Origin of the sequence: Flavobacterium sp. 22659 (assembly GCF_052044235.1) — a bacterium.
GTDB classification, from domain to species: Bacteria; Bacteroidota; Bacteroidia; order Flavobacteriales; family Flavobacteriaceae; genus Flavobacterium; species Flavobacterium johnsoniae.
In genome coordinates, this window is sequence record NZ_JBQEMU010000011.1 from 1 (window position 1) to 57,671 (window position 57,671).

Sequence of the window (57,671 nt, forward strand, 5' to 3'; positions counted from 1 at the left end):
GCAGTAAAAGAAGATTTAGGTCCTATTAACGGAACAATCGGCGGAACAACAACATCGCTTATTGGACTGGATAAACTAAACGGAGTTCAGGCCGTTATCGGATCAAATCCGGGACAAGTTACTTTAACAGCAACGGCACCGACAGGATTTACGATTAATGCAGACGGAACAATCACCGTAAGCGCAGGAGTTAAAAAAGGAAACTACGATATTGAATATACAATCTGCGACAATAATAATCCAGCGACAAACTGCTCAACAGCAACTTCAACAGTTGTGATAACTGCAGCAGATTTAGTTGCAAATTTAGATGCAGTTGGATCAGTAACGGGATCAAATACATCTCAAACCCTTATCAATGTTTTTGATAACGATACTAAAAACGGATCAAAACTAGATCCGTCAGATGTTAAATTGACACCGGGAACAGACCCGAAAGGTTACTTAACAATTGATGCCAATGGAAATGCAGTATTAGGAGCAAATGCGCCGGCAGGAAATTACGAGATTACGTATGAAATCTGCGAGCTTTTCAATCCATCAAACTGCAGTACAAACAAAGTTCAGGTTACGGTTACGGCACCGGTAATTGATGCTGTTGCAGAAAACTTAGGTTCAGTAAACGGAAGCACAGGCGGTACAACAACTGTTTCAGTAATTGTAAACGATAAATTAAACGGATCTCAGGCTGTTATCGGATCAAATCATGGAGAGGTTATTTTATCCAAAGTAAATCTTCCAACAGGTTTTGTATTAGAACCAGACGGACGTGTAACAGTTCCAGCCAAGACACCAATTGGAATTTACGAAATCGAATACAGTATTTGTGAAGTAACAAATACAGGAAACTGCGATACGGCAAAAAGTACTGTAGAAGTTACCGGAGGAGTGTTAGCAGCAAATCCTGACACTATTCTGTCAGTTGTTGGAATAAATCAGCCTCAGACAATTGTGAATGTTTTCGATAACGATACAAATAATGCATTACCGCTTGTACCAAGTGACGTAAAACTTTCTGTAGAAGTTGCAGATCCAAAAGGATTCTTAACATTAAATCCAGACGGAACAGTAACATTGGGAGCAAATGCACCAAGAGGAACTTATGAATTAACGTATCAGATTTGTGAAGTATTAAATCAATCAAATTGCAGTTCTGGTAAGGTAGAAGTTACAGTAGAAGAGCCAACAATAACCGTTACGGCTGAAAGTTTTTGCTCAAACAACGTTCCTTACGTAACGTATAAGGTTGTGGCAGATAATTTTACACCAACAAATTTAGTAACAATTAAATGGATTGACAGCGCAAACAATGTTGTAGCAACACAAATAGAGCAGCCATTAAGCGGTACTATTTTATGGCCGGGAGCGGTTATCGATGGAAACGGAAATGGAGTAGACTGGCCGGGCTGGTTATTAGCAAATGGGCAATGGACAGAAGGTGCTGACGGATTCGAAAACACCAGAACTGGAGTTATAATGCAATTCTCTCTAAACCCAACAGCAGCTATTCCGGTAAGTTATCCTGCTGCAACACCGCAGTGTAATGCAAGACCAACTTTTGTAATCATCGCAAATGATGACACAGCGGGTCCGGTAGATACAAGTAAAGGAACTAATACTGGCACTAATATTTTTGATAATGATAAACTAAACGGATTAACAGTTAATCCTGCTGATGTTATTTTAAGCACAACAGTTCCAAATGCTAATTTGACTTTAAACGCAAATGGTTCAGTAATTGTAAAAGCAGGAACGCCATCAGGAACGTACCAATTGACGTATCAAATATGCGATGCTTCAAATTCAAATAACTGCAGTCAGGCAGTTGTAAAAGTGGTGGTGTTAAATTCAGTTTCTCCTGTTAATCCGGTACAGCAGTTGGTTTTAACTGATGATGCTCTTGTAGCAGTTGATGGAATTAACGGTTCTCTTGAATTTGTAAATGTTTTAGATAATGACTTATTAAACGGACAGCCAATTAATCCAGTTGATGTAATTATTAAAAACCAGTCAGGAAATTCAAATTTCGAATTTAATGCAGACGGAACAGTAAATGTTAAACCAAATACGCCAGGCGGAACTTATGCAATTGTATATCAGGTCTGCGAAAAAGCAAACGATACAAATTGCAGTACAGCAACATTAAATGTATTTGTAGAAGTTCCGGCAATTGCATTGGTTAAAACAGCAGCATTTAATGATGAAAACAACAATACAATTGCAAATGCAGGAGAGACTATCAGTTATAGATTTACAGTGACCAATACAGGAAACGTACCGTTAAGCGGAATCACGATTACAGATCTTCTGCCGGGAGTTGTAGTTTCAGGACAAGCTTTAGATTTAAATGCTGGCGAGTCAAATGATACTAATTTCTCAGCTCTGTACAAAATAACACAAACAGATATTAATTCTGGAAAAGTAAGCAATCAGGCAAGTGTACAAGGGAAAAGTGCAAGAGGAGTAGTTGTAGAAGACAATTCCGATTACGAAAATATAGACGGAGACAAACCTACAGTATTAGACTTAAACGGATGTAAAATTAAAGTTCTCAATGCCTTTTCTCCAAACGGAGACCAGAAAAATGAACGATTCTACATTCAGGGATTAGAATGTTATCCTGAAAATACCGTAGAAATTTACAACCGTTGGGGAGTTCTGGTTTTTGATGTAGATCATTATAACAATGTCGACAGAGTGTTTAAAGGATATTCATTTGGACGTACAACCATGAAACAGTCAGAAGGACTTCCGGTAGGAACTTATTTCTATATCCTGAAATACAAAGACAGCGACTCAAATCCTCACGAAACATCAGGTTATTTATACATTAATAAATAAAAAATACAAACGGCTTACGATAAGATGAGTCGTTTTTTAAAATCTTTAAGATGAAAAAATTAGGTTTAATTTTTATGTTTTTTACCATTGTGTGTTCAGCGCAGCAAGATGCTCAGTTTACACAATACATGTACAACACTATCGGAATAAATCCGGCTTATGCAGGTTCGCGCGGCGTATTGAGCGTTTTTGGGTTATATCGTACACAATGGATTGGTCTTGACGGAGCGCCGGAAACAAGTACTTTTTCTGTAAACACACCTTTAACCAACAGCAATTTAGGATTAGGAGTTTCTTTGGTAAACGATAAAATCGGGCCAACGAACGAAAATACTTTATCTGCTGATTTGTCATACAGTATTCCAACATCAGAATCATTTAAACTTTCGTTTGGTATCAAGGCAACAGCAAATCTTTTCAATCTTGATGCTAGTAAATTGAGTTATGAAGATCAAAACGACGAATTATTTCAGGACATCAAAAATAAGTTTACACCCAATATTGGAGCCGGAATTTACTGGCATTCAGATCGTGCATATTTGGGATTATCAGTTCCTAATTTTATCGAAACCAATCGCTATGATAATAATGATACAGCTATTTTCAAAGAAAAAATAAACTACTACTTCATGGCAGGTTATGTATTTAATCTGGATCGTTTAGAATATATAAAATTCAAACCGGCGTTGTTAACAAAAATGGTAGAAGGAGCGCCTTTACAGGTAGATGTTTCGGGTAATTTCATGTTCAATGATAAGTTTGTTCTTGGGCTGGCTTATCGTTGGAGTGCTTCAGTGAGTGCAATGGCAGGTTTTCAGGTTACAAAGGGCATGTATATAGGATATGGTTACGATCACGAAACCACACAATTAAGAAAATACAATTCAGGATCGCATGAGATTTTCCTTCGTTTTGATTTCTTTAATAATTACAGCAAACTTACCTCACCAAGATTCTTTTAATTGATAAATTATGAAGCTTAAAAAAATACTTTTTCCCATTTTGTTGCTTTGCTTTTTTATGGCAGATGCCCAAACGGCCAGTATAAAAAATGCAGATAAAAAATACGATAGTTACGCTTACGCGGATGCTATAAAAGCCTATGAAAAATTAGTTGAAAAAGGAGTTAGAGAAGAAAGAATATTTCAAAGACTTGGAAATTCCTATTATTTCATAGGCGAATTAAAAGACGCCTTAAAATACTATCAGGAATTATTCAGTATTAATGAAAATCAGGAAGCAGACTATTTGTATAAATATGCTCAATGCTTAAAATCAGAAGGGAATTATACTAAAGCCGATGAAATTTTAGAGAAATTCTCCCAAAAAGCACCTTCAGATAAAAGAGCCGTTTTATTCTTAAAAAACAGAAATTATTTAGAAGATATTAAATCAAATTCAGGACGTTTTGATATTGCAGATGCCGGAATCAACTCAAAAGATTCAGATTACGGAAGCACTATTTTAGACAATAAATTAGTCTTTACATCGGCAAGAGATACAGGTTCTATTATCAAAAAGAATTTTAAATGGACAAATAAAGCCATTTCAACTTTATATGCTGTAGATTTAAATCCAGACGGGAGCATTGGAAAACCAATGTTGTTTCATAAACAAAATCTGCAGGTTAACTTCAATCAGTCTACTCCCGTTTTTACAAAAGATGGTAAAACCATGTATTTTACCAGAAATAACTCAGTAGACGGAAAAAGAAAACAAAATGAAAACAAGGTCACATTTTTAAAACTATACAAAGCCGTTTTAATTAATAACGAATGGAAAGAAGTACAAGAACTTCCGTTTAACAGTGACGAATACAGCGTAGCGCATCCAGCTTTAAGTGTAGACGAAAAAACATTATATTTTGCATCAGATATGCCGGGAACGTTAGGACTTTCGGATATCTATAAAGTAAGCATACTTTCTAACGGAGGTTTTGGTGCACCAGAAAATTTAGGTCCAGAAATTAATACCGAAGGAAGAGAAACTTTTCCTTTTATTTCAGATGAAAACGAACTTTATTTTGCCAGCGACGGAAGGCCAGGTTTAGGCGGACTGGATATTTTTGTTTCTAAAATTACCAAAGAAGGCACTTTTGATGAAGTACAAAATGTTGGTGAACCAATTAACAGTAAACAAGACGATTTTGCTTTTATCATTAACAGTAAAAACAGAAATGGTTTTTTCTCTTCAAACCGAGTAAACGGCCACGGACTTGACGATGTATACCGATTTACAGAAAACCGAAGATTAATTTGCGAACAACAGCTGTCAGGCACAATTACAGATCAGGAAACAAACGAAACACTTTCAAACGTTGCCTTGATTTTATTTGATGAAGCAGGTAAAACTGCCGTTGAAGCCAAATCAGATGCTAATGGAAATTATGTTTTTTCAAACGTAAAATGCGGTAAGAAGTACTATATCAAAACAGCTAAAGAAGATTATTTGTTTAAAGAAGTTTCGATAACACTGAAAAAGGCAACAGGATCTGCTTCTCTGCCAATAGCTTTAGAAAAGAAACCAAAACCAATTACAGCAATTCCGGTTGTAATAAAAACCAATAATTCGATTAAACCAGTTAAAGTTACCATTGCAGTTGGAACCGATTTAGGGAAATTATTAAAAATCCCGATGAACTTTTTTGATTTAGGAAAAGCCACAATCAAAAAATCGTCTGAACCTCAATTGCAAAAAATGGTCGATATGTTAAACCAATATCCAACAATTAAAGTCGATATTCGTTCGCATACAGACAGCCGTTCATCTTCAGAAAGCAATCAGATTTTATCAGATAAAAGAGCGCAGTCTACCAAAGACTGGCTGGTAAGCAAAGGAATTAATGCAGACCGATTAACCGCAAAAGGATTTGGAGAAACACAATTAGTAAATAAATGTGCCGATGGTGTAAAATGTACAGAACAACAACATCAGCAAAACCGACGAAGCGAGTTTATAATCGTAAGTTTGTAATTTGATTAAATGAAAAAGGCTTTCTAGGAATTTATTTCAGAAAGCCTTTTTTAATTTGGCATATTGAAAGAGATATGCCGCTCCGCTGGAGCTTTTAGAAATGGGATTTTGTTTGCTATAAATATTCTGCTCCTCTGGAGCATAATGTCTCATTTGCAAGAGCTCCTGCGGAGCGATATATTTATAGGCTTTTGTTTGGTATAAATATTCTGCTCCTCTGGAGCATAGTGTCTTATTTGTAAGAGCTCCAGCGGAGCGATATATTTATAGCGGGGTGAAATATTTATAGATACAGATTGATATTAAAGATAATAAAGCTCCTGCGGAGCGATATATCTGTAGGATTTTGTTTGCTATAAATATTCTGTTCCTCTGGAGCATAGTGTCTTATTGGTAAGAGCTCCAGCGGAGCGATATATTTATAGCGGAGCGATATATTTATAGAAAAAACATTGGGGGCGACATATTTGTTATTCAACAATAACATCAGGGTTTGCAATAAACATTTGATAAATTTCGTCTAGTATTTCCATTTCATCCGTTGGAAACATTTCTAAGACCATTTCTAAAATAAGCGCTACATTAATTGGTGAAGTTTTAATAATATTCGAAGCTTTATGTGCATCGTAGTCCAGCGCAACAATACATAATTTTAAGATTTCGGCAATAACGCAGCCAAGCTCAGAATAATTTGAAAGTTTAATTTGAGCAACATTAGTATCTGATTTTGCATCTGTTGGCTTTAATGTGCTGAAATAAAGTGCGGATAATTTTTTTAGGCGTTCTAAATTTTTAATTTCATTGATTTCCATAGCATGATTTTTTTTCAAATATAAGATTTTATTTTAAAAGGACATATATGTCCTTTTGTTCTTTTCGCTAGTTTAATAGATTTGATTTGTGAAAAATGAAAAATATAAATTAGAGATTATTAGATTAGGATTGCTAATCAAAGTGCTTCGAGTAAAAGAAAAGATTACACAAGAACAATTGTCAATATTGTGCAATGTTGATGTAAGAACTATTCGACGTATTGAAAAAGGACAACAAAATATTACCATTAGTTTGCTTTTCACAATAGCTGATGCATTGAAAATAGAATCAAGTATTTTAATAAGTAAAATATTTTCTGAAAATCCATAATACTTCCAGATTTAAAATAATCTTTATATATAATCCCTAAGGGATATATTTGGGTGGATTTCCTTTTTCTACCAATATTTAATTTCTACGAAATACTCCGTCAGGAGTTAAACATTGGCAGCTCCCCAAAAAAATGCGTATTTTGTCCCATAGGGACTATACAATTTAATATTGTTTCATATCTCCCTACGGGAAATTATTGAATGAAATGATTTCATTTTACTGCTGCCAACCAGTTACTACTAATGGAGTATTCCATATAAATTATAACATTTGATTTTACTGATATTTTATTCTTAACAGAGTTCTACTATTGTATTTAATTTCTACAAAGTACTCCGTTAGGAGTAACTGGTTGGTAGCAAAAAAAATATCCGCGATGTATTTTGTCCCATAGGGACATTTGTTCGTAGATAAAAACATGGATATATAATGAGATTTATATTTTATTAGGCAGACATCAAAAAGTTAAAAAATCTAATTTTCCACAAAAAACGCCTGTAATTTTTTTCTTCCTTTAAAGTATAATTTTAAAAATTCTAAAAACAATGTATTTTGTTTAAAATGAGTTAGTTGTGTTTTTAAAAAATCGATTTCGCTGCATATTGTATTTGTTTTTATTATAACTTTATGAAAACTAAAATTTTTCAGATATGACTGTAGATCAAATACTAAACGCAAAAGGGAAAAATGTTTTTTCGGTACGTTCAACCACAACTGTTTATGAAGCTTTAAAAGTAATGGGCGATAAAAACATCGGCGCTATTCTCATCATAGACGGAACCGATTTAAAAGGAATTTTATCTGAAAGAGATTATGCTCGAAAAATTGTTTTAAAAGATAAATCCTCTAAAGAAACATTTGTACATGAAATTATGGAAAGCAATGTTTTTACAGTCCAGCTTTCAAATAATATTGACGATTGTATGGAACTTATGAGCTCAAAAAGAATACGACATCTGCCTGTTTTAGAAAACGGAACCGTTGTAGGAATAATTTCTATAAGCGATGTTGTAAAAGCAATTATTGAAATTCAAAAAGATACCATTCATCATCTAAACTCTTACATCTCACAGTAAAACTTCTATAAAATACTTTTTTGAAATAGTCCGGTTTAAATCGGGCTATTTTTTTTGATTTTACCATTTTGATATTTTAACAAAAGAAAGCAGTAAAAGCGTCCCATTTTAAACTAAGACTTATATCTTTGTAAGCTAGAATAAAAGCTAAAATAATGAACAAAGAGAGTAAAAAAAGAGAGGCATTACAGTACCACGCTGAGCCAACTCCAGGAAAAATTCAGGTAGTTCCAACAAAAAAATATGCAACCCAGAGAGACTTATCGCTTGCGTATTCGCCGGGAGTTGCTGAACCTTGTTTAGCAATTGCAGAAAACATTGAAGATGTTTATAAATATACAGCAAAAGGAAATTTAGTTGCCGTAATTTCAAACGGTACTGCTGTTTTAGGACTTGGAGATATAGGCCCGGAAGCAGGAAAACCAGTAATGGAAGGTAAAGGTTTATTGTTTAAAATATTCTCTGATATTGACGTTTTTGATATAGAAGTTGACACAAAAAATGTTGAAGAATTTATTCAGACTGTAAAAAATATTGCTCCAACTTTTGGAGGTATTAATCTTGAAGATATCAAAGCACCGGAATCTTTTGAAATTGAAAGAAGATTAATCGAAGAATTAGATATTCCGGTAATGCACGACGATCAGCACGGAACTGCAATTATCTCTTCGGCAGCTTTAATCAATGCACTTGAATTAGCAGGAAAAAAAGCAGAAGATGTAAAAGTAGTAGTTTCTGGAGCAGGATCTGCAGCAATTGCTTGTACTGACTTATATGTTTTATTAGGAGTAAAAGTTGAAAATGTTTTAATGTTTAATAGTAAAGGACTTTTAACAAAAGACAATCCAGCACTTTCAGAATTACAATTAAAATATGCAATAGACGGTCCTAAAATTGAGTTAGCAGAAGCGGTAAAAGGAGCAGATGTTTTCATCGGCTTATCATCTGGAGATATTTTATCGCCGGAAATGCTGTTAACAATGAAAGAAAATCCGATTGTTTTTGCAATGGCAAATCCAAATCCGGAAATCGATTATAATTTGGCTGTACAAACACGTATAGACGTGATTATGGCTACAGGCCGTTCAGATTTTCCTAATCAGGTAAATAACGTTCTTGGTTTTCCTTATATTTTTAGAGGAGCTCTAGACGTGCGTGCTACAAAAATTAACGAAGCTATGAAAATGGCTGCTGTAAAAGCATTGGCTATTTTAGCAAAAGAACCAGTTCCAGAACAGGTTAACGTAGCTTATGGAGCAATGAAATTAGGTTTCGGACAAGAATATATCATTCCTAAACCATTCGATCCTAGATTGATTACTGTTGTGGCTCCAGCGGTTGCAAAAGCAGCAATGGAATCTGGAGTAGCAAAAAATCCTATTACAGACTGGGCAGCTTATGAAGATAAGCTTCGCGAACGTATGGGTAACGATAATAAAATGGTGCGTTTAATTACAAACCGAGCAAAATTAGATCCTAAAAGAGTAGTTTTTGCTGAGGCAGACCAATTAAATGTATTAAAGGCTGCACAAATAGTACACGAAGACGGAATTGGTATTCCGGTTTTATTAGGAAACAGAGAAACTATTTTAGAATTAAAAGCTGAATTAGGTTTTGATGCTGAATTAGAAATCATCGATCCTAAAATAAACGAAGAAGAAGAAAGACGTAACAAATTTGCAAATTCATACTGGGAATCAAGAGAACGCAGAGGAGTTTCATTGCTTGATGCTCAAAAATTCATGCGCGAAAGAAACTATTTCGCTGCCATGATGGTAAACGAAGGAGAAGCAGATGCACTTGTTACAGGATATTCAAGAAGTTACCCAAGTGTTGTAAAACCAATGCTGCAATTAATTGAAAAAGCACACGGCGCTTCACTTGTTGCAACAGCAAACATGATGCTTACATCACGCGGACCAATGTTCTTGTCAGATACAGCAATCAATATCAATCCATCATCAGAAGATTTAGTAAATATTGCATTGATGACTGCTAAAACAGCAAAAATGTTCGGAATTGAACCCGTAATTGCAATGGTTTCTTATTCAAACTTTGGTTCATCAACACATCAAAATGCTTCAAAAGTAAGAGAAGCAGTGGCGTATTTACACAAAAATCACCCTGAGATGGTCGTAGATGGTGAGATTCAGGCAGACTTTGCTTTAAATTCTGAAATGCTTCAGGAAAAATTCCCATTCTCTAAACTGGCAGGTAAAAAAGTAAATACACTGGTATTCCCTAACTTAGAGTCGGCTAATATCACTTATAAATTGATGAAAGAACTGAATAAATCAGCTTCTATCGGGCCAATTATGATGGGAATGGATAAACCAGTTCACATTTTCCAATTAGGAGCAAGCGTTGAAGAAATGGTTAATATGGCAGCAATTGCGGTTATTGACGCTCAGGAAAAAGAAAACAAAAAGAACAAATTAGCAAAATAATTCACTAAAAAATAGGACAAAATAATATTGTCCTATTTTTATTGCATTTTTACTATATTTGGATTCTTACTAAATTATATTATGATAGCACATTTGCAGGGAAAATTAGTCGAAAAGAATCCCACAGAAGTTGTAATTGATTGCGGAGGAGTGGGATACCACGTAAATATTTCGTTACATACTTTTTCATTAATTCCAAATGCTGATTTTATAAAATTGTATACGCATCTTCAAATCAAAGAAGATGCGCATACTTTATATGGTTTTGTAGAAAAATCTGAACGTGAGATATTTAGAATGCTGTTGTCTGTTTCAGGAATTGGAGCCGGCATCGCACGAACAATGCTTTCGTCTATAGAACCCAGACAAATTATTAATGCCATTGCCTCAGGAGATGTTGGAGTTATCCAGTCTATAAAAGGTATTGGAAACAAAACAGCACAGCGAGTAATACTTGATTTAAAAGAAAAAGTGTTAAAGTTGTACGATTTAGACGAAGTTTCTGTTGTCCAAAACAATACAAATCGAGATGAAGCGTTATCTGCTTTGGAAGTTTTAGGATTCGTTCGTAAAACATCTGAAAAAGTAGTGGAAAAAATCGTCAAAGAAGATCCGGAAGCTACTGTTGAAACGATCATCAAAAAGGCTTTAAAAAGCTTATAAAATCAATTTTATATAACCAATTGTATGCGTAAAATTTGTATTTTTTTACTGGTTTTATTTTGTGGTAACGTTTTGCGGTCACAAGTAAAACCGGCGGTTCAAGATACAACAAAGACTCAATTTTCTGTTGGGAAAATGGAGTTAGAAAATCCTCCAAGCATACTCTCGGCCTATAAATATGATCCCATAACAGATAGATACATTTACACAACATCTGTTGATGGTTTCTCTATTGATTATCCTTTAGTTTTAACACCAAAAGAATACGAAGATTTACTTTTGAAAGAATCCAGAAGAGATTATTTCAGAAAAAAAATGGACGCTATTGATGGTAAAAAAACCGGAGCCGAAGCTGCCAAAAAAGATTTACTGCCAAGATATTACATTAATTCAAGTCTTTTTGAAAGCATATTTGGAAGTAACACTATCGATGTAAAACCTACAGGTTCTGTCGAAATGGACTTAGGAGTTCGATACACCAAACAAGACAACCCAGCATTTTCACCCCGAAACAGATCAAGTCTAACATTCGATTTTGATCAGCGAATCAGTATGAGTTTGATGGGGAAAATTGGAACCAGACTAGAAGTAAATGCCAATTATGATACCCAGTCTACTTTTGCCTTTCAGAATTTATTCAAACTTGCTTATACGCCATCAGAAGATGATATTATTCAAAAAGTAGAAGTTGGTAACGTAAGCATGCCTCTTAACAGTACGCTTATTCGTGGTGCGCAGAGTTTATTTGGGGTAAAAACACAATTACAATTCGGGAGAACAACCATTACAGGTGTTTTCTCTGAACAAAAATCGCAGACCAAAAGCGTTGTAGCAGAAAACGGAGGAACAGTTCAAAACTTTGATTTGTATGCTCTTGATTATGATAATGATCGTCACTTTTTCCTTTCTCAGTATTTTAGAAACAAATACGACGTTTCATTAAAAAATTACCCATTTATAGACAGCCGTGTACAAATTACAAGATTAGAAGTCTGGGTAACTAACAAACAAAATCGTGTAACAACAACTGGCGGCGGAAATAACTTAAGAAACATTATAGCACTTCAGGATTTAGGAGAAGCGCAGGTAAGCGGTGTTCCGGATAATGAAGTTGTAGTTATCAGCTCAACAGCTGGATTTTTCAACAATCCAATTGACAGCCCTACGAGTAATACCAACAACAAATACGATCCGGCAACAATTGGTCAGGCAGGTTCATTTTTAAACTCAAACATTAGAGAAATTGTAACGGCAAAATCCGGTTTCAATAATACAAATGTGAGCGAAGCTACAGATTATTCTGTATTAGAAAACGCAAGAAAACTAACAACAAACGAATATACTTTTAACCCGCAATTAGGTTACATCTCTTTACAGCAGCGTTTGGCAAATGACGAAATTCTTGCCGTTGCGTTTGAATATACTGTAGGAGGAAAAGTGTATCAGGTAGGGGAATTTGGAAGCGATGGTGTAGATGCTACTGTAGTTACAGGAAATAACAGCTCAAATCAGGCAATTATTACCCAGAGTTTAGTTTTAAAAATGCTGAAAAGTAATTTGACAAACGTTAAAAATCCGGTTTGGAACCTGATGATGAAAAACGTTTATCAAATTCCTCAGGCATATCAAATTAAACAAGACGATTTCAGATTAAATATCCTTTACACAGATCCGTCTCCTATTAACTATATTACACCAGTTCAGGGATCATCATTCCCTCCAAATCCAGCTCCTGATAGTAAAGTTGAGCAGACACCTTTATTAAACGTTTTCAACTTAGACCGTTTAAATTACAATAACGATCCACAGGCAGGCGGAGATGGTTTCTTTGATTATATTCCGGGAGTAACAGTAGATGTACAAAACGGCCGTGTAATTTTTACAACAAAAGAGCCTTTTGGAGAGTTAATATTCAATAAACTGCAAACCGGTGCAGGAGAGAGCTATAACGATCCAACAACATACAACGCGAATCAGCAGAAATATGTATTTAGAAACATGTATCGAAATACACAGGCTGGTGCTTTGCAGGATAGTGATAAAAACAAATTCTTATTAAGAGGAAAATACAAATCATCTGGAAGCAACGGGATTCCAATTGGAGCCTTTAATGTACCGCAAGGTTCTGTAGTAGTTACAGCCGCAGGACGTGTTTTGGTAGAAGGAATAGATTACAGCGTAGATTATCAATTAGGAAGAGTTCAAATTCTAGATCCTTCGCTGCAGGCTTCAAACACGCCAATTGAAGTTTCGTTAGAAAACAACTCAATCTTTGGGCAGCAGACACGAAGATTTATGGGATTCAATATCGAACATAAAATCTCAGATAAATTTGTAATTGGCGGTACTTATTTAAAAATGACCGAAAGACCTTTTACACAAAAATCAACTTATGGTCAGGAATCTGTAAACAATACGATTTTTGGATTTAATGGAAATTATTCAACAGAAGTTCCATTTTTGACACGTTTGGCTAACAAGCTTCCAAACATTGATACAGATGTCCCTTCAAACCTTTCTATTCGTGGAGAAGTTGCCTTTTTAAGACCAGATGCTCCAAAAGCAAGTGATTTTCAAGGAGAAGCTACTATTTATGTAGACGATTTCGAAGGTTCGCAGTCAACAATAGATATGCGCTCTGCTTATGCCTGGAGTTTAGCTTCAACACCATTTATTACTTCTATCAATGACAATACTTTTAATGCCAATTCTAATACTTTAGAATATGGTTTTAAAAGAGCGAAATTATCGTGGTATACAATTGACCCTGTGTTTTATTCTTCAAAACCATCGGGTATTTCAAACGATGATTTATCATTAAACACGACCAGAAGAATTTACAGCAGAGAGTTATATCCAAACACAGATATTGCGCAAGGACAGATTCAGGTGGTTAATACACTCGATTTAACCTACTATCCAGGAGAGAGAGGACCATATAATAACAATCCAAGTTTTGGGGCAAGCAATCCTTCTGCAAACTTTGGAGGGATTATGCGAGCTTTAAATTCAACTAATTTTGAGCAGGGAAATGTTGAGTATATTCAATTTTGGGTACTTGACCCATATGTTGGAAATGGTGAATCTCCAGCTACAAATGCAGGTAAAATATATTTCAATTTAGGTGAAATCTCAGAAGACGTTTTAAAAGACGGAAGAAAGCAATATGAAAACGGATTAGGACCAGATCAGGTTATGGTAAATCCGCAACCGCTTTGGGGAGATGTTCCGGCATCACAATCTTTAATTTATGCTTTTGATACCAATCCAGATAACAGAAAAAATCAAGACGTTGGTTTAGATGGTCTGCCAAGTTCAAGAGAAGGTTCAATTTATACCAATTATGCGGGAGAAGCAGATCCTGCGGGAGACGACTATACGTATTATCTAAATGCTGATGGAGGCGTTTTAGAGCGTTATAAAAACTACAATGGTACAGAAGGAAACTCAGCAGTAAGCATCAATGACCCTAATCGTGGTTCTACGACACTTCCTGATGTTGAGGATATTAACCGTGATAATACCATGAGTACTATTAATGCCTATTATGAGTATAGCATTGATGTAAAACCTGGAATGCAGGTTGGTGAAAATTACATTACAGATATTAGAGAAGTTACAAATGTTGATCTTCCAAACGGAGGAACAACAAACGCAAGATGGATTCAGTTTAAAATTCCGGTTTCACAGCCTCAAAATACAATTGGAAACATTACAGACTTTAGATCTATTCGTTTCATGCGTATGTTTATGACTGGATTTAATTCTCAGATGACAGTTCGTTTTGGAGCTTTAGATTTAGTAAGAGGAGAGTGGAGAAGATACACAGGAACATTAGATGCAAATGACCAAAATCCAGATGATGACGGAGTAGAATTTGATGTTGCTGCAGTTAATATTCAGGAAAACGGAACAAAATGTCCTGTAAACTATGTAATGCCTCCAGGCGTACAAAGAGAACAATTATATAACAACAATACTGTTATTAATCAAAACGAACAGGCATTAGCGGTTAGAATTGGCGGTGCAGGTTTACAATATCAAGATTCCAGAGCAGTTTTCAAAAACGTAAGTGTCGATATGCGACAGTACAAAAAACTGAAAATGTTTTTACACGCAGAATCATTGCCAAATCAACCAACATTGGAAGATGATGAAATGGTTGGTTTTATCCGTTTTGGAAATGACTTTACGCAAAACTTTTATCAGGTAGAGATTCCTTTAAAAGTTACCAAAACAGGAGGGTCTTGTTCAATAAGCCCAGATTTGGTTTGGATGGATGATAACAGTATAGATTTAGCTCTTGATTTATTAACAAGAATGAAAATCAAAGCTATGAGTATTGATATTAACTCATCGAAAAGAGATGTCAATGGTATTTATTATCCAGATAATGATCCGGATTTAGAAGGAGGAGATGGTGATGGTAAATTAACTTTAGGTATTAAAGGAAATCCTAACTTTGGTTTAGTCCGAAACTTAATGGTTGGGGTAAAAAGCCGTGCCGATCATAAAGACATAAAAGGAGAAGTTTGGTTTAATGAGCTTCGTTTAGCTGATTTAGAAAACAAAGGCGGTATGGCAGCAATATTAAATGTTGATACCAATATGGCCGATTTTGCTACTGTTTCTGCAACTGGTAGAAAAAGCACCATTGGGTTTGGTTCTTTAGAACAAGGAGCAAATGAGCGTGATCGTGAAGATGTACAGCAATATAATATTGTTACAAACCTGAATTTAGGAAAACTGCTTCCTAAAAAATGGGGAATAAACCTGCCGTTTAATTATGCAATTGGCGAAGAAGTAATTACACCAGAGTACGATCCGTTTAATCAGGATATTAAATTAGACCAATTAATTAGAGAAACTACAGATCAGGCCGAAAAAGATAATATTAGGACTCGTGCTATTGACTATACAAAACGAAAAAGTATTAATTTCATTGGGGTAAGAAAAGACAGAGCACCTGAGCAGAAACCTCATGTGTACGATATTGAGAATTTTACCTTCTCGCAATCATACAATCAGGTAGAACGTCATGATTATGAAGTTGCAGATTATGAAGATGAGCAGTCTAATTCGGCTGTAAATTATGCTTATACGTTCCAGCCAAAAGAGGTTGTGCCGTTTAAGAGTACTAAATTCATGAAGAAAAGTGAATATTGGAAATTGTTGAGCGATTTCAACTTTAATTATCTGCCGTCAAACATATCTTTTAATACCAATATTTTAAGACAAAGCAACCGTCAGCAGTTTAGAGAAGTTGAGGTTGAAGGAATTGGTCTTGATCCGCTTTACAGAAGAAATTTTGCGTTTAATTACCAATACGGATTTGGTTTTAACTTAACTAAATCTTTAAAGCTAAATTATTCAGCAACATCAAATAACATTGTTCGAAACTTCTTGAACGATGACAATTCTCCAAAAGAAGATTTTAATATCTGGGATGATTATTTAGACATTGGAACACCAAATCAGCATGCGCAGCAGTTGGTTTTAAATTATGATATTCCAATTAACAAAATTCCAATTTTTGGTTTTGTAAAAGCGAGTTATTCATATACGGCAGATTATATGTGGCAGCGTTCTTCGACAGCATTTTCAGAATACGAAGATCCAAACGGTACCGTTTATGATTTAGGAAATACAATTCAGAATTCAAATTCAAATACACTTACAACAACTTTGAATATGAATACGCTGTATAAATATCTTGGTTTAACACCGGGTGCTAAAAAAACAGCTAAATCTAAAACGGCTGCACCGCCAAAACCAGGTGAAAAAATTGTTAATACAGCAAAACCAGTAGTAAGTTCAAGTCCGTTTTATGATGGTTTAATTGGGGTTTTGACAAGTATTAAAAACGTTCAGATTAACTATACCAAAAACAGCGGAACCGTTTTACCTGGTTATACGCCAAGTGTTGGGTTTTTAGGAACTTCTAAACCAAGTTTAGGATTCGTATTTGGAAGTCAGGATGATGTGCGTTATGAAGCTGCAAAAAGAGGATGGCTTACAACATATCAGGATTTCAACCAGAGTTTTACACAGGTTTCAAACAAACTTTTAAAAGTTACGGCAAACATTGATTTACTGCCGGATTTAAAAGTTGATTTATCAATGGATCGTTCTTATTCTGAAAATACCTCAGAACAGTACAGTGTAGATCCATCAACAAATGAATATAAGCCGTTATCGCCTTATACTTATGGAATGTTTTCTATCTCGACTGTAATGATTAAAACTGCATTCTCGCCAAGTGATGAAACACAATCAGCAGCATTTGATGATTTTAGAAGCAATCGTTTAATAATTGCAAATCGTCTGGCAGAAGGTCATTATGGTTCTGGAGTTGCAATTCCAAGATATGGTGACGCAAACAATCCTATTCCGGCTGAAACAGATCCAAATTATGCGGTATATACAGCAAATCAAGGATACCCAATTGGATATACAAAAAGTAATCAGGCTGTTTTATTGCCGGCTTTCTTAGCAGCATATACAGGTTCAGATGCTTCAAGTTCTTCTACGAATATTTTTAGAAGTTTTCCAATTCCAAACTGGAGTATTAAGTATAATGGGTTAATGCGCTATAAGTACTTTAAAGATAAATTTAAACGTTTTTCATTACAGCACAATTATAGAGCATCCTATACTATAAACCAGTTTAGATCAAATTTTGATTACAACAGTTCGCCAAAGGTACAGGATGTAAATACTAATTTCTATAACGAAATTATAATGTCGAATGTCAATTTAGTAGAACAATTTAGTCCGTTAATTAGAATGGATTTTGAGTTGAAAAGCTCTTTAAGAGTTCTTTCTGAAATTAAAAAAGACAGAGCTTTATCGATGAGTTTCGATAATAATTTATTGACAGAAGTAAAAGGGATGGAATATATTATTGGTTTAGGATATCGCTTTAAAGATGTTATTTTCTCATCAAGACTAGCAGATAATCCAACCGGAATCATCAAAAGTGACATTAACATAAAGGCCGATTTTTCTTTAAGAAATAATGAAACTTTAGTACGTTACTTAGATTACGATAACAATCAGCTGGCAGCGGGTCAAAATATTTGGTCTCTTAAATTAACGGCAGATTACTCGTTTAGTAAAAACCTGACTGCAATATTTTATTATGATCATTCGTTTTCAAAAGCAGTTATTTCGACGTCATTCCCGTTAACAAACATAAGATCGGGCTTTACACTTAGATATAATTTCGGAAATTAAATTTGGGTTTCTAAACCATTATTATTAGAAGATTATTACATTTGTTGCAGAATTATTAAAATATCAATTTTCAAACATACTATTATGAGCATACCAGCAAATTTAAAGTACACAAAAGATCACGAATGGGTTAGCATCGAAGGCGATGTTGCGACTGTAGGAATTACTCATTTTGCACAAAAAGAGTTAGGGGATATCGTGTATGTTGAAGTAGAAACTTTAGATCAGACACTTGATAAAGATGAGGTTTTTGGAACAGTTGAAGCTGTAAAAACAGTTTCAGATTTGTTTTTGCCTTTAACAGGAGAAATTATTGCTTTTAATGAAGATTTAGAAAGTGCGCCGGAAACAGTAAATTCTGATCCTTATGGAGCTGGATGGATGATTAAAGTTAAAATTGCTAATCCTTCAGAAATAGATTCTTTATTATCTGACGAAGCTTATAAACAATTAATCGGTGCCTAAACAATTATTGTTAATCTGGGCAATGTTATGCTCAGGAATTATTGCTTATTTTTGTTTAACAGACTCGAGTAATCTTCCTGCAGTAAGTTTTCCCAGCATTGACAAAATAGTGCATTTTTGCTTTCATTTTGGTTTTACCATTTCCTGGATTGTGTTTTTCAAAAAAGAACTGAAAGGAAAAGATGTTAATGATTATAAAGCCTACTTTGTTTCGTTTATATTTTCGGTTTTTTTCGGAATAACGATCGAAATACTGCAAGGTGTTTTAACAGTAACAAGATCATCAGATGTAACAGATGTTTTAGCAAATGCGCTCGGAGCCCTTGTGGCAGTTTTTACAGCGATAGCTTTAAAAAAACAAATCGATAAAATATAAGAATATAATTACCCACTTCGGTGGGTTTTTTATTGGCAGAAAATCAGCTTTATAAAACAGTATTTTTTATGAATTATAATGTACTTTTGCGCCATTCGATCTAACTTCTATATTATGAATGTTAAGCAGTACTTAGATTCAACTTATTTAAAAACAGCTTCTCAGGCCGGAATTTCGGAAGAGGAAAATGTTGTTGTAGTTAAAAATGCAATCGAAGAAGCGATTACAGAAAGTTTTAAGCTGATTATGATCAGGCCGGAATATGTGAGTCTGGCAAAAGACATGATCTTAAAGGCAAATTCGACTTTATTGGTTGGTACAGTAATAGATTTCCCAGAAGGGAAGTCAAGTTTAGAAACTAAAATTAAAGAAGCAAACGAAGCAATAGAAAACGGAGCTGATGATTTAGATTTTGTTTGTAATTACGAAGCCTTTAAAAACGGAGATGTAGATTTAATAAAACAAGAAATCTTAATTGGAACTCAAATAGGACTGGCGAACAACAAAACAGTAAAATGGATTATTGAAGTCGCAGCATTAACAGATAAAGAAATTATACAACTGTGTGCTTTAATAAAAAATGTTGTTATATCGAACTTTAAAGAAGAAGATTATGCTTCGGTTTTTGTAAAATCATCTACAGGTTTTTATAAAACCGAAAACAATCTGCCAAATGGAGCAACAATTCCTACTATAATTATAATGCTGGAAAATGCGTCGCCTTTGCCAGTTAAGGCTGCAGGCGGAGTTCGTTCTTATGAAGACGCAGTAGAAATGATTCGTTTAGGAGTTAAGCGAATTGGAACTTCGGCAGCAAAAGCAATTGCAAACGGAGAAAATACCACAAATCAATATTAAATAAAAGCCCCAAATTTACGTGAATAAGTTATTTTTATCTTTTATCATTTTACCATTATTTGTTTTTTCTCAGGAAACAAATATAAAACAAGGTTTTACTTCAGAGCAATTTCCAATTTTTCCAAGTTGTGAAAATCTTCAGGCAAAAAAACTAGAAAATTGTTTTTATAAAGAAGTACAGGATTTTGTGTATGCTAATTTTGAAATTCCAGCTGATTTAAAACAAAACAATTACAAAGGAGAAGTAAAAGTTCTTTTTGAGGTTGATGCTAATGGTGAATTTAAAGTGATTTACGTAAATGCGGCAAATGACGCTCTTGTGGAAGAGGCAAAACGAGTTTTTGGAAGATTCCCAAAAATCAAACCTTCTACTTATAATGGAAAACCGACTTATTCAAAATATACCATTTCAATTGATATACCTTTAAAAAATGCAGATCAGATTGCTGCAGAAGCTTTGGCTGCATCACAAATTTTAAAGCCAGTTGAAAAACCCATGACAGAATTGGATAGTATCGTGTATAAAAAATACAATATGCCAGAATTTGAAAGTCATTTAAATATTCCATTTTCTCATAGTTACTATGCGCAGTTTGATGGTGCAATGAATCAGGTTGGAAGTAATAATCACACAGCTTCAAAGCCATACACGTATGCCGAGGTTTCGAAATATTACAATTTAAAAGCAGTAAATCAATCGTTGCAAAAGAATGTTTCAAGCTGGTTAGGAAGAAAATGGTGGAACGAAAACATGGTGCAGATTCAGGGAGAAGATTATTGGCTGGCCCTAAATCCGATTGTAGATTTACAGATGGGAAAAGCTTCAGATCTTGATGCTTCTTATTCTTATGTAAATACTCGTGCCTTAAACTTTAGAGGAGGTTTAGGAAAACAGATTAATTTTACTACTACCGTTTTTGAAAGTCAGGGTCGATTTGCAGGGTATTATAATGATTATGCCGAAACTTTAAAGCCTTCTGGAGGAAATCCGGCAATTATTCCGGGAATGGGAATCGCCAAAAGATTTAAAACTGATGCTTACGATTTTCCTTTAGCAGAAGCTAATATTACTTTTGCGCCAGGAAAAATATTCGATTTTCAATTAGGTTATGGCAGAAACTTTATTGGAGACGGTTATAGATCTTTACTTGAAAGTGATGGAGCAAGTCCGTATCCGTATTTTAAAATCAATACAAACTTCTGGAAAATAAAGTACACAAATACTTATATGTGGCTTAAAGATGTACGTCCTGATGTAACAGTAGAAAAAACGTATGCTACTAAATTTATGGCAAATCATTATTTGAGCTGGAACGTTTCAAATAGATTGAACTTAGGTTTCTTTGAATCTGTAGTTTGGACAGATACCAACAATAGAGGTTTTGATGTGAATTTCGTGAACCCAATTATTTTCTATCGTTCAGTTGAATTTTCATCTTCATCAAGAAGCGGAAATGCGCTTTTAGGTGCGACGGCTAAATACAAATGGAATAACAATGTAAATTTATATGCTCAATTTTTGCTTGATGAATTCTCAGTAAGTGATATGGGAGCGGGAGAACAAAGCTGGAAAAATAAATTTGGTTACCAATTGGGAGCGAAATATTACAATGCTTTTAAAGTTAAAGATCTTCTTTTACAGTTAGAATACAATCACGTTCGTCCTTATGTTTATTCACACAGTGCTGTAATTACCAATTATGGGCATAACAATCAAAGTATTGGGCATCAATGGGGAGGGAATTTTGAAGAACTTGTTGCAATTGGGCGCTATCATAAAGGACGTCTTTTTGCCGATGCTAAATTTACGGTTGGCACAAGAGGTTTAGATTTTGATACTGCAGAAGATGGTTATAATTATGGAGGAAATATTTATAAAAGTTATGATGTAGATCGTCCGTATGATAAAGGTGTTAAAATAGGACAGGGAAATAAAACAAGTATTTTTATTGCTGATATTCAGGGAGGATATTTAATAAATCCGATAACAAACCTAAAATTGTTTGGAAGCTTTATTTACAGAAACTTTGACCCGACTCAGGAAACGGCAACAACTTTTAAACAAAGTACAACCTGGTTTACAATCGGATTACGTTCTGATATCTTTAACTGGTATTTTGATTACTAGGATTTTTAATAAGATTTTTCGAAATAATACTGTTAAAGATTGGCAAGTTCTTATTCTGTAAAGGTTTTATTGAAAAAAATCTAATTTTATAGGTCTCAATTCTACAATCTAATTTGTACATTTGCAGCACTCAAAAAAAATATACAAAGACTACGGTATTGAACGCTGCTAAAAATACATTATCAATAAAATCAATATTTCTGGATTTCAAAGAGATTACTAAAGCTGGTTTGGCTATTAGTGTTTTGTTCTCTTCGATAGCAGGATATTTGTTAGGAGTTAATGACGAACATCCTTTTAAATGGAGTGTTTTAATTGTTTTAGCAATTGGAGGGTATTGTATGGTTGGAGCATCTAATGCTTATAATCAGGTAATCGAGAAAGATATCGATTCATTAATGGATCGAACAAAAAATCGCCCTGTTGCTTCTGGGCGTATGTCAAAAGTAACAGCCTTAATAGTGGCAAGTCTGCTTACTATAATTGGTATTGTCCTTTTGTATACAATCAATGCTAAGTCGGCAATGTTTGCTGCAATTTCAATATTTTTATATACCAGTATATATACACCATTAAAAACCGTAACTTCATTGTCGGTTTTTGTTGGTGCTTTCCCGGGCGCAATTCCTTTTATGTTAGGATGGGTTGCGGCAACAGGAGAATTTGGTATTGAAGCCGGAACGCTTTTTTTAATTCAGTTTTTCTGGCAGTTTCCTCATTTTTGGTCAATAGGATGGTTCTTATATGACGATTATGCAAAAGCAGGAATCTTTATGCTTCCAACCGAAAATAAAGACAGAAAAACCGCTTTGCAGGTTATTTTATATACGATTTGGTTAATAATAGCTTCGTTGTTACCAGTTTTAGGGTATACAGGACAGTTGTTTATTTCGCCGGTCGCAGCAGTTTTAGTGTTTTTATTAGGTTTGTGGATGCTGTTTTATGCAGTTCGTTTATACCAGCTGCGAACACCAAAAGCAGCCAGAACATTAATGTTAGTGAGTGTATCGTACATTTCATTACTGCAGATTGTGTTTATAGTAGATAAATTTTTAAGATAGTTATGGAAATGACATTAACAACAAGTGATGAGCAGGTAAGAAAATCAAAATCGGCAAAGCTGATTTTGTTGTTCGCAATGGTTAGTATGACCATGATGTTTGCTGGACTTACGAGTGCATTTGTAGTAAGTAAATCAAGAGCAGACTGGCTGCAGAATTTTCAAATACCAAGTGCTTTTTATTTTAGCACAGCTGTAATTATAGGGTGCAGTATTACCTTTTTTCTGGCGAAAAAAGCAATTCAGAATGGCAATAGAACTTCAACTACAGCGTTTCTTTTAGGAACATTAGTTTTGGGTGTTTTATTTGTTGTATTACAGTTTAGAGGTTTTGGGCAAATTATAGAAAGTGGTTATTATATGACAGGTCAGGGCAGCTCGATTACTACAACTTTCCTTTATGTAATCGCGCTTATGCACTTATTGCACCTTGCAGGCGGGCTTATTTCACTTTTAATTATAATTTATAATCATTTTAAACAAAAATACAATCCGAGTCAAACTCTTGGAATAGAACTAGGTGCGATGTATTGGCACTTTTTAGACCTATTGTGGGTATTATTATTTTTATTTTTATATTTCTTTAAATAAGAAAAAAACGTAAATTTGGGAACTTTTTAACGAATATCTTTTATGGAAGCGACAGTTACTACTGCAAATAACGACGAAAAAACTTGGGGAGGCGGTCATGAAATCCAGCCGTTAGGATCAAGTTATGGTAAAATGATGATGTGGTTTTTTATCGTATCGGATGCCTTAACATTTTCTGGATTCTTAGGGGCTTATGGTTTTTCTAGATTTAAATTTATTGAAACTTGGCCATTGGCTGATGAAGTGTTTACTCACTTTCCTTTTATGCATGGTGTTTCGGCTCCTATGTATTATGTAGCCTTAATGACTTTTATCTTGATTTTCTCATCTGTAACAATGGTATTAGCTGTTGATGCAGGTCACCAATTAAAGAAAACAAAAGTTGCTGTTTACATGTTCTTAACTATTATTGGAGGTTTAATTTTCGTAGGCTCACAAGCTTGGGAGTGGAAAAACTTCATTAAAGGAGAATATGGTGCGGTTGAAACACATGGCGGAAGTTTATTGCAGTTTGTTAAGGCAGATGGAACAAGAGTTGCTCTTGCAGATTTCGCAGTAAAATTACCAGAACAAAGAGAAGCTTTAACAAGAAGCAAAACTACTTGGTTCATGGAAGATGCTCAGTCTTTGCCAACTTATTCTGTAGCGGAAATTCAGGCAGGATTTAAAGCACATCCAGATTTACTAGTAAGAACAGAAACTCTTACTAAAGATAAAAAGAAAACAGTTTTGTCAAGACAAGAGTCTGAGACTCGTCTTGCAGAAGCTAAATATGTTGTAGAAGGTGCAAACTTAATTAGAAACGAATACGGTAATAAATTATTTGCTGATTTCTTCTTCTTCATCACAGGATTCCACGGATTCCACGTATTTTCTGGAGTTATCATTAATATCATTATTTTCTTTAATGTATTATTAGGAACTTACGAGAAAAGAAGAAGCTACGAAATGGTAGAGAAAGTTGGTTTATACTGGCACTTCGTAGATTTAGTTTGGGTATTTGTATTTACAGTTTTCTACCTAGTTTAATTTTAGAATTTAATTATTATGTCACACGAGCACGTATCAAATACAAAAAGAATCTGGTTTGTTTTCGCATTACTTTCAGTAGTAACTACAGTAGAAGTTATTTTGGGTATCTACAAACCAAAATCATTAGAGTTTACACATTTTATCGGTTTGAATTTGTTAAACTGGATATTCTATATCCTTACAGTATTCAAAGCTTATTATATTGTATGGGCATTTATGCACATGGAAGGTGAAAAAAGCAGCCTTAGATGGTCTGTTGTGTCACCAGTTATTTTCCTAGTATTATATTTATTGTTCATCCTGTTAACAGAAGGACACTATATTTATGGGGTTTTTAAAGATTCTACTATTAAATGGAATTTTTAACATGATATTAATTCGAAAAGAAGCTCCGTTTAACGGAGCTTTTTTTATTTTTGTACCTCAATAACTTCCGTTAAAACAATGAAAAAAAATATAGTTCTTTTTGTGCTTTTTGTTTTACCAATTGTAGCCTATTTGTTTTTTGCTTCAGGTGTAAATAGTTTTACAAAACTTCCCATAATTACTCCAAAAATTGCCGATTTTGGAAACTGGAAATCTCTCGACGGCAAGAAAGTCTCTCTCGATAAAAAAATTACGGTTTTAGGTTTTTCTGGTTCTGATATTTTAAGCAGCAGAGGAAACTACTTTAATCTTAATGAAAAAATCTACAAACGTTATCATGGTTTCGAAGATCTTCAGTTTGTTGTAGTTTGTCCGCTTGGTACAGAAAAAGAAGCTCAAAAACTGGTTGATGCACTAAAACCTTTTACAGATGTTTCTGGATGGAATTTTGTTTTTGCTTCTCCAGAAGAAATACAAGCATTTTACAATCAATTGCAGTTAAAAGGAAAACTAGATGAGAAACTTGGGACTTCTAATGTTTTTATTGTAGATAAAGAACGAAATTTAAGAGGACGTAAAGGAGAAAGTAAAGACAAAAAAGATGAATATAAAGAAGGATATGATACTTTTCATCCGTCTGAGCTGAGTAATGAAATGCTGGATGACTTTAAAATCATTTTGTATGAATACCGTGCTGCCCTAAAAAAGAACCATAATGCCACAAAACAACTTTAAAACTTACGAATAATGTTCAAAAATAAATCTTACATCGGGATTTCGTTTATTATTTTGATTTTCGGAATCTATGCAGTGCCAAAAATTGTTGATAGAATTAAAAATGGTGATGTTGTAAAAGGAAATCGATTAGATAATGTAGGTTCTAAAAGTTCTAAAGATGCAAAATTATTAACGATTGGTCCGGCTCCAAAATTTGAATTAACAAATCAGGATAACGTTAAAATATCTAATGAAACGTATAAAGGAAAAGTGTATGTTTTAGAATTTTTCTTTACAACCTGCCCATCAATCTGTCCAAAGATGAATATGAGTATGCTGGAAATTGAAAAAACATTCTTTGGTAATCCAAATTTTGGTATTGTTTCAATTACAATTGATCCGGTTCATGATACACCTCAGGTTTTAAAAGATCATGCAAAACTATTGGGAGTAAAATCTGCTTCATGGAATTTCCTAACAGGAGACAAAGCAACTATTATGGATTTGTCAAATAAAGGTTTTAATCTATATGCCGGCGAAAATTCAAAAGTAAGCGGAGGTTTTGAGCACTCAGGATTATTTGCTTTAATTGATAAAGACGGAAATATTCGCTGTAGAAAAGATGAATTTGGAAACCCAAATATCTACTACGACGGTTTAGATAAAAAAGGAGTTAGAGATATTCAACAAGACATTAAAATACTATTAGAAGAATAAAAATGGAAGATCATTCATTAGAAAAAAAATACAATAAATTTATTGTTGCGGTTTCAATTATTATCCCGGTTGTTGTAGCAATCCTTTTTGGAATTAAATTAAAAGATTTCGGAATTAACGTTGAACCGCTTTCATTTCTGCCTCCAATTTATGCAACTACAAATGGTATTACAGCCATTGTTTTAGTATGGGCTGTAATTGCTGTTAAAAACGGAAAACTTAAATTACACGAACGATTAATGACTTTTGCGATTGCATTGTCTGTGGCGTTTTTAGTAATGTACGTTGCGTATCACATGACTTCAGATTCGACTAAATTTGGCGGTGAAGGAATTATACGTTATGTGTATTTCTTTATTTTATTAACTCATATTTTATTGTCTATAGCAATTATCCCATTAGTATTGATTACTTATGTTAGAGCACTTGCGCAAAGATTCGACAGACATAAAAAAATAGCTAAAATTACTTTTCCGCTTTGGTTGTATGTTGCGGTTACAGGAGTTGTGGTTTATTTAATGATTTCTCCTTACTATGTATACTAAAAGTAAAATATCAAATTTTCAAGCTCTAAATTCCAAATTGAAAAAATTGGTTTTTGGAATTTGTATTTTCTTAATTGGAATTTCAGCAAATGCTCAGTGTGCAATGTGCCGTGCTGCGCTTGCAGGAGATTCAAACGTTAAAAAAGCAGAAGCAGTAAACGATGGAATCGTTTTTTTAATGATAATCCCATATTTGCTGGTAGCGATAATTGGGTATCTAATTTATAGAATGTACCAATCGAAAAAGAAAAAGGCAGAATAATTATTCTGCCTTTTTTTATTTTAATCCGTTTACAGAAACATTTACAGTTCCATTTATTTTGATAAAAGCTATAATCGCCTGATTGGTTAACTGAATTTTGTCAAACTGAATATCTTCCATTTTTCCGTTTACAAAAACACCTGGCATTGGCGAATAGTTTTTAAGATAAGATGCCATGCTTTTTTTGCCTTCTTCTAAATTAGGCTGGATAGAATAGCGGCAGCTTTCTTCCATTTTTCTTAAAACATAACCTTGTGCAAGCCAGTTTGCAGTTCGCATTAATTTGCTTTTGGTGTCAAGAACATAGTCGAGTTTGTCAAAATAAATTTCTTTTGTCTGCGCATTATACTGCGGAATTCCGTTTAAATACAATGTTCCGTTTATAGATCCTAAAACATCAAGAGCAATAATCATTTTTCCGTTTTTATGCCAGATTGAAACATTTTTTACGGTCACTTTTTTACTTCCTGATCCAAATTCCTGTCCGGCAAAATTCTTAGTCATGATTTTTGAAGCGTCAACATAACTTGAAATGGCGGCAATATTGGCAGAAATCTGATTTGGAATTTTAGTAACAGGTTTAAGAATAATTTTATTAGAATTGAATTTAGATTCCGGTTGTTTGCCAACTATAGTTTCCATGTTGCATTTCATTCCCATTTCAAGTAAGAATGAATCATTTTTGAGCTTTGCATTTGTCGAATAAATTTCAACAGGAACAATTCTCAGCCAGCTTTCATAAGTGTCGCTCATTTGAAACGGCGTGCAGATTTTTTCTAAAGCCGATAAAACATTTGGTTTAAAATCCATTGATTTTTCAATTGCTTCATCAATTTTATGTTCCAGTTTCGATTTAAAAATTGAAATTGCGGGATTAATCAAATATGTAATCGGCATGTTTTTTCCAAAAACAGTCATTGTTGGACTTTCGCTCCAGTCTAAAGATTTGAATTCCGTTTTAGTATTTAATTTCCAATTGGTTAAAGCCACATCGCTGGATAATGTAATAACTCCGTTTAAGTTAAACTCGCGGGTGTCGTAAAGTTCAACTCCAAGTTTTTTCGTGCCAATTCGGTATTTAATATTAGCTTTTAAAGGAAGAATCGTTTTGATTTTTTTATCTGGATTAGCCGGATCATTTTGGATTTTTATAGGTGCCTGTTTCCAGATTTTCATTTGAATATCGTCATCTTCAATATCGTTATCCTCATAAATCAATCCGTTTAGAATTGCATTGGTTTGATTTTCAATGTCATTTAATTTAACTGTAATAGGCAGATTAATAAATGACGGGCTTGCGTCGTAAACTAAAGGACTTGCATCATCTGGCTCTGGCTTAAGTGTTTCTAACTTTTGTGTTGTTGAACAGCTTAATAACACCGCAGATACCGCAAACATTGAGATTTTCGAAAAAAACTTCATAATTATGATTTTTTTAAAGTCAAGCAAAATTAAGAAAACAATTAAATTATTCTCATAAAGTGTAACATTTGATAATAACCACCGTCTTATTTAAAAACTATGATAAAATTATTAACGTTTTGTTATCATAATTTACTTATAAAAAATATTATTATTGTTTTAAAAATTTAACAATATCATGATCGAAATCAAAGATTTGCACAAATCCTATAAAATGGGAAGTTCGGAGCTGCATGTGTTGAAAGGAATAAATTTTAATATTGCCGAAGGTGAATTAGTAGCCATTATGGGATCATCGGGATCTGGAAAATCTACGCTTCTTAACATTTTAGGAATTCTTGATGAGGCCGATTCTGGTAGTTATATTTTAGATAAAACCCCAATTAAAAAACTGAACGAAACTTTAGCTTCAAAATACAGAAACAAATTTCTGGGTTTTGTTTTTCAGTCTTTCAATTTAATAAATTATAAATCTGCATTAGACAACGTTGCAATGCCTTTGTATTATCAAGGTGTAAAGAGAAAAGAACGTTATGAAATTGCAATGAAATATCTTGAAAAAGTAGGTTTAGGATCGCATTCTCATCACTTGCCTAACGAACTTTCTGGAGGGCAGAAACAACGTGTGGCGATTGCAAGAGCATTGGCATCTAATCCAAAAGTTTTGCTTGCAGATGAGCCTACAGGAGCCTTAGATACAAAAACTTCTTATGAGGTTATGGAACTTATTCAAGGAATTAATGACGAAGGCAAAACGATTTTAATCGTTACACACGAACCAGATATTGCCGCAATGTGCAAGAGAAATGTTGTCCTGAAAGATGGATTAATCATCGATGATAAATTAGTAGAACAAGTTAGAGCTTCATCTTATGTTTAATATTGAGCGCTGGCAGGAAATATTTGAAGCCATTTCTAAAAACCGACTGCGAACATTTCTAACAGGAATTTCGGTAGCATCGGGGATTTTTATTTTGGTGATTTTGCTTGGAGCCGGAAAAGGGCTTCAAAATGGTATTGAAAAACAATTTGAGAGAGATGCTGCCGGAATTATCGAAGTCTGGTCTGGTACAACTACAAAAGAATATAAAGGATTGAATCCAGGAAGACAGGTTCAGTTTCGAAATAGTGATTACAATCAGTCTACTCAAAAATTTGAAGATAAATTAGATTTAAGAGCTTCAACACAAAATTATTGGGGGCAATCTTTTTCTTATGGAAAAGAATCAGGAAGTTATCAGTTTAGAGGTGTAGATCCTGATTATGGAGGCATCGAAAACCTAACAATAGTTCAGGGGCGTTATGTAAATAGTAAAGATTTGCAGAACAACGAGAAGGTTGCGGTTATTGGAATGAAATTAAAGAATGATTTGCTTAAAGATAAAGATGCGATAGGCGAAGAAATTTTAATTAACAATATCAGTTTTAAAGTCATTGGTGTTTTTACAGATCCGGGAGGAGAAAGAGAAGAAACCAGAGCGTACCTGCCTTTAACAACAGTGCAGAGAACTTTTGGAGGCGGAGATAAAATCAGCAATTTGTTTTTTACTTTAAAAAAGACAAGCAATTATGATGAAGCTTTGGCTCAATCAGAAAAATTTACACAGGATTTAAAAGATCTATTAAAGAGCAAAAATATGGTTGCTCCTGATGATGATGGCGGAGTAGGAGTTTATAATTCTGTTAAAGATGCAAAGCAGTTTTATGATTTAAATCTTTACATCAGGTTATTTTTCTGGTGGGTTGGTATTTGTACCATTATTGCCGGAGTTGTTGGTGTAAGTAACATCATGCTGATTATTGTAAAAGAAAGAACAAAAGAAATTGGAATTCGTAAAGCTCTAGGAGCTTCTCCATTTTCGATTATTGCTATGATACTTCACGAATCAATTTTTATTACCACCATAGCAGGATTTGTCGGGCTTTTGGCAAGTCTGCTGTTATTAGAATTTGTTGGACCGATGGTTCAGAGTGAATATTTTAGAAATCCAGAAGTAGATTTCAGCGTGGCATTAACAACACTATTTTTACTTGTGTTTGCAGGTGCTCTTGCGGGATTTTTCCCAGCATACAGAGCTGCCAAAATTAAACCTATTGTAGCACTTAGAGACGAATAATTATGTTTAAAAAAGATAATTGGGACGAGATTTTACAGGCCTTAACGGCTAACCCATTCAGAACTATTCTGACGGCTTTTGGTGTTTTTTGGGGAATTTTCATTTTGGTGATATTACTTGCAGCAGGTAATGGTCTGGAAAATGGTATTAAAAAAGGATTTGACGGTATTGCCACAAACACTATGTTTATGTGGAGCCAGACAACATCAAAAGCTTATAAAGGACTTCCTAAAACCCGTCGTTACGATTTTAGAAACAGTGATGTTACAGCATTAAAAGCAGCAATACCAGATTTGTTATATGTTTCGCCAAGAAACCAATTGGGCGATTTTAACGGAACAAATAATGTAGTTCGAGGCACAAAAACTTCGGCTTTTACGATTTATGGAGATTATCCGGAGCTGATTAAGCAGCAGCCAATGGATATTATAAAAGGACGTTTTGTAAATCAGCAGGATATTCTGGAAAAACGAAAAGTTGCCGTAATTGGTAAAGGAGTTATCAGTGAATTGTATGGAAAAGAAGAAGAATCTGTCGGCACTTATATTAAAATCAACGGTATAAATTTTATGGTTGTCGGGGTTTACAAATCCAAACAGCAGGGCGGAAATGCAGAACAGGAACAAAAAAATATTTTTATTCCGTTTACCACTTTTCAGCAGGCATTTAATTATGGTGATAAAGTAGGGTGGATGGCGCTTACAGCTAGAGATGAAACTTCGATAACAGAATTGAAACCGAAGATTTTAGAAATTATAAAAGCACTGCATTCTGTAAATCCTACAGATGACAGAGCGGTTGGAAATTTTGACTTGTACGAACAGTTCAATAAAGTACAGAGTTTGTTTAATATTCTAAAAATCATTGCTTACTTCGTAGGAACATTAGTTTTGATTTCTGGAGTAATCGGAATTTCAAACATTATGCTGATTGTAGTAAAAGAGCGTACCAAAGAAATTGGAATTAGAAGAGCTTTGGGAGCGACACCGGCTGCAATTAGAGGACAGATTTTATCTGAATCTATTTTCTTAACAATCATTTCAGGAATGTTAGGAATTGCTGTAGCAACCGGAATCATTGCGATTTTAAATATGGTATTGGACTCAATGCCGCCAGGAAACGATACCATGTTTGCCAATCCAAGTGTTGATTTGGGAGTTGTATTTGTAGCCTTAATAATATTAGTAGGATCAGGTTTGCTCGCAGGATTTATTCCGGCGCAGACCGCAATTAATGTGAAGCCTGTAGATGCTTTGCGAACAGAATAAATTATCAATCAAAAAAATAATCGATTAAACCGAAAACAAAATGAAAAAAGGAGTAACCGTAACCATTTTAATTTTAATTGCTGTAGTGTTTTTTGGCGCACTTTACTATTTGTATGCGAAGAATCAGGAATCACCAATTGTTTTTAAAACGGAGAAAGCAGAAATCAAAACAATAGTAAAAAATACAATTGCTACTGGTAATATTCAGCCTGATGAAGAGGTACTAATCAAACCGAACATTTCAGGTATTATTGAGCAGGTTTACATTAAAGCCGGAGAAAAAATCAAAGCCGGTGATATGATTGCTAAAATTAGAGTTGTAGCCAATGTATCTAATGTAAGCAGTACTCAAAATCAAGTACAAACTGCTAAAATTGCTTTAGACAATCAGGAGAAAATTTATCAAAGACAAAAAACACTTTTTGAAAAAGATGTAATTTCTGCCAATGATTTTGATGCAGCTCAATTAGCTTACAAACAAGCCAAACAAAACTATGCATCAGCATTACAAAGTTTAGATATTGTAAAAACAGGAACAACTTCCTCTTTAGGAAGTTATGCGAATACTTTGATTCGTTCTACAGTAAACGGAATGGTTTTACAGGTTCCGGTAAAAGTAGGAAATCAGGTTATTGAGAGTAATAACTTTAATGAAGGAACTACAATAGCAAGCGTTGCCGATGTGGGAAGAATGATTTTTATTGGAAAAATTGACGAATCTGAAGTGGGGAAAATCAAAGAAAAAATGCCAATTGAAATTACTGTCGGAGCTATCGAAAACAAAAAATTTGAAGCAGTTCTTACTGATATTGCACCAAAAGGAGTTACAGAAAACGGAGCAATTCAGTTTGAAATAAAAGCTAGATTAGAAAATAGAGACGAAACATTTATTAGAGCCGGATTAAGTGCAAATGCTTCTATTATTCTTGAAAAAGCTGATAAAGTTATGGCTATAAAAGAATCATTAGTGCAATTTGACAAAAAAACTCAAAAACCGTATGTAGAAGTTGAAACTACACCTCAGAAATTTGAAAGAAGAGATCTAGTTTTAGGTGTAAGCGACGGAATCTACGTTCAAGTAAAAAGCGGGATCAAAAACACAGATAAAATTAAAATCTGGAATCAGGGTTTGATCGATGAAAAAGAGAAAAAATAATTGAAATCTTAAAGAGTTTTTTGGTTTTAAAAAATGTTAAATTTGCGCAGTATCGACTGCGCCATCAATCAAAATATATGAAAATAAATAAATATAATAGTCTTGTTTTTGCCATGCTGTTCGGTTTTGGATTATCGGGCCAGGCACAAACAAAACAATGGACTTTAGAAGAATGTGTGAGATACGCATTAGATAACAATATCACAATTAAGCTGTCTGAACTTGATGTAAAAACAGCAGATATCGATAAAAGAGGTGCTTTGGGAAGTTATCTGCCAACAGTAAACGGAAATGCTTCGCACTCTTGGAATATTGGTTTGAACGTTAACCCGGTTACCAACATTGCGACTACACAAACCACGCAGTATTCTTCATTAGGTGTAAATGCTAATGTTGATATTTACAAAGGTCTGCAAAATCAAAATGCATATAGAAGAGCTTCACTTTCTATTGTAGCGTCAAAATATCAATTGTTGAAAATGCAGGAAGATATTTCTCTGAACGTAGCCAACGCTTTCCTGCAGATTTTATCTAACAAAGAAAATTTAAAAGTAAGAATAGAACAATTAGCTATTGACGAAAAACGTCTTGCACGTTCTGAGGAAATGGTTAATGCCGGAACAATTCCCCGTGGTGATTTATTTGATTTAAAAGCTACTGTTGCAACAGATAAGCAAAATATCACAGTTTCTGAAAACAATTTACTGATTTCAAAATTGAGTTTAGCACAGCTTTTACAATTAAAAGAGTTTGCTGATTTTGATGTAGTAGATGATACAAATGCCAAGGATGAAAATAATATCATGGCACAATCGCCAATTGATATTTACAATAAAGCAAAGGAAATTAGAACGGAATTGAAATTAGCACAGACTAATTTGGAAATTGCCGAAAAAAATGTTTCAATTGCAAAAGGAGCTTATCAGCCAACTTTAAGAGGATTCTATTCTTTCAGCACAAGTGCAAGTTACAGTGACCGACTAATTGGAGCTGATCCAGCAGGAAATCCAATTTACGTTGGTCCAGATCCAGTTTTAACTCAGTTTAGTGATAATAAAGGACACAATTTCGGATTTCAGTTAAGTGTGCCAATCTTTAATGGTTTCTCTGCCAGAAACAATGTTGAAAGAAACAAAGTAAGTTTGGAAAAATCTAAAATAGATTTGGAACAAAAAAGCTTAGATTTGCAGCGTAACGTTTATACTGCTTTTACAGATGCAAAAGGTGCTTTAAATACCTATGAATCTGCAACAGTTTCTTTAGAAGCAAGACAGCAGGCCTATAATTATGCTAAAGAAAAGTACGATGTTGGTTTAATGAATTCATTTGATTTTACACAAGCACAAACTTTGCTTACAAATGCACAATCAGACGTTATTAGAACGAAATACGATTACATGTTTAAAATTAAAATACTTGAATTCTATTTCGGAATTCCAATTGTTCCAGTTATTACAAAATAATTTATTATGTCAAAAAAAATAGTTTACTTCTCAGTTGGCGGGGCATTAGTTCTAATTGCATTATTAGTAAGTCTTTCTAAGGCAGGAGTAATAGGAAACAAAGATGAAGGAAAAGAAGTAGAAACTTCAAAAGTAACAGCTTCTACAATCGTTGAAACTGTATCGGCGACTGGAAAAATCCAGCCGGAAATAGAAGTAAAACTTTCATCAATGGTTTCCGGTGAAATTATTGCGTTAAATGTAAAAGAAGGGCAGGTTGTAAAAAAAGGAGATTTATTAGTAAAAATAAATCCTGATTTATATACTTCAGGACTAGAAAGATCTGTAGCAAATTTATCTGGAACAAAAGCCGGATTAGTACAATCTGAAGCCAGTTTTAAAGAAGCTAAAGCCAATTACGAACGTAATAAAACATTATACGACAAAGGAGTAATTTCAAAGTCAGACTGGGATAAAGCTATTTCGACATACGAAGTTGCCAAAGCAACAAAACAAAATGCGTACTATAATGTTCAAAGTGCTTCGGCATCTGTAACAGAAGCCAGAGATAATTTAGGACGTACCACAATTTATGCTCCTGCCGATGGTACTATTTCTGTATTGAATGTAGAATTAGGAGAGCGTGTTTTAGGAACACAGCAAATGGCCGGAACAGAACTTTTAAGAGTTGCCAATCTTAACAACATGGAAGTTGAAGTTGATGTTAATGAAAATGATATCGTAAAAATTAAAATTGGAGACGAAGCAAATGTTGAAGTTGATGCTTACCTTAAAAAGAAATTTAAAGGAGTAGTAACCAGTATTTCTAATTCTGCCAGCACAACCTTAACATCAGATCAGGTTACAAACTTTAAAGTTAAAGTTCGTATTTTAAAAGAATCGTATCAGGATTTATTAGAAGGAAAACCAGATGCTTATTCGCCTTTTAGACCTGGAATGACAGCAACAGTAGATATTATTACCACAACTAAAAACAATGTTTTGGCAGTACCAATTAGTTCTGTAGTTGTAAAATCTGATACAACAGCTGTTAAAGATTTTAAAGTTGACGATCCAAACGAGAAAAAAACAACTCCAAAAAGCGATAAGAAATTTGAGTGTGTTTTTGTAAAAGTAGGTGATAAAGCTAAAATCAGAATTATTAAAACCGGAATTCAGGATGATACGAATATCGAAGTAATGTCTGGATTAAAATCTGGAGATGTAGTAATTACAGGACCTTATACAACCGTTTCTAAAGAACTAAATTCTGGAGATAAAGTTAAACTTAAAAAAGCTGACGCTCCTAAAAAATAAATAAGATATATTTGTCAGGCTGAGCAGAATCAAGTTTTCTCTCAGCCTGAAATAATTAATTTTAAAATCATACACATTGTCTTTTATTCTCAATATCGAAACAGCAACCAAAAATTGTTCAGTATCAATTGCAAAAAATGGAGAAACTATTCTTTGTAAAGAAATTGCAGAAGAAGGATATTCGCACGCCGAAAAACTTCATGTTTTTATTGAAGAAGCTATTGCAGAATCCGGAGTTTCAATTCAGGATTTAAATGCAGTTGCAGTAAGCCAGGGGCCAGGTTCTTATACCGGGTTACGAATTGGCGTTTCGGCAGCAAAAGGATTGTGTTATGCATTAAATATCCCTTTAATTGCGGTAGATACTTTGCAGACTCTGGCCTCTAAAGCTAAAATTTCTGAAGGAAAAATTATTCCGATGCTTGATGCCAGAAGGATGGAAGTTTACAGCGAAATTTTTAATGCAGATTTAGAAGTAGAAAGAACAATTCAGGCAGAAATTATTACAGAAGATTCTTTTGCAGCATATAAAGAAACACTTTATTTCGTAGGAGATTGTGCCGAGAAATGCAAACCTGTTTTGACTAAAGATAACTTAGTGTTTTTAGAAGAAATCAAATACCCTTCGGCAAATGAAATGAGTAAAATCAGTTACGATAAGTATCAAAAAAGCGACACTGTTGATGTCGCTTACTTTGAACCTTATTATTTAAAAGATTTTATGATGACACTGCCTAAAAAGCAGTAATCCATTTTTATTTTTGAAGTGTAAAAGGCTGAACAGAAATTCCTGCCTGATCTAAAGCTGTTTTACAATCTTCGAGCGTTTCAGAAAAAACAGCTCCATAATTAGCATTCTTCGCCCACGGACGTACTGCAAAATCTACAGAACTTGCCGATAAATTTTTAACAAAAACTTCCGGAGCAGGCTTTTGAAGCACTTTTGGATTTTTGTTTAAAACCTCCAAAAGAATATCTTTTGCTTTTTTAATATCAGAATCATAAGAAACTGAAAAAGTTAAATCAGCTCTTCTTTCTCCCTGCATAGAGTAATTAATAATTGTTCCGTTTGACAAAGCTCCATTTGGCACAAAAACGGTCTGATTGTTTCCGGTAAGCATTTTGGTAACAAAAATTTGAATTTCCAGCACCGTTGCTATAACGCCTTGAGCTTCGATCGTATCGCCAACTTTAAAAGGCTTAAAAACGATAATTAACATACCGCCGGCAAAATTAGAAAGCGATCCCTGCAGTGATAAACCAACTGCAAGACCCATAGCACCTAAAATGGCTACGAATGAAGAAGTCTCGATTCCGAGGTTTGAAATAAAGGTTACAAATAATAAAATTCGTAAAGCCCATAGTAAAATATCAGCAAGAAATTTGGTCAATGTTGGATCCAGATTTCTCTTTTCCATTATTTTTCTAATAATTCTGTTGATGAATTTTATGGCATATAAACCAACAAATAAAACTAGAAATGCTGAGATTAATTTTGGCGAATAATCAATTAAAAGATTAATAAATTTCGCCGCGTAACTGCTTAATTGTTCAGGATTGATGTACATTATTTTAATTAAAAAAACCTTCTCAATAGAGAAGGTGTATTGATTGCTGCAAATATAAAATAATTATCTTTTAAATCAGAAACTACTTATTTTTCTGACTCTTCAGAATCAAAATCGGTTACAGCATCTTCGCTTACGTCTACAACAGTTTCTGTAACAAGTTCATAATCAGAATTGGTGTTTTCTGACAGGACTTCTTTTATAGAATCAAATACATCGCTGATTAAATCGGCAGCATTTTCAAGTATAGGTTCTGCTGCGTCTTTAATTTCTTCAACAGTAGTTTCTGCCTGTGCAGCAAAATCGGTAGTTTTTTCTTTTGCAGAGCCAAATAAATTGGTAAAAAATGAAGTTAATCCCATCGTTTTGATTTGGTTGGTTTAGAATACAATATTAATTGTTTTTCGAGAATTACAATTAAATTTTAGAATAATTAATTGATAGCGAATTAGTTTGGTTTAATTTTAAACACATAGAAACAAAGGCTTCAGCGGAGCATAATATTTATAGCATAATTTATTTCCATGCATGAAAAGCTCCAGAGGAGCGGCATATTTTAAATAATACATGTTTCGCTCGCTCCGCTGGAGCATTTATTGCTAAATAGTCTTGATGTCTCTATGTGTTAATACCTTTCAATAATTATTCCTAAATAAAAAAGCGCCTCGATTGAGACGCTTTCTATAATGTATTAAATGTTTTATGCATTCAAAGCTTCAACTTTAATAGCTTCATCATTCAGCATACTTTTCAGCATATTTTCGATTCCGCTTTTTAAAGTAAATGTTGATGAAGGACAACCGCTGCAAGCTCCTTGTAAAATCACTTTTACGGTTTTGTCATCTTCATTATAAGAATCAAATGCAATATTTCCTCCATCAGCCGCAACTGCTGGTTTTACATATTCTTCTAATATGTTGATAATCTGCTGAGAAGTTACATCCAGTTTGTCAAAAGCTTCGTCTTTTGTAACATCATTTTTAGTTGCAGTCTGAATTAAGCTTTCATCTAAAACAGTTCCTCCGTTTTCAATAAATTGTTTTATGAATGTTCTTAATTCTAAGGTAATTTCCTGCCAGTCGTTGATTTCGTATTTGGTTACAGAAATATAATTTTCATCAATAAATACTTCTTTTACATAAGGAAATTTAAATAATTCCTGAGCCAATGGAGAAGAAGCAGTCTGATCGATATTTTTGTATTCAACCGCATTTCTGGTCAACATTCTGCTTACTACAAATTTTAAAGCCGCAGGGTTTGGAGTTGTTTCTCCATAAACTGTAATAGGCTGTTTTTTAGCTTTATTTTCGTCAACTTTTATAATAACGCCGCCTTTGTCTACAAATGATGTAATTTGTTCTGCAACGGCATCTTTTACATCGTCCCAGTCTACAATGCTGTATCTTTCGATTGCAATGAAGTTTCCTGAAATATAAACTGTTTTTACAAACGGAAGATAGAACAATTGCTGTGCTAAAGGAGATGCTTGTGCTTCGTCAATGTTTTTAAATTCAAAGCTTTGATTTTGAGTGATAAAATCTTCAAATTCGAACTTTAATATCGTTGGATTTTGAGTTTCTTTTATAGTGATTTTTGTCATGGCAGTAATTTTTTGCAAATTTACTAAAGTTATTTTCTACTTATGGCTATATTTGATTTTTTAATAAAATAATTAAGACTCTTTTCAAATAATTCGTACGAAATTAATAAGAGAGCAAAAATTATATAAACTAACTAACCATCATGAAATTAAAAATCAAGTTTTTATTTGTTTTTTTAATTACTTCGTTCTTTACCTATTCACAAGAAGGAATTCCTGTTTATTCAGATTATTTATCGGACAACTATTACTTAATTCACCCTTCAATGGCGGGTGCCGCTAACTGTGCAAAAATCAGGTTAACAGCAAGAAAACAATGGTTTGGGCAGGAAGATGCACCGTCGCTTCAAACTTTAAGTTTTAATGGTAGAGTAGGAGAGCGTTCTGGTGCCGGAATTATTGTTTTTAATGATAAAAACGGTTACCATTCAGAAAAAGGAGTAAAGCTTACGTATGCTCATCATATTATGTTTTCGAGAGACGAACTCGATTTAAATCAGCTTTCTTTTGGTATCAGCGGGGGATTGATTCAGAGTCAGTTAGATGAAACTAAATTCGGAAATGTTTTCGATCCTATTGTTTTTGGTTCCATTCAAAAAGATTCTTATTTCAATTTAGATATTGGAGCATCGTATAATTTTCTTGATTTTTATGCACATGCCACGGTTCAGGGAGTTCTTGAAACAAGAAGAGAGCTGTATACAGATTATGAAAGTGACAATTTGAGAAAGTTTCTTTTTAGTGCCGGATATGTGTTTGGAAAAAGAGATAAAATTACCTGGGAACCTTCAATTTTATTTCAATATTTTGATCAGACCAAACAAAAGTCTATCGACTTGAATTTAAAAGCGTACAAGAATATGGATTTTGGAAGTTTGTGGGCTGCATTATCGTATAGAAGAAGTTTTGATGGAGCACAGTATAGTTCAGGGAGCGGTGTTTCGTCTCAAAAATTGCAATACATTACGCCAATAGTAGGCGTTAATTTTAAAAACTTTATGTTTGCCTATACTTATTCTCAAGTTACTGGAGATGTAAAATTTGATACTGGCGGTTATCACCAGATTACTTTAGGAATTAATTTATTTTGCAGGAAAGAGCGTTACGATTGTAATTGCCCTGCAGTTAATTAAAAAAATATTATGGTTATAAAATCTGTAAACGGAAAAGCACCTTCTATACCAGAAGATTGCTATGTTGCTGAAAATGCAACAATTGTCGGCGATGTTTCTTTTGGAGATTCTTGCAGCGTGTGGTTTAATGCTGTGGTTCGCGGAGATGTTCACTTTATTAAGATAGGAAACAAAGTAAACATTCAGGATGGAGCCGTAATTCATTGCACTTATCAAAAACACCCAACTATTATAGGAAACAATGTTTCAATTGGTCATAATGCGATTGTTCACGGATGCACGATTCATGACAATGTATTGATAGGAATGGGCGCTATTGTAATGGATAACTGCGTTGTTGAAAGTAATTCGATTATTGCAGCCGGAGCAGTTTTAACTCAAAATACTGTTGTTCCTTCGGGGACTATTTTTGCAGGTGTTCCAGCTAAAAAAGTAAAAGACATTGACCAATCTGATTTTGCAGGTGAAATCGAACGTATTTCGAACAATTATGTAATGTATTCAGGATGGTTTAAAAACGAAGAATAAAATACAAATTCCAAATTCCAATAGTATTAATGCTTTATTGGAATTTGGTTCCGATAGCTATCGGGATTATTTTGAAGTTTTTATAAACTTATAAATTGATTTTCTCGAAGAAAGCATTTTTATAGCTTTCGCTTATTGGAATTCGTTTGTCGCTGATTAAAACTTTATTTTTTTGAATTGATTTTACATGTTTTATATTGATGATGTAAGACCTGTGAATTCGCGAAAATCCTTTGTTTGAAAGCAGATTTTCCAGTTTTATTAAGCTGATTAAAGTCAGTGTAAATTTATTGTCTGTAGTGTATATTTTTACGTAATCTTTTAAACCTTCGATAAATAATATATCCGAAAAATTCATTTTTACATTTTCATATTCCGCTCTAACAAACATAAAATCCTGTTCAACTTCTGGAGTCGGAACATTTTCTGAAACGGCCTGAACAGGAGCAGCGGGATTATTAATTTGCTGCGCTCGCACAACCGATTTTAAAAAGCGATGAAACGGAATTGGTTTTACTAAATAATCAACAGCACCCAAATTAAAGCCTTCTACAGCATAATCAGAATAAGCAGTTGTAAAGATTACTAAAGGCTTTTTTTCGATAGTATTTATAAACTCAATTCCAGAAAAATGAGGCATTTGGATATCCAGAAAAATCAAATCAATATTGTTCTGATTGATAAATGAAACGGCATCAATAGCGTTATTAAAAGTATTGACTAATTCGAGTGAATCTACTTTTTTGACAAAATCTTCTAATAGTTCAACTGCTAAAGGTTCATCATCTATAATTACACATTTCATCTGTTGGAAATTAAGTTTTAAATTGTTTTGGCAGTCAAAAGTAGTTTTAAACCAGTAAATTAAGTTTTAAAATTATCATAAAATACTGGTTGTTTCTAAAATTAACCGTTTACCGTAATGGTTTTGGTTAATGTATATCCGTCAGTTAAATTTCCAGTCAGTGTTGCCAATTCACTTGAAAGACTGTCTGAGAAAACATTATCTTTTGTGTTCGAAGTATCAGCTTGACCATGAGCTGCATAATTAGTGCTCGAATATACTTCGCTGGAAATGTTTTCAGGAAAAGCAATCTGAGTTACTAATAAAGACGAACCGCTGCTTGATAAAACTTCAACATGCACGTGAGGAGCTCTGCCTTGATACCAGCCAGGGTAAATAGATATAAATGAAACTTCGCCGCTTGCATTTGTAGTTTGTCTTCCTCTTAAAAAATGAACCGAAGTATAATCAGTCTGCTGCATTTGTGTACCGCCGTATTCAGAATAATTTCCATCTTTATCACAATGCCATACATCTACTAAAACATTAGAAAGAGGTGCACAATCATTGTTTTTATTTTCAATTTTTAAATTGATAAGAAGCGCAACTCCCACGCGGTCTGATTTTATATTTTCTAAGACCAGCTGACTTGGTGTTTTGATAGGAAATGGACCTTTTGTTTCTGCGGGAGAAACAACACAGCTTCCGTCTCCAGACGAATTTGTGTCTGAGTCATCATTGTCGCTTTTAGAACAGGATTCTAATAATTTAGAAGCACCTGCCAAAGCAGTAATGCCTAAAAGACCATTTCGGATAAATTTTTTTCTGTCCATAATCACATTTGTTTAATTTACTGCGGTTTGAATTTTATCTAATTTTAGATTTAAATGCACTCGGTAAAATTGATTATCCTGGTTAATAGTTAGTTCGTGTGCGTTTGGATAAAGTAAATCAAGTCGGTTTTGAATGTTTACCAGTCCAATTCCTGAATTGTCAGGATCTTTTACATAGTTTTCAATCGTATTTTCAATCCAGAAATCAAGATCATTTTCAGAAATGAAAATTTTGATTTTAACATGCGCGGCGCCTTTATAGTCGGTTCCGTACTTAAAAGCATTTTCAACAAAAGATATCAATAGCAATGGTTCGATAAATTTGTTTTTAGTATCGCCATGTACATTTATATAAATGTCTTCGATGTTATTAAGCCGCAGTTTTTGTAAATCAATATAATTCTGGATATAATTGATTTCTTTTTCTAAAGCCACCGTTTTATTATCTGTTTCATACAGCATATAGCGCATTAGTTCAGACAATGTCACGATGGCATCAGGGACCAAATCAGATTTCTTGTGCGCCAGAGAATAAATACTGTTTAATGAATTGAATAAAAAATGCGGATTGGTTTGTTTACGCAGGTATATTAATTCGGTACTCGTTCTGTGTGTTTCGGCGATTAATTTATTTTGCTGATTATTATAGAACTCTGTCAGGGTTCTGATAATAGCACTTATTGTAAGGATTAAAATGTAAAAAAATGAAGGACCAATTTTAAAAAACAACGGCTGTCTCATTTCTACTCTAAAATGTTTTCCTTCTGGTAAAAAATGAGGATCTCTGGGGATCATTCTTGCCGGAGCAATATTATCTGGTCTTAAATGTCTAAATTCAGGAATAAAATAATTTATTCTAATGACCATAAAAATGACAATAATACCCAATGCAAATACAAAATACTGCCAGTATTTTTTTTGCAAAAGCAGAGCGGGAACCAAATAAAAATAGTTCAAATAAAACAGTAAAATACCGCTTATCCATTGTGCATAAAAATCATTATTGATCCTAAATGGACTTTCGTAAAACTGAATTAAAGAAGTCAGGATAAAGAAAAGCCAAATCATAAAATGGAATAAGATTTTATTTGAATTCGTATTTTTAATGGTATCTATCGTCATTATAATTTTATTTTTAATAAAATTAATTCATTTTTGGTTACCGATGGGGATAAGTTTTGTTTGAGTTTTGAAACAACTAAACCAGCGGTTTTTAAAGCATCTTCTTGTGTCGAAAAACTTTTGTTTTCATTTATAACCGGAATAATCGACTGCTTAATAATGATTTTTTCTTTATAAGAAATCGAATATCCCCAGCCGGTATCAGTTTTAAATGTTTCGGTTTTTAGTACTTCTTTTTTTGTACAGGAAACAATTGATAAAACAAGAAACAAAAGCACTAAATTCTTCTGGATTTTACGCCAGAAGAATTGTGTAATAGTATTAATTGTCATCGTCACTTTGTTCGTCTTGCGGTTTAAATTCCCAAACATCATCAAAGTAAGATGAACCTACTCTTCCTAATAAATAGAACCCGCGATTGTTAATTGCAAAACCAACAGCATCAGTTCTCGTTGCGCCTTCCATAGCCGTTCTCTCTGTCCAAAGATCTGTAGAAGGATTATATTCCCAGGCAGTTTTAATGTTTTCACCACCTACAACATATCCTAATCCATTCATTGAGAAACCAGAAGCATTTGATCGAGTAATTGCATAATCATCATTCCAAGAGTAATCATCATCTGTATCTTTATCAATATCTCTTTTTCTTGTCCAGGTATTAGCAGCCGGGTCAAACTCCCAAAAATCTTCCTGATATACGCCATTGTTTATTCCTGTAACCAGATAAGCTTTGTCTGAAATTACAAATACAGTTGCATTACGTCTTTTATTACCGCCAAATCCATTTACAAGAGTCCAGGTATTTGCTGTGTCATCATACTGATAGAAATCTTTAAGATAATTTCCGTCATAACCAGTTCCAAAGAAAGCTTTGCCAGCTGCCTGAAAACCTACTGCACCATAACGTGCTGTTCCTTCAAAATCAGCTTTTTGAGTCCAGCTGTTGTTTGTCGGATCGTATTGGTAAAAGTCTTTTAATCTGTTAGTTCCGTCATAACCAAGACCAATATATCCTTTTCCGTTTAGTGTAAAAGCAGAAGCAGAACTTCTTCCAACACCTGTAAAATTGGCTTTTTGTTCCCAATAATCCCCATTTGAATCATAAACCCAAAGGTCTTTTAAATATTCATCTCCCGTGTAGCCTGTTGCTACATAAGCATAATCTCCAATTACAAAACTTGTCGCACTAGATCTTGCCGGACCGTCAAACGCTGATTTTTTAATCCAGTTTCCTACCCAATCATCATCGTCATTATCGTTGCTGCAGCTTACAAAAAACAGGCCCGAAAACAGGGCGGCGAATAATATTCCTTTTTTTAAATTATTCATAGTGTTTAAAATTTATTTTATTGTTTGTATTTGATCCCTATTCCTAAAACATATCCATTGCCAATATTATAATCATGAACGGTATGGTCTTTACTGTCAGTAAGTTTATATTTTTTGTCAAAATCATATCCGGCTTTGAAATTCAAAAACCAGTTTTTTTCGACATTTCTTTCATATTCAAATGATGTCGTCATTTGCGAAAGCACTGCTTTTGCAGCATTGTTATTTATATTGTTCTGAACATCTAAATTGTAAAAGTTCCCATTAAAACTATTGTTCAGGCTAAACTTGTTTCGGATGTTATTTGAATATGAAATTTTTGAATCTGGAAAACCAACCAGCAAATTTGCATTTTCGTTTATTTTATAATTTAATGAAGCCACAGGCAGGAATTTCGGATTACCAAAAACTGCCGTTCTTGAGGCTCCTATATTTAAAGTCGTTTTTGAATTCAGCTGTCTGCTGATTTCAAAACTTCCTAAAAGCGACAAATCAGAAAAATCTAAATTGTGCTGAAAATTTGCTGTTGGCGTAAGCGAAAAAATTAGTTTTACGGCATTTAGTATTTCATGAGAAAATTCAAACTTATCCTGAATCTGGCGTAACTGGTCTATACTTTTAAAGCTGTCTTTATCATAACTCAAATTCAGATTAGTATACGATAATGTATTTTTTATACTGCTTTTAGAACTTATTGTTCGGCTAAAAAACACTCCCGCATTAGTTTTATTAAAATCAATTTTATCAGTAGGTTCTGTTTTTAAATCGATATTAACCGAAAACTTTTCCTGAGCTTTCATACTTAATATTGACATTAAAAAAACGGAACAAATTATAAACCTTATTTTCATTACTTATTTATTGGCTCAAAAGTAGGCTGACGAAGGTTTTAAAAAAAAGAAGATATATGTATGACGCTTTTTGATAGACTAAATCCCGTTTTTTAAGGCTGAATCTAATATTGAAAGCAGTTAATGTACTGTAGATGTTTTACCGCCATTTATAGTCGAAATATGCTTGCCTGTATATGTTATAGTGAACTGCAGAATAGTGCCTTTTATATTTGCCAAAAAAATTGATTATGGGCAAGTTTTTATTAATGCTGTTTTTTGCGTTTACTATATTTTCATGCGGTACAGATACTGATGCCGGCGAGTTTGTTGTTGGATCAGATTATCTTGCTCTCAATAATAAAGTTGTAATGGTTGATACCGTTACGGTTGAAATGTCTACAATAAATTTTGATTCGCTTGTAACTTCAAGTCAGAGCCGAATTTTAGTTGGAAATTACGATGATCCAATTTTTGGGAAAATAAAATCGAACAGCTATTTTCAAATTTCCGGCAGTTCGTATTCGTTGAGTAATTCAGGGTCAGATACGGAAGCGGTTAATTTTGTTTTTGATTCGATTTCAATGATTTTAAAATACGATAACTATTATTATGGTGATACAACTCAGGTTCAAAAATTCGACATCCATCGTTTAACTCAAAAAGTAAAACCAAACGTAGACGATAAAAGTTTTTATAATAATTCTACTTTGACTTACAGTGATGAAGTTCTGGGAACAATTTCATATAAACCCAGACCAACAGAGAAGGATTCGATAAATATTAGAATGAGCGACGCGTTTGGACAAGATATTTTTCAGAAAATCAAAAAAAGAGAAATTACAGGTTTTGACAATTTTACAGAGTATCTAAAAGGACTTGTATTAGTGCCGTCCGGAACTAACTCATCAAGTGCAATTGGGTTTAATGTTTCAACGAGCAAAGTGAGGTTGTACTATTCTAAATATCAAGCCGATAATGATGATGATTCGCTTATTTTAGATTTTACTATTGCAGATGTCTCTAAACAGTTTAATTCTGTCTCGCTGGATAAAACCGGAACAATAATTCAAAATTTGCCCATTTCTACCCAAAGGCTTTCGAGTTCGCAGACCAATAGGCAGGGATTTATTCAATCTGGCACTGGAGTAGCCTGCAGGATCGATTTCCCAAATATAAAGCAGCTTAAATATATTTCTGCTAATGGCGCAATTGTCGATGCACAGCTGTTCTTAAAACCGGTTAATAATTCGTATTCAGATAAATATCCGCTGTCTGATTCCTTAAAGGTTTATGTGGGAGATAATTTAAACAGAATCAGCAGTCCTTTGCTCAATGCTGCAGGAAATTCTGTTTATGGAATTTTAAATAAAAAAAGCGATGAGTTCAATGAAAATATTGGATATACAATACCGTTAGGGAATTTTCTACAGAAAGAAATGCTGAAAGCTTCTGATTCCAGGTCTGCATTAATTTTAACCTTACCAGGAATATCTAAATCAGTTGACAGACTTGTTTTAGGAGATCAAAAGCATTCGCAAAATAAAATTCAAATTAAGGTTTATTACATCTCATATTAAATGAAAAATAAAATAGTTTTTTTTAGCTGCTTCATTTTAATGTCGCTTACTTCGTTTTCACAAAGTATATTAAGTTCTCCATATTCATTATATGGTGTGGGAAGTTTATACGATTCTGATTTTGGTTCAATTCCTTCAATTGGATCATCTGGAATTGCACTGCCATCCAATAATTTTATTAATAACCTCAATCCGGCTTCATTAGGATCAATGCCTCTTAATCATTTTATGCTGGATGTTGGTGGAAAAGCCATTGCGACAACCTATCAAAATAATTCCCGAAGCGAGAAGCGTAATAATTTTCAGTTTTCGCATCTTGCTTTTGCATTTCCTATTACTAAAAGATCAGCATTCAGCGTTGCACTGCGTCCATATTCAAGCGCATCATACAAGATTTCAAATTTGAAACTGCCTATAGCTGATAGTAATGAATCGTATTATTTAACGGCGGGAGGCTCAGGCGGATTGAATAATTTTGATTTTTCATACGGATATCGTGTAACTGAAAAACTATCGGTAGGAGCTTCTGCAGCTTTGCTGTTTGGGAATGTTGTGGATGACCGAACATTTTCGATTTTAAATTCAATTACAAATGTTCATAAAAAGACAGATTATAACGGTCTTCGCGCTACTCTAGGAATGCAGTATAAAATTGATTCAACGCTTACTATTGGGGCAACGTTTAAACTTCCGGCACAAATTAAGAGTTCAAAAATACAAACTGTTGAAACGATTACTGATGATGTTTACAATGCTATTGAAACTGATGTGGCATCAGATGTTGATGATTATTATCTGCCTTCAGAAATAGGAGTGGGGATTAGTAAAAAGTTTAAAAAAGTCCTGACTACGACATTCGACTATCAGAAGAGTTTATGGAAAGACACCAAACAGTCTGATTTATACGGAGAGTTTGTCAATCAGGACAGATTTGCCTTTGGTCTTACTTATTTTAATGAAAAGAGAAATTTCCGAAAATATTGGGACAGGGTGCAATATTCTGCAGGAGCTAATTTTGATACTGGTTATCTGGAAGTTGATGGTAAAAGAGTTAACGATGCGTCAATTTCTATTGGAATCAGACTGCCAATTGAAAACACTTTTTCAGCTTTAAATATTTCGTATTCTTACGGACAAAAAGGAAGAATTGCGAATGATTTGATTAAAGAAAATTATCACAAGTTATCTATCAATTTGTCTTTAGACGGAATTTGGTTTGTAAAACGAAAATTTGAATAATCTTAAAAATCTTTTTCTATTACAGGATATTTGTTTTCTAAAATTGATTTTAATACTGCTGGATTTGAATTTACATAAAACACAGGATCGCTGTTGTTTTTACCATCAGTAAATCCAGCTTTTTCGCGTAATACATTTTGAGTCTGTCTTGCTACTGCTTCTCCAGAATCTATAATCTGAATGTGGTCCGGAAGAATCTTTTTTATCTGCGGAATCAGATAGGGATAATGACTGCATCCTAAAACAAGATAGTCGATATTAGCGTCAATCATTGGCTGTAAATAAGATTCAAGTAATTGAGTCATTTCTGGTGAATTTAAATTCCCATCTTCAATTAACTGGACTAATCCATAACCCACCTGCTCAATAATTGTAGTATGCTGAAACATTTCGGCAGTTTTATTAAAAAGCTCGCTGTTAAGAGTTCCTTTTGTAGCCAGAATTCCAATAACCTGTGTTCTCGAATTAGTAGCGGCAGGTTTTATAGCAGGTTCAATTCCAATAAACGGAATGTCATAATCATTGCGCAGTTCTCTAATAGCGTTTGTTGTGGCAGTATTACAAGCTACAACAATGAGCTTGCAATTGTTTTCTAATAAAAACTCTACATTTTTTTTGCTTAGTGCAACAATTTCTTCTTTGGTTTTTTGACCATAAGGAGCATTTTTGCTGTCTGCTAAATATATTGTTTTTTCGTTTGGAAGTAAATCGTGAATAGCACTCCAAATGGAGGTTCCTCCAATTCCAGAGTCAAAAACGCCTATAGGATTATTGTTTGTCATATTACAAAATTAGTATTTTTTACTTTCTCTGCAATTTGGTTTTTTTTAAATAAAAAGATATTTTATTGTAAATAAAATACTATATTTATGCTTCGCCCAAAAAACAATAACACTATGAAAATTATTGAAAATTTGTCATCTGAAAAGCTGACTAAAGAAGAGCTTAAAAAAATTAATGGAGGAAATGCTCCAGAGTGCTACGGTATCGCTTGTATCGTGGGATTTGATGAAATCCACAAACCTATTTGGGAATGTTTTCCATCAGGAACTAAATGTCCGCCAAAAAATTAATACACTTTTGTGTGTTGAAGAAAAGGAGCCTTATTTCAGACTTCTTTTTTTTTAATTTAATAAGCCTTATCACTTTACAGAGAAATACCTTAAAATAAAACGGCTCAAACTTTTTAAGTTTGAGCCGTTTTTTAATTTATCAGAATCGTTTTTCTTAGAATCCTAAATCTTTTTTCACATCAGCAGTGATGTTTGGACCATCAGCTAATAAAAGAGTAGAACCATCTAATACGTATTGGAAACCTTTAGCTTTTCCAATTTTTTGGATAGAAGCTCTTACTTTTTCCATTAATGGTTTTACGATATCAGTTTCTTTTTGTTGTAGTTCTTTTTGTGCATTGTCTCTGTAATCAACAATTCTTTTTTGCATATCTTGAACTTCTTTAGAACGATCTCCGTTTACAGCTTCAGTTACTGTAGCAGCTTCTGCTTCGTACTTTTTGATTTTAGTTTGGTATTCGTCAACCATTTTTTTGTATTCAGCATCATATGTCCCACTTAATTTTTGCAGTTGATTTTGAGCATCAAGCATCGCAGGCATTTTCGACATAATCTCGCTAACATCAACATGGGCAACCTTAGCCTGTGCGTTCATTGTGTTACTTGCTCCTAAAACTAGTATTGCAGCAATTAGTAAAGTTTTGATTTGTTTCATCATTTTTAAAATATTAATTAATTATTGGTCGTATTTGTTTTTTGTGTTTCGGCCTCTTTTGCTTTTTTAGCCGCTTCTCGTTCTTCGAGTATTTTTTTCCTTCTTTCTTCTAATTCTTTTTTGCGCTGCTCATAAAGCTTTTGTCTTTCTTCTGCTTTACTGGCTGCGGTTTCTGCCGGAGTTGTAGTTGTTTCAGTTGTCGATGCAGGTTTTGCAGTCGCATCTGTTTTTACAGCCTCGGTTGTTTTTGCCGCTTCCGTTGTTTTTGCAGTTTCAGAAACCGTGCCATTTTTTTTCGCATCTCTTTCGGCCTGCATCGCTTTACGTCTGTCGTCGTATTCTTTTTTCTTCGCTTCCTGTTCTAATCTTCTGTCTTCAATAAGCTTTTCTCTCGCGGCTCTTCTTTCATCTAATGCTTTTTGACGATCAGCCATTGCCGGATTTTCATCAATTTCATTTTCACGATTTTCTTTTGCTTCTTGTTCTTTCAATTGTTTTTTATTCAATTGCTCTCTTTTATCAGTTCTGTTTAAAATACGAATCACCTGATCGCTGATGTCGAATCTTTTATTACTGAAAAGCATTGTCAAATCTGATGATTTATCAAAAATAAAATCATAATTCTTAGCCTCTGCAATATCCTGAACAGCGGTGAAAACCTGATCCTGAATCGGCTTTGCTAAAGCTGCTTTCTGTCTCATTAAATTTCCGTCGGCCCCAAATTGCTTTTGCTGATAATCCAGCATTTCATTTTCCTGAAATTTAATTTCAGTTTCTCTTTCTTCGATTAATTCTTTCGTCAATAAAGCTTTTTCAGTTTTAAGACCTTCTTTAAGAGAATTTATATTTAATTTTTTGGCTTCTATTTCTTGTTTCCACTTTTGGGCTTTAAGCTCCAATTGTGATTTTGCTTCTTTATAATCAGAAACATTTTCCAGAATATACTCCATATCAATGTAGCCAATTCTAGTTGTCTTGCCTTGTGCCTGACTTGTATTAGCTACAATCAAGGCTAAAAATATAAATAAAAATTGTTTTCTCATAACATTACTTTATTTGTCGATTTTTAACCAAACGTATAATTTCTAAAATTGTTGTCCTATGATAAAGTGTGTTTCCCAGCCATTTGCTTTATTAGTAGTAGATCCTGGAAGAGCATCAAATCCATAACCAAAATCAATACCTAATAATCCAAATGCAGGCATGAATACACGTAAACCGGCACCAGCAGAACGATTCAAGTCAAACGGATTGTAATCCTTGAACGTTGGATATGATGAACCTGCCTCTAAAAACGTCAATGCATAAATAGATGCAGATGATTTTAATGTAATTGGGTAACGTAATTCCATAGAGAATTTGTTATAAATTGTTGCTCCAATCTGCTGTCCGTATCTAGAACTATTTCTGTCTTCAATAATTGGTGTTAATGAGTTATTAGGATAACCTCTTAACTGTATCGTTTCTCTACCGTCCATTGAGTATTGCGCCATTCCATCTCCTCCTAAATAGAAACGCTCAAACGGTACAACTCCTCTTGACTGATCGTAAGCTCCTAAGAAACCAAACTCAGTTAAAGTTCTTAAGACTAACTTACCATATATTTTCGTATACCAGTCAGCTTTAAATTTAACTTTATAATATTCTAACCAGTTGTATTTTTTTTGATCGACTTTTCCAACATCTGTATCTGCACTTTTATAATCAGAACCAACACTTACAGTTCCTGACTGGCCATTTACTGTTTCAGTTTTAGTGTAATCACCTGGGTTTATTGCCTGTCCGTCAATACCAGTTGTGGTTGTTGTTCCTGTATATTGTGTTTTATATTCTTTTTGGTTTTGTAAATCCCCATAGTTTATATTGTTAAACAGAGAGTATGGAGGTGTTACTTTTGCAGAAATACTAAATTCTGAACCATACGTTGGGAATATTGGGTTAACCCCTTTATTACTTCTTGAAAGTCCAATAGTATATGCTAAGTTTCTTGACGCTCCGTTACCAAATGTAAATAATCCTGTAAAGTAATTATTTAAATCATAATGCTGGTAACTTACAGACTGTGAAAGTACAAAATAATCATCAGGAACTGTAAGACGTTTCGCTAAACCAACTTGTACTGTAAAAATATTAAAACTTTGGCTTCTGTTTACGTCTCTTGATGAATAATTGTAATTAAACTGCTTACTATAAGAGATAGATGAACTGAATTGTACTGGTTTTTTACCTCCAAACCAAGGTTCAGAGAATGATAAACTATAGGTTTGGAAATATGTACTTCCTTGTAAACGAAGTGCTACTTTTTGACCGTCTCCCATTGGAAGAGGTTTGTAAGCATCTTTGTCAAATAATTTTCTTGCAGAGAAGTTGTTGAACGATAAACCTAAGGTTCCAATGAAACCACCGCCGCCGTAACCTCCTTGAAGCTCAACCTGGCTTGATCCTTTTTCTACTAATTGATATTCGATATCAACAGTTCCTGCAGCTGGGTCAACGTTTCTAAATTCTGGTTTGATAGACTCAGGATCGAAGAATCCTAACTGACCAATTTCACGAATTGTTCTTACTAATTCTTCTTTACTGTATTTGTTTCCTGGTTTAGTTCTTAACTCACGATAAATTACGTGGTCATTTGTTTTATCATTTCCTGTTACATATATCTTGTTGAAATATGCAATTGGACCTTCGGTAATTCTAATCTCAAAATCAATTGTGTCGTTTACTGTTTTTACCTCTACAGCATTGATTTTAGAGAATAAATAACCATTATTTTGATATAAGTTTGTAATGTCTTCTCCGTCTGGTTTTGTATTATCAGCAATTCTTTTTTCTAATAATACACCATTGTAAGTTTCACCTTTTTTAATACCTAAATAACGGTTTAACTGCTGGTCAGAATATACAGTGTTACCTAAGAATTTAATGTTACCAAAGTAGTATTTGTTTCCTTCTTCAACATCAATTTTGATGGCAAGCATATTTTTCTTTTTGTTGTAAATAACAGAATCGTAAATAATGCGGGCATCACGGTATCCTTTTTCTTTATAAGAAGCGATAACCTTTTCTAAATCAGTTTTATATTTTTCAGGAATGAATTTTGAAGCTTTAAAAACGCGCAGTACATTTTTTTGTTTTGTATCTTTCATTGCAGCTCTAAGTTTGCTGTCTGAAAGCTGTTTGTTTCCGGTAAAGTCAATACTGCTGATTTTTACTTTATCACCTTTATCAACCCTTACAAGCATGTTTACCTGATTTCCTGCAGTAGTGTCAGGAGTGGTTGTAATAACAACTTTTGTGTTGTAAAAACCATCTTTTTTATACTTGTTTTCGATGTAGTTTTTTGTTGTCGTGATTAAGTTTTCGTTGACAATTTTATTTTTGGTTAAATTGTTGTCTTTAATTAATCCTTCAATCTTACTTTTCTTAACACCAGTTATTTTAACTTCGTTTAATTTAGGAAGTTCGACAATATTTAAGTCTAAATAAATACTATCGTTTTCTACCTTATTAATATAAAAGGCAATTTCGTCAAAAAGACCAAGTTTACCTAATTTTTTAATTGCACTTGTGATTTCTTCACCGGGTACGGTGATTTCCTGACCTTTTTGCAGTCCCGAAAAGGTTACTACAGTTTGTTCATTGAAGCTTATTTTACCAACTACAGATACTTTAGCCAGAGTATATTTTTTCCCTTGATCAAAAGGAACTCTATCTTGAGCTTTTATTTGTGAAAAACTACCCAATAATAAAAGGGTACAGATTATTTGTGGTATTCTTTTTTGTAACACTAAAAAATTATTTAATTTGTTCACTGGTTTTTCCAAATCTACGTTCTCTTTTTTGATAACTAATAATAGCCTCATATAAATCTTGATCTTTAAAGTCTGGCCACAAGACATTAGTAAAATACAATTCAGCATAGGCAATCTGCCACAGCAGGAAATTACTTATTCTATGTTCTCCACTTGTTCGTATTAATAAATCTACGTCAGGTAAATTTTGCGTGTAAAGATGCTCATTTATAATTGAATCGTCAATAGTGTCTATTGAAATTATATTATTTTTAACTTTATCGCTTATTGCTCTAACGGCGTTTACCAATTCCTCTCTGGATCCGTAACTTAAAGCAAGAGTCAGGGTTAGTCTGGTATTGTTTTTCGTTTTGTCGATAACATCTAAAAGTTCCTTTTGTGCAGTTTTTGGCAATTTTTCAAGATTTCCAATTGCATTAAGCCTAATATTGTTTTCCTGAAGTGTAACGAGCTCTTTTTTTAAAGAGTTGATCAATATTTTCATCAATGCTTCAACTTCCAATTTTGGACGATTCCAGTTTTCTGTAGAAAAAGCGTATAGTGTTAAATACTCGATACCAAGTTTGGCGCAGGTTGTGATTGTTTTTTTTACAGATTTTGTACCATTTTCATGGCCAAAAGCTCTTAAAAAGCCTTGTTGTTTGGCCCAGCGTCCGTTTCCGTCCATGATAATGGCCAGGTGCTTTGGTAAGTTTGATTGATCTATTGAGTCTAGTAAATTCATTTTATTATTCTGCGCAGTAGCAAGGTTTTTGTCCAAAGGTATATGTTAGAGTAATACCCGAAAAGACATACCAGTCATTATTATTTAAATTTCCAAATTTTAGAATGTTTGCGTTGCTGGTATTAGGATTACTTCCATCGATATTATCTGTAAAAGTATATCGAGCCCCAACTTCGGCTCCTATAACAAAATGCGGTGTTACATTTGATTTTATACCCAAAATCATAGGTATGGCAAATGAGTTTGAGTTAACACTTTGTATGTTATTAGGGTTTGATGAATATCGATACAACCCGTCGTATAGAAAAAAGCTTAAACCCGAATATATATAAGGAGTAACTTTTGTATGGTAATCGTGCAGATTAAAATCGAAAAAATTGAATTCTAAACCAGCTGAAAATTCTTTTACATTGTTCTTAAAACGATAACCTCTTTTGTTTCTGCCTGTTTCATCAGAGTCAAAGTCGTTTGCTGCAATCGTAGATTGTGTATAAGAAAAACGATAAGAATGTCTTGGGCTTCTATTCCATTTGTATAAAATACCAATAGCCGGCTTATCAGGGTTAATGTAAGTTGTACTTCCTACATCACCAACAAAGTTACTTCCGCCAATAAAAACACCAAGCTCGTTTATTTGAGCATGCAGTGTTATAAAAGGGAAAAAACATAACAATAAATTAAAAATTTTCTTCATTTAATTCAGAATTGCGTGCAAATATAATAATTATCGATACGAATCAACGTTCCTTTAGTTAAATGTGCTTTTTTTTCAATTTACGATATGATTTTGAGACATTTAATGATGATTCACTACATGCAGAACGAGAAAATATAGTAATATCGTATAGTTGGAACAAGAAAAGAGTTTAATTTCTCTTGTCTTCTCCCCAGAGCAATTTGTTTCTTAATGTTTTTAAGAAAGTTTCGCCTGGTATTTCAACCATTTTGATTTTATAATCGGTTTTTTTGATTTTAAGAACAGATTCGTTTTTTACTGAAGAAATTCTTGAATCCAGAGAAACTAAATACTGGTCTTCACGGCCTGTTACGCGAAGCATAATTTCGGTGTCGTCTGGAATAACAAGTGGTCTGGCGGTTAAATTATGTGGTGCAATTGGCGTAATTACTAAACTTTTTACATCTGGCGTCAAGATAGGTCCGCCGCAGCTTAATGAATATCCTGTTGAACCTGTAGGTGTTGAAATAATTAAACCATCTGCCCAATACGAGTTTAGATACTCATTGTTTAAATAGGTTTCTACCGTTATCATCGAAGTTGTGTCTTTTCTGCTCACTGTAACTTCGTTCATGGCAAAATTAAGTTCTTTAAAAGCTTCATTATAAGGTTCACATGTTAAGCCCAATAAAGTTCTTTCTGAAGTTGTATAATTTTGGTTAATAACATATTGCAGTAAAATGTCGATGTTTTCCTTTTGAACCTTCGCAAGAAAACCCAATCGGCCGGCATTTATTCCTAACAACGGAACACCTGAATTACGAACAAAAGCTGCGGCTCTTAAAATAGTTCCGTCGCCGCCAATACTTATAAGCATTTCAAAACTGTTGTCTAAAGCAGAGTTCGACGGAAAAGTTTTGTAATCCTTTTTTACAAGCTGCTTTTCGTAGAGCATATTAAGGAAATTTTCTTCGATCACCATTTCCACATTATTGGAATTGAAAAACGCGAAAATGTCTTTTATAATAGGTTCTGTACTGTTTTGGTAATATTGTCCGTAAATGGCTATTTTCATTCTTTCTAATTAGATAATGAGAAAATGTGTCAATTTGATAATTTCATTAAGTGAAATAATTTTCTCATTGACAAATTTTCTAATTTAAATATTAAGGTACTTGTCTAAATAATCAGAGCGTTCTTTTAAGCTGTTAATATAGTTGTCTTCCTGATGTTCAGAAATAATTTCATAACCATATCGTCTATAAGTTTGAATAATTTCATTTATAGCACCTAAGCCTATTTTTATCGTGATCTGAACATTTTCAACATCAGCTTCAGAAATAAAACAGCCCAGAATTTTACCATTATTGCTTTCTACAATCTGCGTTACCTCACTCATAGAGTAATCTAAAAGTCCCTTTTGAACAATAATAATACCGCCTTGTTCTTTTAAAAATGGAGTTTCCTGAAAAAATTTCATAATATCCTCTATCTCATAATAACCTATATAATTATTATTCTCATCTAGAATAGGAATTATGTTAGTGTGGTTTTTAGCGAAAACTTCCAGAACATCAAGCCAGATCATCGATTTTCTGGCAAAAAAACGTTCTAAAGTATATTTATAGTCAATTGCTTTTTTATCTGTGTCAAAAGTTTCGACATCGTCAGAAGAGATGCTTCCAATAAAAATCCCATCTTCTAAAACCGGAAAATGAGAAAAATTTACATCAATAAAAAAATCCTGAACCGAGGCTATCGTTTCCTGACTATCAATCGCTCTGAAATCGTTTGTGATATAGTTTGTAATTTCTGTCATAAATCAATCGAAGATATTTGATGCAAAATAATCAAAAAATACCAAAAACTGCTGCGTTTTACTTTGTATTTTTGTCGTAACAAATATAGTGTTACTTGAATTAATTATCTATTTATATGACAAAGTTAAGTGTTAATATCAATAA

Annotated in this window: 52 protein-coding genes (1 of these 52 running past the window's edge); 33 read left to right on the forward strand and 19 right to left on the reverse strand. The window is 33.7% G+C overall.

Going from position 1 to position 57,671, the window contains the following annotated elements; all coding sequences use genetic code 11:
• From ACTJIW_RS12450 to ACTJIW_RS12460, 3 genes are all read left to right on the forward strand, one after another.
• The coding region (locus ACTJIW_RS12450) for a gliding motility-associated C-terminal domain-containing protein (RefSeq protein ID WP_440718454.1) at window positions 1-2,841 on the forward strand (2,841 nt) is incomplete at its 5' end.
• A gap of 50 nt (window positions 2,842-2,891) precedes the next feature.
• Entirely contained in the window at window positions 2,892-3,803 is a 912-nt protein-coding gene (locus tag ACTJIW_RS12455; protein WP_121362323.1) for a PorP/SprF family type IX secretion system membrane protein, read from the forward strand.
• Window positions 3,804-3,813: 10 nt separating this feature from the next.
• Window positions 3,814-5,814 (forward strand): OmpA family protein, encoded by a 2,001-nt coding sequence (locus ACTJIW_RS12460; protein WP_440714494.1) that lies wholly within the window; start codon window positions 3,814-3,816, stop codon window positions 5,812-5,814.
• A gap of 470 nt (window positions 5,815-6,284) precedes the next feature.
• Here the strand turns inward: ACTJIW_RS12460 and ACTJIW_RS12465 are convergent, their stop codons facing one another.
• Window positions 6,285-6,626: a hypothetical protein gene (locus ACTJIW_RS12465; RefSeq protein WP_440714493.1), complete on the reverse strand. Its 342-nt coding sequence runs from the start codon at window positions 6,624-6,626 to the stop codon at window positions 6,285-6,287.
• A gap of 88 nt (window positions 6,627-6,714) precedes the next feature.
• On the opposite strand from ACTJIW_RS12465, the gene ACTJIW_RS12470 reads away from it, so the two are divergent.
• The 17 genes from ACTJIW_RS12470 to ACTJIW_RS12550 all read left to right on the forward strand — a co-directional run bounded on the left by ACTJIW_RS12470 (window position 6,715) and on the right by ACTJIW_RS12550 (window position 27,499).
• Window positions 6,715-6,957 carry a helix-turn-helix domain-containing protein gene (locus ACTJIW_RS12470; protein ID WP_440714492.1) on the forward strand — a complete coding sequence of 81 codons (243 nt, stop codon included), beginning with the start codon at window positions 6,715-6,717 and terminating at the stop codon, window positions 6,955-6,957.
• Between the two features lie 653 nt (window positions 6,958-7,610).
• Window positions 7,611-8,036, forward strand: a complete 426-nt coding sequence (locus tag ACTJIW_RS12475) for a CBS domain-containing protein (protein ID WP_012023726.1) — start codon at window positions 7,611-7,613, stop codon at window positions 8,034-8,036.
• Between the two features lie 155 nt (window positions 8,037-8,191).
• Window positions 8,192-10,483: an NADP-dependent malic enzyme gene (locus ACTJIW_RS12480; RefSeq protein WP_440714491.1), complete on the forward strand. Its 2,292-nt coding sequence runs from the start codon at window positions 8,192-8,194 to the stop codon at window positions 10,481-10,483.
• Between the two features lie 81 nt (window positions 10,484-10,564).
• A complete protein-coding gene (gene ruvA, locus ACTJIW_RS12485) occupies window positions 10,565-11,146 on the forward strand; it encodes a Holliday junction branch migration protein RuvA (protein ID WP_012023728.1) in 582 nt (193 codons plus the stop codon).
• Between the two features lie 24 nt (window positions 11,147-11,170).
• Window positions 11,171-18,382: a cell surface protein SprA gene (sprA, locus tag ACTJIW_RS12490; protein WP_440714490.1), complete on the forward strand. Its 7,212-nt coding sequence runs from the start codon at window positions 11,171-11,173 to the stop codon at window positions 18,380-18,382.
• Between the two features lie 84 nt (window positions 18,383-18,466).
• The gene (gene gcvH / locus ACTJIW_RS12495; protein WP_012023730.1) at window positions 18,467-18,847 is read left to right on the forward strand and encodes a glycine cleavage system protein GcvH; all 381 of its coding nucleotides are present in this window, start codon (window positions 18,467-18,469) and stop codon (window positions 18,845-18,847) included.
• Window positions 18,840-19,223, forward strand: a complete 384-nt coding sequence (locus tag ACTJIW_RS12500) for a VanZ family protein (protein WP_044047591.1) — start codon at window positions 18,840-18,842, stop codon at window positions 19,221-19,223. Before gcvH ends, ACTJIW_RS12500 begins: the two co-directional genes overlap by 8 nt.
• 114 nt (window positions 19,224-19,337) lie before the next feature.
• A complete protein-coding gene (gene deoC / locus ACTJIW_RS12505; RefSeq protein ID WP_121362315.1) occupies window positions 19,338-20,081 on the forward strand; it encodes a deoxyribose-phosphate aldolase in 744 nt (247 codons plus the stop codon).
• 19 nt (window positions 20,082-20,100) lie between these two features.
• Entirely contained in the window at window positions 20,101-22,209 is a 2,109-nt protein-coding gene (locus ACTJIW_RS12510) for an energy transducer TonB (RefSeq protein WP_440714489.1), read from the forward strand.
• Window positions 22,210-22,367: 158 nt separating this feature from the next.
• Window positions 22,368-23,270, forward strand: a complete 903-nt coding sequence (gene cyoE, locus ACTJIW_RS12515; RefSeq protein WP_440714488.1) for a heme o synthase — start codon at window positions 22,368-22,370, stop codon at window positions 23,268-23,270.
• A gap of 2 nt (window positions 23,271-23,272) precedes the next feature.
• A complete protein-coding gene (locus ACTJIW_RS12520; RefSeq protein WP_012023735.1) occupies window positions 23,273-23,860 on the forward strand; it encodes a cytochrome c oxidase subunit 3 in 588 nt (195 codons plus the stop codon).
• A gap of 42 nt (window positions 23,861-23,902) precedes the next feature.
• On the forward strand, window positions 23,903-24,889 hold the full coding sequence (locus tag ACTJIW_RS12525) for a cytochrome c oxidase subunit 3 (RefSeq protein ID WP_012023736.1): 987 nt from the start codon (window positions 23,903-23,905) through the stop codon (window positions 24,887-24,889).
• Between the two features lie 18 nt (window positions 24,890-24,907).
• Window positions 24,908-25,258: a cytochrome C oxidase subunit IV family protein gene (locus ACTJIW_RS12530; RefSeq protein ID WP_012023737.1), complete on the forward strand. Its 351-nt coding sequence runs from the start codon at window positions 24,908-24,910 to the stop codon at window positions 25,256-25,258.
• Between the two features lie 78 nt (window positions 25,259-25,336).
• Window positions 25,337-25,993 carry a hypothetical protein gene (locus ACTJIW_RS12535; protein ID WP_440714487.1) on the forward strand — a complete coding sequence of 219 codons (657 nt, stop codon included), beginning with the start codon at window positions 25,337-25,339 and terminating at the stop codon, window positions 25,991-25,993.
• A gap of 12 nt (window positions 25,994-26,005) precedes the next feature.
• The gene (locus ACTJIW_RS12540) at window positions 26,006-26,692 is read left to right on the forward strand and encodes an SCO family protein (RefSeq protein WP_073407882.1); all 687 of its coding nucleotides are present in this window, start codon (window positions 26,006-26,008) and stop codon (window positions 26,690-26,692) included.
• Window positions 26,693-26,694: 2 nt separating this feature from the next.
• Window positions 26,695-27,237 carry a DUF420 domain-containing protein gene (locus tag ACTJIW_RS12545; protein ID WP_012023740.1) on the forward strand — a complete coding sequence of 181 codons (543 nt, stop codon included), beginning with the start codon at window positions 26,695-26,697 and terminating at the stop codon, window positions 27,235-27,237.
• The gene (locus tag ACTJIW_RS12550) at window positions 27,227-27,499 is read left to right on the forward strand and encodes a hypothetical protein (RefSeq protein WP_440714486.1); all 273 of its coding nucleotides are present in this window, start codon (window positions 27,227-27,229) and stop codon (window positions 27,497-27,499) included. Before ACTJIW_RS12545 ends, ACTJIW_RS12550 begins: the two co-directional genes overlap by 11 nt.
• Before the next feature lie 15 nt (window positions 27,500-27,514).
• Here the strand turns inward: ACTJIW_RS12550 and ACTJIW_RS12555 are convergent, their stop codons facing one another.
• The gene (locus ACTJIW_RS12555) at window positions 27,515-28,921 is read right to left on the reverse strand and encodes a DUF4403 family protein (RefSeq protein ID WP_440714485.1); all 1,407 of its coding nucleotides are present in this window, start codon (window positions 28,919-28,921) and stop codon (window positions 27,515-27,517) included.
• A gap of 178 nt (window positions 28,922-29,099) precedes the next feature.
• On the opposite strand from ACTJIW_RS12555, the gene ACTJIW_RS12560 reads away from it, so the two are divergent.
• The 7 genes from ACTJIW_RS12560 to tsaB all read left to right on the forward strand — a co-directional run bounded on the left by ACTJIW_RS12560 (window position 29,100) and on the right by tsaB (window position 36,969).
• Window positions 29,100-29,801, forward strand: a complete 702-nt coding sequence (locus ACTJIW_RS12560) for an ABC transporter ATP-binding protein (RefSeq protein ID WP_012023743.1) — start codon at window positions 29,100-29,102, stop codon at window positions 29,799-29,801.
• The gene (locus ACTJIW_RS12565; RefSeq protein ID WP_012023744.1) at window positions 29,794-31,038 is read left to right on the forward strand and encodes an ABC transporter permease; all 1,245 of its coding nucleotides are present in this window, start codon (window positions 29,794-29,796) and stop codon (window positions 31,036-31,038) included. Before ACTJIW_RS12560 ends, ACTJIW_RS12565 begins: the two co-directional genes overlap by 8 nt.
• 2 nt (window positions 31,039-31,040) lie before the next feature.
• Window positions 31,041-32,306, forward strand: a complete 1,266-nt coding sequence (locus ACTJIW_RS12570; RefSeq protein WP_440714484.1) for an ABC transporter permease — start codon at window positions 31,041-31,043, stop codon at window positions 32,304-32,306.
• Window positions 32,307-32,346: 40 nt separating this feature from the next.
• Window positions 32,347-33,462: an efflux RND transporter periplasmic adaptor subunit gene (locus tag ACTJIW_RS12575; RefSeq protein ID WP_012023746.1), complete on the forward strand. Its 1,116-nt coding sequence runs from the start codon at window positions 32,347-32,349 to the stop codon at window positions 33,460-33,462.
• A gap of 77 nt (window positions 33,463-33,539) precedes the next feature.
• The gene (locus ACTJIW_RS12580; RefSeq protein WP_440714483.1) at window positions 33,540-34,925 is read left to right on the forward strand and encodes a TolC family protein; all 1,386 of its coding nucleotides are present in this window, start codon (window positions 33,540-33,542) and stop codon (window positions 34,923-34,925) included.
• 6 nt (window positions 34,926-34,931) lie between these two features.
• Complete coding sequence (locus ACTJIW_RS12585; RefSeq protein WP_012023748.1) at window positions 34,932-36,221, forward strand: efflux RND transporter periplasmic adaptor subunit; 1,290 nt, start codon at window positions 34,932-34,934, stop codon at window positions 36,219-36,221.
• A 76-nt stretch (window positions 36,222-36,297) separates the two neighbouring features.
• Complete coding sequence (tsaB, locus tag ACTJIW_RS12590; RefSeq protein ID WP_440714482.1) at window positions 36,298-36,969, forward strand: tRNA (adenosine(37)-N6)-threonylcarbamoyltransferase complex dimerization subunit type 1 TsaB; 672 nt, start codon at window positions 36,298-36,300, stop codon at window positions 36,967-36,969.
• 7 nt (window positions 36,970-36,976) lie between these two features.
• Here tsaB and ACTJIW_RS12595 read toward each other — a convergent pair whose 3' ends face one another.
• From ACTJIW_RS12595 to ACTJIW_RS12605, 3 genes are all read right to left on the reverse strand, one after another.
• A complete protein-coding gene (locus ACTJIW_RS12595) occupies window positions 36,977-37,789 on the reverse strand; it encodes a mechanosensitive ion channel family protein (RefSeq protein ID WP_012023750.1) in 813 nt (270 codons plus the stop codon).
• Between the two features lie 86 nt (window positions 37,790-37,875).
• A complete protein-coding gene (locus tag ACTJIW_RS12600) occupies window positions 37,876-38,151 on the reverse strand; it encodes a hypothetical protein (RefSeq protein WP_012023751.1) in 276 nt (91 codons plus the stop codon).
• A 338-nt stretch (window positions 38,152-38,489) separates the two neighbouring features.
• Window positions 38,490-39,389, reverse strand: a complete 900-nt coding sequence (locus ACTJIW_RS12605; RefSeq protein WP_012023752.1) for a NifU family protein — start codon at window positions 39,387-39,389, stop codon at window positions 38,490-38,492.
• 143 nt (window positions 39,390-39,532) lie between these two features.
• Here ACTJIW_RS12605 and ACTJIW_RS12610 point away from each other — a divergent pair, with 143 nt between their 5' ends.
• Both ACTJIW_RS12610 and ACTJIW_RS12615 read left to right on the forward strand, forming a co-directional pair.
• Window positions 39,533-40,522: a PorP/SprF family type IX secretion system membrane protein gene (locus ACTJIW_RS12610; RefSeq protein WP_440714481.1), complete on the forward strand. Its 990-nt coding sequence runs from the start codon at window positions 39,533-39,535 to the stop codon at window positions 40,520-40,522.
• A 9-nt stretch (window positions 40,523-40,531) separates the two neighbouring features.
• Window positions 40,532-41,050, forward strand: a complete 519-nt coding sequence (locus ACTJIW_RS12615) for a gamma carbonic anhydrase family protein (RefSeq protein ID WP_121362295.1) — start codon at window positions 40,532-40,534, stop codon at window positions 41,048-41,050.
• An 88-nt stretch (window positions 41,051-41,138) separates the two neighbouring features.
• Here ACTJIW_RS12615 and ACTJIW_RS12620 read toward each other — a convergent pair whose 3' ends face one another.
• From ACTJIW_RS12620 to ACTJIW_RS12645, 6 genes are all read right to left on the reverse strand, one after another.
• Window positions 41,139-41,855 (reverse strand): LytR/AlgR family response regulator transcription factor, encoded by a 717-nt coding sequence (locus tag ACTJIW_RS12620; RefSeq protein ID WP_274252359.1) that lies wholly within the window; start codon window positions 41,853-41,855, stop codon window positions 41,139-41,141.
• Between the two features lie 101 nt (window positions 41,856-41,956).
• Window positions 41,957-42,667: a dioxygenase family protein gene (locus ACTJIW_RS12625; protein ID WP_012023756.1), complete on the reverse strand. Its 711-nt coding sequence runs from the start codon at window positions 42,665-42,667 to the stop codon at window positions 41,957-41,959.
• A gap of 12 nt (window positions 42,668-42,679) precedes the next feature.
• On the reverse strand, window positions 42,680-43,789 hold the full coding sequence (locus tag ACTJIW_RS12630) for a sensor histidine kinase (RefSeq protein WP_012023757.1): 1,110 nt from the start codon (window positions 43,787-43,789) through the stop codon (window positions 42,680-42,682).
• Window positions 43,789-44,121, reverse strand: a complete 333-nt coding sequence (locus ACTJIW_RS12635) for a DUF4907 domain-containing protein (protein WP_440714480.1) — start codon at window positions 44,119-44,121, stop codon at window positions 43,789-43,791. Before ACTJIW_RS12635 ends, ACTJIW_RS12630 begins: the two co-directional genes overlap by 1 nt.
• On the reverse strand, window positions 44,111-45,118 hold the full coding sequence (locus ACTJIW_RS12640; RefSeq protein ID WP_440714479.1) for a Kelch repeat-containing protein: 1,008 nt from the start codon (window positions 45,116-45,118) through the stop codon (window positions 44,111-44,113). Before ACTJIW_RS12640 ends, ACTJIW_RS12635 begins: the two co-directional genes overlap by 11 nt.
• Before the next feature lie 17 nt (window positions 45,119-45,135).
• Window positions 45,136-45,918: a DUF6268 family outer membrane beta-barrel protein gene (locus tag ACTJIW_RS12645; RefSeq protein ID WP_440714478.1), complete on the reverse strand. Its 783-nt coding sequence runs from the start codon at window positions 45,916-45,918 to the stop codon at window positions 45,136-45,138.
• Between the two features lie 281 nt (window positions 45,919-46,199).
• Between ACTJIW_RS12645 and ACTJIW_RS12650 the strand changes: the two genes are divergently transcribed.
• Window positions 46,200-47,528, forward strand: coding sequence for a DUF4270 family protein (locus ACTJIW_RS12650; protein WP_440714477.1), 1,329 nt, complete (start codon window positions 46,200-46,202; stop codon window positions 47,526-47,528).
• Window positions 47,529-48,767 (forward strand): OmpP1/FadL family transporter, encoded by a 1,239-nt coding sequence (locus tag ACTJIW_RS12655; RefSeq protein ID WP_440714476.1) that lies wholly within the window; start codon window positions 47,529-47,531, stop codon window positions 48,765-48,767. It begins immediately after the preceding gene.
• A 2-nt stretch (window positions 48,768-48,769) separates the two neighbouring features.
• Here ACTJIW_RS12655 and murI read toward each other — a convergent pair whose 3' ends face one another.
• The gene (murI, locus tag ACTJIW_RS12660; RefSeq protein WP_012023763.1) at window positions 48,770-49,549 is read right to left on the reverse strand and encodes a glutamate racemase; all 780 of its coding nucleotides are present in this window, start codon (window positions 49,547-49,549) and stop codon (window positions 48,770-48,772) included.
• A gap of 87 nt (window positions 49,550-49,636) precedes the next feature.
• Here murI and ACTJIW_RS12665 point away from each other — a divergent pair, with 87 nt between their 5' ends.
• Window positions 49,637-49,840 carry a class IIb bacteriocin, lactobin A/cerein 7B family gene (locus ACTJIW_RS12665; protein WP_440714475.1) on the forward strand — a complete coding sequence of 68 codons (204 nt, stop codon included), beginning with the start codon at window positions 49,637-49,639 and terminating at the stop codon, window positions 49,838-49,840.
• A gap of 154 nt (window positions 49,841-49,994) precedes the next feature.
• Here the strand turns inward: ACTJIW_RS12665 and ACTJIW_RS12670 are convergent, their stop codons facing one another.
• From ACTJIW_RS12670 to ACTJIW_RS12700, 7 genes are all read right to left on the reverse strand, one after another.
• Window positions 49,995-50,498, reverse strand: coding sequence for an OmpH family outer membrane protein (locus tag ACTJIW_RS12670; protein WP_012023764.1), 504 nt, complete (start codon window positions 50,496-50,498; stop codon window positions 49,995-49,997).
• A gap of 14 nt (window positions 50,499-50,512) precedes the next feature.
• The gene (locus tag ACTJIW_RS12675) at window positions 50,513-51,538 is read right to left on the reverse strand and encodes an OmpH family outer membrane protein (protein ID WP_012023765.1); all 1,026 of its coding nucleotides are present in this window, start codon (window positions 51,536-51,538) and stop codon (window positions 50,513-50,515) included.
• 42 nt (window positions 51,539-51,580) lie between these two features.
• A complete protein-coding gene (locus ACTJIW_RS12680; protein WP_073407866.1) occupies window positions 51,581-54,358 on the reverse strand; it encodes a BamA/OMP85 family outer membrane protein in 2,778 nt (925 codons plus the stop codon).
• Window positions 54,291-55,031 carry an isoprenyl transferase gene (locus ACTJIW_RS12685; protein WP_073408329.1) on the reverse strand — a complete coding sequence of 247 codons (741 nt, stop codon included), beginning with the start codon at window positions 55,029-55,031 and terminating at the stop codon, window positions 54,291-54,293. Before ACTJIW_RS12685 ends, ACTJIW_RS12680 begins: the two co-directional genes overlap by 68 nt.
• 4 nt (window positions 55,032-55,035) lie before the next feature.
• Entirely contained in the window at window positions 55,036-55,725 is a 690-nt protein-coding gene (locus ACTJIW_RS12690) for a DUF6089 family protein (protein WP_440714474.1), read from the reverse strand.
• 172 nt (window positions 55,726-55,897) lie between these two features.
• Entirely contained in the window at window positions 55,898-56,782 is an 885-nt protein-coding gene (locus ACTJIW_RS12695) for an NAD kinase (protein ID WP_073407864.1), read from the reverse strand.
• An 84-nt stretch (window positions 56,783-56,866) separates the two neighbouring features.
• A complete protein-coding gene (locus ACTJIW_RS12700; protein ID WP_440714473.1) occupies window positions 56,867-57,526 on the reverse strand; it encodes a CBS domain-containing protein in 660 nt (219 codons plus the stop codon).
• Between the two features lie 116 nt (window positions 57,527-57,642).
• Between ACTJIW_RS12700 and ACTJIW_RS12705 the strand changes: the two genes are divergently transcribed.
• A protein-coding gene (locus ACTJIW_RS12705) for a pyridoxine 5'-phosphate synthase (protein WP_121362279.1) crosses the window boundary here: on the forward strand, window positions 57,643-57,671 show its 5' end (the start). It continues 685 nt past the right edge of the window; the window shows 29 of its 714 coding nt (coding positions 1-29); it begins with the start codon at window positions 57,643-57,645; the stop codon falls past the right edge of the window.

Bases quoted from the DNA above. Each gene is read 5' to 3' on its own strand.
- ACTJIW_RS12665 (WP_440714475.1), top strand. From the start codon at position 49,637: ATGCTTCGCCCAAAAAACAATAACACTATGAAAATTATTGAAAATTTG.
- ACTJIW_RS12525 (WP_012023736.1), top strand. From the start codon at position 23,903: ATGGAAGCGACAGTTACTACTGCAAATAACGACGAAAAAACTTGGGGA.
- ACTJIW_RS12625 (WP_012023756.1), bottom strand. From the start codon at position 42,667: ATGGACAGAAAAAAATTTATCCGAAATGGTCTTTTAGGCATTACTGCT.
- ACTJIW_RS12695 (WP_073407864.1), bottom strand. From the start codon at position 56,782: ATGAAAATAGCCATTTACGGACAATATTACCAAAACAGTACAGAACCT.
- ACTJIW_RS12565 (WP_012023744.1), top strand. From the start codon at position 29,794: ATGTTTAATATTGAGCGCTGGCAGGAAATATTTGAAGCCATTTCTAAA.
- ACTJIW_RS12520 (WP_012023735.1), top strand. From the start codon at position 23,273: ATGGAAATGACATTAACAACAAGTGATGAGCAGGTAAGAAAATCAAAA.
- ACTJIW_RS12585 (WP_012023748.1), top strand. From the start codon at position 34,932: ATGTCAAAAAAAATAGTTTACTTCTCAGTTGGCGGGGCATTAGTTCTA.
- ACTJIW_RS12645 (WP_440714478.1), bottom strand. From the start codon at position 45,918: ATGAAAGCTCAGGAAAAGTTTTCGGTTAATATCGATTTAAAAACAGAA.
- ACTJIW_RS12680 (WP_073407866.1), bottom strand. From the start codon at position 54,358: ATGAGGCTATTATTAGTTATCAAAAAAGAGAACGTAGATTTGGAAAAA.
- ACTJIW_RS12530 (WP_012023737.1), top strand. From the start codon at position 24,908: ATGTCACACGAGCACGTATCAAATACAAAAAGAATCTGGTTTGTTTTC.
- ACTJIW_RS12685 (WP_073408329.1), bottom strand. From the start codon at position 55,031: ATGAATTTACTAGACTCAATAGATCAATCAAACTTACCAAAGCACCTG.
- ACTJIW_RS12620 (WP_274252359.1), bottom strand. From the start codon at position 41,855: ATGAAATGTGTAATTATAGATGATGAACCTTTAGCAGTTGAACTATTA.
- ACTJIW_RS12540 (WP_073407882.1), top strand. From the start codon at position 26,006: ATGTTCAAAAATAAATCTTACATCGGGATTTCGTTTATTATTTTGATT.
- ACTJIW_RS12605 (WP_012023752.1), bottom strand. From the start codon at position 39,389: ATGACAAAAATCACTATAAAAGAAACTCAAAATCCAACGATATTAAAG.
- ACTJIW_RS12535 (WP_440714487.1), top strand. From the start codon at position 25,337: ATGAAAAAAAATATAGTTCTTTTTGTGCTTTTTGTTTTACCAATTGTA.
- ACTJIW_RS12595 (WP_012023750.1), bottom strand. From the start codon at position 37,789: ATGTACATCAATCCTGAACAATTAAGCAGTTACGCGGCGAAATTTATT.
- murI (WP_012023763.1), bottom strand. From the start codon at position 49,549: ATGACAAACAATAATCCTATAGGCGTTTTTGACTCTGGAATTGGAGGA.
- ACTJIW_RS12690 (WP_440714474.1), bottom strand. From the start codon at position 55,725: ATGAAGAAAATTTTTAATTTATTGTTATGTTTTTTCCCTTTTATAACA.
- ACTJIW_RS12655 (WP_440714476.1), top strand. From the start codon at position 47,529: ATGAAAAATAAAATAGTTTTTTTTAGCTGCTTCATTTTAATGTCGCTT.
- ACTJIW_RS12550 (WP_440714486.1), top strand. From the start codon at position 27,227: ATGTATACTAAAAGTAAAATATCAAATTTTCAAGCTCTAAATTCCAAA.
- ACTJIW_RS12650 (WP_440714477.1), top strand. From the start codon at position 46,200: ATGGGCAAGTTTTTATTAATGCTGTTTTTTGCGTTTACTATATTTTCA.
- ACTJIW_RS12465 (WP_440714493.1), bottom strand. From the start codon at position 6,626: ATGGAAATCAATGAAATTAAAAATTTAGAACGCCTAAAAAAATTATCC.
- ruvA (WP_012023728.1), top strand. From the start codon at position 10,565: ATGATAGCACATTTGCAGGGAAAATTAGTCGAAAAGAATCCCACAGAA.
- ACTJIW_RS12670 (WP_012023764.1), bottom strand. From the start codon at position 50,498: ATGATGAAACAAATCAAAACTTTACTAATTGCTGCAATACTAGTTTTA.
- ACTJIW_RS12635 (WP_440714480.1), bottom strand. From the start codon at position 44,121: ATGACAATTAATACTATTACACAATTCTTCTGGCGTAAAATCCAGAAG.
- gcvH (WP_012023730.1), top strand. From the start codon at position 18,467: ATGAGCATACCAGCAAATTTAAAGTACACAAAAGATCACGAATGGGTT.
- ACTJIW_RS12640 (WP_440714479.1), bottom strand. From the start codon at position 45,118: ATGAATAATTTAAAAAAAGGAATATTATTCGCCGCCCTGTTTTCGGGC.
- ACTJIW_RS12455 (WP_121362323.1), top strand. From the start codon at position 2,892: ATGAAAAAATTAGGTTTAATTTTTATGTTTTTTACCATTGTGTGTTCA.
- ACTJIW_RS12460 (WP_440714494.1), top strand. From the start codon at position 3,814: ATGAAGCTTAAAAAAATACTTTTTCCCATTTTGTTGCTTTGCTTTTTT.
- ACTJIW_RS12675 (WP_012023765.1), bottom strand. From the start codon at position 51,538: ATGAGAAAACAATTTTTATTTATATTTTTAGCCTTGATTGTAGCTAAT.
- ACTJIW_RS12545 (WP_012023740.1), top strand. From the start codon at position 26,695: ATGGAAGATCATTCATTAGAAAAAAAATACAATAAATTTATTGTTGCG.
- ACTJIW_RS12475 (WP_012023726.1), top strand. From the start codon at position 7,611: ATGACTGTAGATCAAATACTAAACGCAAAAGGGAAAAATGTTTTTTCG.
- ACTJIW_RS12600 (WP_012023751.1), bottom strand. From the start codon at position 38,151: ATGGGATTAACTTCATTTTTTACCAATTTATTTGGCTCTGCAAAAGAA.
- ACTJIW_RS12700 (WP_440714473.1), bottom strand. From the start codon at position 57,526: ATGACAGAAATTACAAACTATATCACAAACGATTTCAGAGCGATTGAT.
- ACTJIW_RS12615 (WP_121362295.1), top strand. From the start codon at position 40,532: ATGGTTATAAAATCTGTAAACGGAAAAGCACCTTCTATACCAGAAGAT.
- ACTJIW_RS12610 (WP_440714481.1), top strand. From the start codon at position 39,533: ATGAAATTAAAAATCAAGTTTTTATTTGTTTTTTTAATTACTTCGTTC.
- ACTJIW_RS12575 (WP_012023746.1), top strand. From the start codon at position 32,347: ATGAAAAAAGGAGTAACCGTAACCATTTTAATTTTAATTGCTGTAGTG.
- ACTJIW_RS12630 (WP_012023757.1), bottom strand. From the start codon at position 43,789: ATGACGATAGATACCATTAAAAATACGAATTCAAATAAAATCTTATTC.
- ACTJIW_RS12480 (WP_440714491.1), top strand. From the start codon at position 8,192: ATGAACAAAGAGAGTAAAAAAAGAGAGGCATTACAGTACCACGCTGAG.
- sprA (WP_440714490.1), top strand. From the start codon at position 11,171: ATGCGTAAAATTTGTATTTTTTTACTGGTTTTATTTTGTGGTAACGTT.
- ACTJIW_RS12560 (WP_012023743.1), top strand. From the start codon at position 29,100: ATGATCGAAATCAAAGATTTGCACAAATCCTATAAAATGGGAAGTTCG.
- ACTJIW_RS12580 (WP_440714483.1), top strand. From the start codon at position 33,540: ATGAAAATAAATAAATATAATAGTCTTGTTTTTGCCATGCTGTTCGGT.
- ACTJIW_RS12570 (WP_440714484.1), top strand. From the start codon at position 31,041: ATGTTTAAAAAAGATAATTGGGACGAGATTTTACAGGCCTTAACGGCT.
- deoC (WP_121362315.1), top strand. From the start codon at position 19,338: ATGAATGTTAAGCAGTACTTAGATTCAACTTATTTAAAAACAGCTTCT.
- ACTJIW_RS12555 (WP_440714485.1), bottom strand. From the start codon at position 28,921: ATGAAGTTTTTTTCGAAAATCTCAATGTTTGCGGTATCTGCGGTGTTA.